Annotated in this window: 56 protein-coding genes (2 of these 56 cut by a window edge); 35 read left to right on the top strand and 21 right to left on the bottom strand. The window is 64.9% G+C overall.

What is annotated here, in order from left to right:
- The 16 genes from ACFOSU_RS05880 to ACFOSU_RS05805 all read left to right on the top strand — a co-directional run.
- On the top strand, window positions 1-720 hold the end of the coding sequence (locus ACFOSU_RS05880; RefSeq protein WP_380687442.1) for an aldehyde dehydrogenase family protein. 732 nt of this gene lie to the left of the window's left edge; the window shows 720 of its 1,452 coding nt (coding positions 733-1,452); the start codon falls outside the window, past its left edge; the stop codon is at window positions 718-720.
- 64 nt (window positions 721-784) lie between these two features.
- On the top strand, window positions 785-1,927 hold the full coding sequence (locus ACFOSU_RS05875) for an amine dehydrogenase large subunit (protein WP_380687440.1): 1,143 nt from the start codon (window positions 785-787) through the stop codon (window positions 1,925-1,927).
- A 10-nt stretch (window positions 1,928-1,937) separates the two neighbouring features.
- Window positions 1,938-2,477: a MauE/DoxX family redox-associated membrane protein gene (locus tag ACFOSU_RS05870; protein ID WP_380687438.1), complete on the top strand. Its 540-nt coding sequence runs from the start codon at window positions 1,938-1,940 to the stop codon at window positions 2,475-2,477.
- Window positions 2,478-2,479: 2 nt separating this feature from the next.
- Window positions 2,480-3,079: a methylamine dehydrogenase accessory protein MauD gene (mauD, locus tag ACFOSU_RS05865; RefSeq protein WP_380687436.1), complete on the top strand. Its 600-nt coding sequence runs from the start codon at window positions 2,480-2,482 to the stop codon at window positions 3,077-3,079.
- Window positions 3,080-3,094: 15 nt separating this feature from the next.
- Complete coding sequence (locus ACFOSU_RS05860) at window positions 3,095-3,619, top strand: methylamine dehydrogenase light chain (protein ID WP_380687434.1); 525 nt, start codon at window positions 3,095-3,097, stop codon at window positions 3,617-3,619.
- Window positions 3,620-3,623: 4 nt separating this feature from the next.
- Complete coding sequence (locus ACFOSU_RS05855) at window positions 3,624-4,163, top strand: cytochrome C (protein WP_380687432.1); 540 nt, start codon at window positions 3,624-3,626, stop codon at window positions 4,161-4,163.
- Window positions 4,164-4,220: 57 nt separating this feature from the next.
- Window positions 4,221-5,591, top strand: a complete 1,371-nt coding sequence (locus ACFOSU_RS05850) for an alginate export family protein (RefSeq protein WP_380687430.1) — start codon at window positions 4,221-4,223, stop codon at window positions 5,589-5,591.
- A gap of 134 nt (window positions 5,592-5,725) precedes the next feature.
- Complete coding sequence (locus ACFOSU_RS05845; RefSeq protein ID WP_380687428.1) at window positions 5,726-7,300, top strand: sulfatase family protein; 1,575 nt, start codon at window positions 5,726-5,728, stop codon at window positions 7,298-7,300.
- Window positions 7,301-7,468: 168 nt separating this feature from the next.
- Window positions 7,469-8,935: an amidase gene (locus tag ACFOSU_RS05840; RefSeq protein WP_380687426.1), complete on the top strand. Its 1,467-nt coding sequence runs from the start codon at window positions 7,469-7,471 to the stop codon at window positions 8,933-8,935.
- Window positions 8,936-9,723: 788 nt separating this feature from the next.
- Entirely contained in the window at window positions 9,724-11,289 is a 1,566-nt protein-coding gene (locus ACFOSU_RS05835; RefSeq protein ID WP_380687424.1) for a benzoate-CoA ligase family protein, read from the top strand.
- Window positions 11,286-12,089 (top strand): alpha/beta fold hydrolase, encoded by an 804-nt coding sequence (locus ACFOSU_RS05830; protein WP_380687422.1) that lies wholly within the window; start codon window positions 11,286-11,288, stop codon window positions 12,087-12,089. Before ACFOSU_RS05835 ends, ACFOSU_RS05830 begins: the two co-directional genes overlap by 4 nt.
- A gap of 187 nt (window positions 12,090-12,276) precedes the next feature.
- On the top strand, window positions 12,277-12,753 hold the full coding sequence (locus tag ACFOSU_RS05825; RefSeq protein WP_380687419.1) for a DUF309 domain-containing protein: 477 nt from the start codon (window positions 12,277-12,279) through the stop codon (window positions 12,751-12,753).
- Window positions 12,754-12,870: 117 nt separating this feature from the next.
- Entirely contained in the window at window positions 12,871-14,559 is a 1,689-nt protein-coding gene (gene boxC / locus ACFOSU_RS05820; RefSeq protein ID WP_380687416.1) for a 2,3-epoxybenzoyl-CoA dihydrolase, read from the top strand.
- Between the two features lie 14 nt (window positions 14,560-14,573).
- Window positions 14,574-16,034 (top strand): benzoyl-CoA 2,3-epoxidase subunit BoxB, encoded by a 1,461-nt coding sequence (gene boxB / locus ACFOSU_RS05815; protein ID WP_380687414.1) that lies wholly within the window; start codon window positions 14,574-14,576, stop codon window positions 16,032-16,034.
- 32 nt (window positions 16,035-16,066) lie between these two features.
- Window positions 16,067-17,308, top strand: coding sequence for a benzoyl-CoA 2,3-epoxidase subunit BoxA (gene boxA / locus ACFOSU_RS05810; protein WP_380687411.1), 1,242 nt, complete (start codon window positions 16,067-16,069; stop codon window positions 17,306-17,308).
- Between the two features lie 182 nt (window positions 17,309-17,490).
- Window positions 17,491-18,384, top strand: a complete 894-nt coding sequence (locus tag ACFOSU_RS05805; RefSeq protein ID WP_380687409.1) for a helix-turn-helix transcriptional regulator — start codon at window positions 17,491-17,493, stop codon at window positions 18,382-18,384.
- 192 nt (window positions 18,385-18,576) lie between these two features.
- Here the strand turns inward: ACFOSU_RS05805 and ACFOSU_RS05800 are convergent, their stop codons facing one another.
- A complete protein-coding gene (locus ACFOSU_RS05800) occupies window positions 18,577-19,443 on the bottom strand; it encodes an SDR family oxidoreductase (protein ID WP_380687407.1) in 867 nt (288 codons plus the stop codon).
- A gap of 455 nt (window positions 19,444-19,898) precedes the next feature.
- Here ACFOSU_RS05800 and ACFOSU_RS05795 point away from each other — a divergent pair, with 455 nt between their 5' ends.
- The 7 genes from ACFOSU_RS05795 (at window position 19,899) to ACFOSU_RS05765 (ending at window position 26,651) form a co-directional block, all read left to right on the top strand.
- The gene (locus tag ACFOSU_RS05795) at window positions 19,899-21,098 is read left to right on the top strand and encodes a pyridoxal-phosphate-dependent aminotransferase family protein (protein WP_380687405.1); all 1,200 of its coding nucleotides are present in this window, start codon (window positions 19,899-19,901) and stop codon (window positions 21,096-21,098) included.
- Between the two features lie 134 nt (window positions 21,099-21,232).
- Complete coding sequence (locus ACFOSU_RS05790; RefSeq protein WP_380687403.1) at window positions 21,233-22,225, top strand: TRAP transporter substrate-binding protein; 993 nt, start codon at window positions 21,233-21,235, stop codon at window positions 22,223-22,225.
- Between the two features lie 87 nt (window positions 22,226-22,312).
- On the top strand, window positions 22,313-22,897 hold the full coding sequence (locus ACFOSU_RS05785) for a TRAP transporter small permease (RefSeq protein WP_380687401.1): 585 nt from the start codon (window positions 22,313-22,315) through the stop codon (window positions 22,895-22,897).
- 2 nt (window positions 22,898-22,899) lie between these two features.
- A complete protein-coding gene (locus ACFOSU_RS05780) occupies window positions 22,900-24,186 on the top strand; it encodes a TRAP transporter large permease (RefSeq protein WP_380687399.1) in 1,287 nt (428 codons plus the stop codon).
- A gap of 25 nt (window positions 24,187-24,211) precedes the next feature.
- Complete coding sequence (locus ACFOSU_RS05775) at window positions 24,212-24,997, top strand: enoyl-CoA hydratase (RefSeq protein WP_380687397.1); 786 nt, start codon at window positions 24,212-24,214, stop codon at window positions 24,995-24,997.
- Window positions 24,998-25,019: 22 nt separating this feature from the next.
- A complete protein-coding gene (locus tag ACFOSU_RS05770; protein WP_380687395.1) occupies window positions 25,020-26,210 on the top strand; it encodes a CaiB/BaiF CoA transferase family protein in 1,191 nt (396 codons plus the stop codon).
- A gap of 33 nt (window positions 26,211-26,243) precedes the next feature.
- Window positions 26,244-26,651 carry a GlcG/HbpS family heme-binding protein gene (locus tag ACFOSU_RS05765; RefSeq protein ID WP_380687393.1) on the top strand — a complete coding sequence of 136 codons (408 nt, stop codon included), beginning with the start codon at window positions 26,244-26,246 and terminating at the stop codon, window positions 26,649-26,651.
- 25 nt (window positions 26,652-26,676) lie between these two features.
- On the opposite strand, the gene ACFOSU_RS05760 is transcribed toward ACFOSU_RS05765, so the two are convergent.
- The 7 genes from ACFOSU_RS05760 to ACFOSU_RS05730 form a co-directional block, all read right to left on the bottom strand.
- On the bottom strand, window positions 26,677-27,795 hold the full coding sequence (locus tag ACFOSU_RS05760; RefSeq protein ID WP_380687390.1) for a DSD1 family PLP-dependent enzyme: 1,119 nt from the start codon (window positions 27,793-27,795) through the stop codon (window positions 26,677-26,679).
- Window positions 27,796-27,835: 40 nt separating this feature from the next.
- Window positions 27,836-28,549, bottom strand: a complete 714-nt coding sequence (locus ACFOSU_RS05755; RefSeq protein WP_380687387.1) for a GntR family transcriptional regulator — start codon at window positions 28,547-28,549, stop codon at window positions 27,836-27,838.
- Between the two features lie 74 nt (window positions 28,550-28,623).
- Entirely contained in the window at window positions 28,624-31,593 is a 2,970-nt protein-coding gene (locus ACFOSU_RS05750) for an FAD-binding and (Fe-S)-binding domain-containing protein (protein ID WP_380687385.1), read from the bottom strand.
- A gap of 164 nt (window positions 31,594-31,757) precedes the next feature.
- Entirely contained in the window at window positions 31,758-32,567 is an 810-nt protein-coding gene (locus tag ACFOSU_RS05745) for an SDR family NAD(P)-dependent oxidoreductase (protein WP_380687383.1), read from the bottom strand.
- A 46-nt stretch (window positions 32,568-32,613) separates the two neighbouring features.
- Entirely contained in the window at window positions 32,614-33,075 is a 462-nt protein-coding gene (locus ACFOSU_RS05740; protein ID WP_380687381.1) for a TspO/MBR family protein, read from the bottom strand.
- Complete coding sequence (locus ACFOSU_RS05735) at window positions 33,068-33,346, bottom strand: hypothetical protein (protein WP_380687379.1); 279 nt, start codon at window positions 33,344-33,346, stop codon at window positions 33,068-33,070. Before ACFOSU_RS05735 ends, ACFOSU_RS05740 begins: the two co-directional genes overlap by 8 nt.
- Entirely contained in the window at window positions 33,346-33,795 is a 450-nt protein-coding gene (locus ACFOSU_RS05730; RefSeq protein WP_380687377.1) for a sirohydrochlorin chelatase, read from the bottom strand. Before ACFOSU_RS05730 ends, ACFOSU_RS05735 begins: the two co-directional genes overlap by 1 nt.
- An 11-nt stretch (window positions 33,796-33,806) precedes the next feature.
- Here ACFOSU_RS05730 and sufT point away from each other — a divergent pair, with 11 nt between their 5' ends.
- The gene (gene sufT, locus ACFOSU_RS05725) at window positions 33,807-34,358 is read left to right on the top strand and encodes a putative Fe-S cluster assembly protein SufT (RefSeq protein ID WP_380687375.1); all 552 of its coding nucleotides are present in this window, start codon (window positions 33,807-33,809) and stop codon (window positions 34,356-34,358) included.
- 352 nt (window positions 34,359-34,710) lie between these two features.
- The gene (locus tag ACFOSU_RS05720; protein ID WP_380687372.1) at window positions 34,711-35,874 is read left to right on the top strand and encodes an MFS transporter; all 1,164 of its coding nucleotides are present in this window, start codon (window positions 34,711-34,713) and stop codon (window positions 35,872-35,874) included.
- Window positions 35,875-35,928: 54 nt separating this feature from the next.
- On the opposite strand, the gene ACFOSU_RS05715 is transcribed toward ACFOSU_RS05720, so the two are convergent.
- The 3 genes from ACFOSU_RS05715 to ACFOSU_RS05705 all read right to left on the bottom strand — a co-directional run bounded on the left by ACFOSU_RS05715 (window position 35,929) and on the right by ACFOSU_RS05705 (window position 37,979).
- The gene (locus ACFOSU_RS05715) at window positions 35,929-36,075 is read right to left on the bottom strand and encodes a DUF3096 domain-containing protein (RefSeq protein ID WP_380687369.1); all 147 of its coding nucleotides are present in this window, start codon (window positions 36,073-36,075) and stop codon (window positions 35,929-35,931) included.
- Window positions 36,076-36,138: 63 nt separating this feature from the next.
- Window positions 36,139-36,837 (bottom strand): FFLEELY motif protein, encoded by a 699-nt coding sequence (locus ACFOSU_RS05710; protein ID WP_380687367.1) that lies wholly within the window; start codon window positions 36,835-36,837, stop codon window positions 36,139-36,141.
- Window positions 36,834-37,979 carry an SMP-30/gluconolactonase/LRE family protein gene (locus ACFOSU_RS05705; RefSeq protein WP_380687365.1) on the bottom strand — a complete coding sequence of 382 codons (1,146 nt, stop codon included), beginning with the start codon at window positions 37,977-37,979 and terminating at the stop codon, window positions 36,834-36,836. The genes ACFOSU_RS05710 and ACFOSU_RS05705 overlap by 4 nt, the downstream gene beginning before the upstream one ends.
- Before the next feature lie 255 nt (window positions 37,980-38,234).
- Here ACFOSU_RS05705 and ACFOSU_RS05700 point away from each other — a divergent pair, with 255 nt between their 5' ends.
- Window positions 38,235-38,714: a DUF4112 domain-containing protein gene (locus ACFOSU_RS05700; RefSeq protein ID WP_380687362.1), complete on the top strand. Its 480-nt coding sequence runs from the start codon at window positions 38,235-38,237 to the stop codon at window positions 38,712-38,714.
- 18 nt (window positions 38,715-38,732) lie between these two features.
- Window positions 38,733-39,188: a peroxiredoxin gene (locus ACFOSU_RS05695; RefSeq protein ID WP_380687360.1), complete on the top strand. Its 456-nt coding sequence runs from the start codon at window positions 38,733-38,735 to the stop codon at window positions 39,186-39,188.
- 13 nt (window positions 39,189-39,201) lie between these two features.
- Here ACFOSU_RS05695 and ACFOSU_RS05690 read toward each other — a convergent pair whose 3' ends face one another.
- A complete protein-coding gene (locus ACFOSU_RS05690; RefSeq protein WP_380687358.1) occupies window positions 39,202-39,573 on the bottom strand; it encodes a DUF423 domain-containing protein in 372 nt (123 codons plus the stop codon).
- Entirely contained in the window at window positions 39,570-40,409 is an 840-nt protein-coding gene (locus tag ACFOSU_RS05685) for a PhzF family phenazine biosynthesis protein (RefSeq protein WP_380687356.1), read from the bottom strand. The genes ACFOSU_RS05690 and ACFOSU_RS05685 overlap by 4 nt, the downstream gene beginning before the upstream one ends.
- A 263-nt stretch (window positions 40,410-40,672) precedes the next feature.
- Here ACFOSU_RS05685 and ppk1 point away from each other — a divergent pair, with 263 nt between their 5' ends.
- From ppk1 to ACFOSU_RS05655, 6 genes are all read left to right on the top strand, one after another.
- On the top strand, window positions 40,673-42,772 hold the full coding sequence (ppk1, locus tag ACFOSU_RS05680) for a polyphosphate kinase 1 (RefSeq protein WP_380687354.1): 2,100 nt from the start codon (window positions 40,673-40,675) through the stop codon (window positions 42,770-42,772).
- 126 nt (window positions 42,773-42,898) lie between these two features.
- A complete protein-coding gene (locus ACFOSU_RS05675) occupies window positions 42,899-43,867 on the top strand; it encodes a lipid-binding SYLF domain-containing protein (RefSeq protein ID WP_380687352.1) in 969 nt (322 codons plus the stop codon).
- Window positions 43,864-44,577 carry a monofunctional biosynthetic peptidoglycan transglycosylase gene (mtgA, locus tag ACFOSU_RS05670; protein WP_380687350.1) on the top strand — a complete coding sequence of 238 codons (714 nt, stop codon included), beginning with the start codon at window positions 43,864-43,866 and terminating at the stop codon, window positions 44,575-44,577. The genes ACFOSU_RS05675 and mtgA overlap by 4 nt, the downstream gene beginning before the upstream one ends.
- Window positions 44,578-44,639: 62 nt before the next feature.
- Complete coding sequence (locus ACFOSU_RS05665) at window positions 44,640-45,656, top strand: hydrolase (protein WP_380687348.1); 1,017 nt, start codon at window positions 44,640-44,642, stop codon at window positions 45,654-45,656.
- A 23-nt stretch (window positions 45,657-45,679) separates the two neighbouring features.
- Window positions 45,680-46,705, top strand: coding sequence for a TIGR04283 family arsenosugar biosynthesis glycosyltransferase (locus ACFOSU_RS05660; RefSeq protein WP_380687346.1), 1,026 nt, complete (start codon window positions 45,680-45,682; stop codon window positions 46,703-46,705).
- Window positions 46,702-47,883: a phospholipase D-like domain-containing protein gene (locus ACFOSU_RS05655; RefSeq protein ID WP_380687344.1), complete on the top strand. Its 1,182-nt coding sequence runs from the start codon at window positions 46,702-46,704 to the stop codon at window positions 47,881-47,883. Before ACFOSU_RS05660 ends, ACFOSU_RS05655 begins: the two co-directional genes overlap by 4 nt.
- A 17-nt stretch (window positions 47,884-47,900) precedes the next feature.
- On the opposite strand, the gene ACFOSU_RS05650 is transcribed toward ACFOSU_RS05655, so the two are convergent.
- From ACFOSU_RS05650 to glnK (ACFOSU_RS05615), 8 genes are all read right to left on the bottom strand, one after another.
- Complete coding sequence (locus ACFOSU_RS05650) at window positions 47,901-48,698, bottom strand: ABC transporter permease (RefSeq protein WP_380687342.1); 798 nt, start codon at window positions 48,696-48,698, stop codon at window positions 47,901-47,903.
- Between the two features lies 1 nt (window position 48,699).
- A complete protein-coding gene (locus ACFOSU_RS05645; protein WP_380687340.1) occupies window positions 48,700-49,311 on the bottom strand; it encodes an ABC transporter ATP-binding protein in 612 nt (203 codons plus the stop codon).
- Window positions 49,312-49,357: 46 nt separating this feature from the next.
- Window positions 49,358-49,696: a P-II family nitrogen regulator gene (locus tag ACFOSU_RS05640; protein ID WP_380687338.1), complete on the bottom strand. Its 339-nt coding sequence runs from the start codon at window positions 49,694-49,696 to the stop codon at window positions 49,358-49,360.
- Window positions 49,697-49,754: 58 nt separating this feature from the next.
- On the bottom strand, window positions 49,755-51,068 hold the full coding sequence (locus ACFOSU_RS05635) for an ammonium transporter (RefSeq protein WP_380687336.1): 1,314 nt from the start codon (window positions 51,066-51,068) through the stop codon (window positions 49,755-49,757).
- Window positions 51,069-51,245: 177 nt separating this feature from the next.
- Window positions 51,246-52,532: an ammonium transporter gene (locus ACFOSU_RS05630; protein ID WP_380687334.1), complete on the bottom strand. Its 1,287-nt coding sequence runs from the start codon at window positions 52,530-52,532 to the stop codon at window positions 51,246-51,248.
- Between the two features lie 40 nt (window positions 52,533-52,572).
- Window positions 52,573-52,911, bottom strand: a complete 339-nt coding sequence (gene glnK, locus ACFOSU_RS05625) for a P-II family nitrogen regulator (protein ID WP_380687332.1) — start codon at window positions 52,909-52,911, stop codon at window positions 52,573-52,575.
- A gap of 172 nt (window positions 52,912-53,083) precedes the next feature.
- Window positions 53,084-54,397: an ammonium transporter gene (locus tag ACFOSU_RS05620; RefSeq protein WP_380687329.1), complete on the bottom strand. Its 1,314-nt coding sequence runs from the start codon at window positions 54,395-54,397 to the stop codon at window positions 53,084-53,086.
- Window positions 54,398-54,413: 16 nt separating this feature from the next.
- The gene (gene glnK, locus ACFOSU_RS05615; RefSeq protein ID WP_380687327.1) at window positions 54,414-54,752 is read right to left on the bottom strand and encodes a P-II family nitrogen regulator; all 339 of its coding nucleotides are present in this window, start codon (window positions 54,750-54,752) and stop codon (window positions 54,414-54,416) included.
- A gap of 270 nt (window positions 54,753-55,022) precedes the next feature.
- Here glnK (ACFOSU_RS05615) and ACFOSU_RS05610 point away from each other — a divergent pair, with 270 nt between their 5' ends.
- Window positions 55,023-55,262 carry an accessory factor UbiK family protein gene (locus ACFOSU_RS05610; RefSeq protein ID WP_380689170.1) on the top strand — a complete coding sequence of 80 codons (240 nt, stop codon included), beginning with the start codon at window positions 55,023-55,025 and terminating at the stop codon, window positions 55,260-55,262.
- 3 nt (window positions 55,263-55,265) lie between these two features.
- On the top strand, window positions 55,266-56,679 hold the 5' portion of the coding sequence (locus tag ACFOSU_RS05605; protein ID WP_380687325.1) for a YifB family Mg chelatase-like AAA ATPase. Its footprint extends 104 nt past the window's final position; 1,414 of the gene's 1,518 nt are visible here — the first part of the coding sequence; it begins with the start codon at window positions 55,266-55,268; the stop codon falls past the right edge of the window.

Raw genomic sequence — 56,679 nt, 5'->3', positions numbered from 1 at the left:
GCGGCGCCGCTGTTCAAGCACGTTGCTCTCGAACTGGGCGGCAAGAGCCCGCAGATCGTATTCGACGATGCCAATCTCGAAGCCGCGATCGGCGGCTGTGCGATGGGCCTGTTCTTCAATCAGGGCCAGGTCTGTGCCGCCGGCACGCGTCTGCTGGTGCACGAGTCCATTGCCGAGGCCTTCACTGAACAGCTATCGGCCGTGGCCAAGAGCATCCAGGTCGGCAATCCGGCCGACGAAAGCACCCAGATGGGCGCGGTGGCGAGCCGCGGTCAGTTCGACAAGATCAACGACTATATCCGGCGCGGCAGCGACGAAGGCGCGCAGCTGCGCGCCGGCGGCGTCAGCGAGGCAGGCGACGGCTGGTACGTTCAGCCGACCGTGTTCGCGGCGGCAACCAACGACATGAGCATCGCCCGCGACGAGATCTTCGGCCCGGTCGGCACCGTGATTCCGTTCGCCGACGAGGCCGAGGCGATCGCCATTGCCAACGACACGCGTTACGGCCTGGCCGCGACCGTCTGGACCGCCGATGTGGCCCGCGCCCATCGCGTGGCGCGTCAGATCGAGGCAGGCGCGATCGGCATCAACGCCTGGGCGCCGATCGACGCGCGCCTGCCGTGGGGCGGTTTCAAGGACAGTGGTCTGGGCCGTGAATGCGGCCTGTCAGGCGTGCTCGCTTATACCGAGGAAAAGACGACGACGGTCGTGCTCGACTGATCGGCGCCATGACGATTTGCATCAATCTTGCAGCGCACCAGCGCACAGGACAATGAGGGAAACCATGAAGACAACGCTCAATCGCGCCGGGGGGCTGGCGGCTTTCGCAGCACTGGCGATCAGCACCACGGCCTGGGGGCAGCTGCCGGCCGATACCATCGGCACCACCAAGCTGGACCCGCCCGGGCCGCATCGCGCCTATATCATTGACACCGAGTTCGAGAACGCGACCACCGGCAAGGTCGTCGTGGTGGACCCGGAAAACAAGAAGATGCTGGGCATGATTCCGACCGGCTATCTGGCGCCGTCGGTGCTGTCCCACGATGCCAAGACGCTGTATTCGGCGGATACCTTCTGGTCGCGCGGCGTACGCGGTGAGCGCACCGACGTGCTAACTGCCTGGGACACGCAAACGCTCGAGCCGCGCTGGGAAGTGAAGATTCCGAAGAAGCGCGCCAATATCCTGATCGAGCGCTACATGCTCACGGTCAGCGACGACGACCGCTTCGCCTATGTCTACAACTTCACCCCGGCGACCTCGGTGACGGTCGTGGATACGACAAACCGGGACGTGGTCGGTGAGATCGATATCGCCGGCTGCTCGCTCAACTACCCGATCGGCGATCGCGCCTTCGCCTCGATCTGCGGCGACGGCACGTTCCAGCAGGTCAACCTCGACGACAGCGGGCACGAGGTATCGCGTACGCGCACCAAGTTCTTCGAGCCCAACCAGCTGGCGATGAACGAACGCGCCGTGCGCAACGGCGATATGTACTACTTCGTCACCCTCGACGGCAGCATCCAGCCGATCGACGTGTCCGGCAAGACGCCGACCGTCGGCAAGCGCTGGTCGCTGTTCACCGACGCCCAGCGCAAGAAGGGCTGGGGCGTGGGCGGCTGGCAGCTGATGGCCATCGCGCCCAAGCTCAACCGGCTCTATGTGCTCGTGCACCCGGACCACGGCGATCGCAACTGGGAAGACCCGAGCAACACGATCTGGGCCTATGACCTGGATAGCCACGAGAAGGTGGCCGAGCTGACCACCGACAACTATGTCTGGAGCCTGCGTGCCACCAGCGACGACGAACCGCTGCTGCTGGGCATCAATATCGACGGCGGTCTGGACGTGTTCGATCTGACCGACAACACGCATACGACCACGGTGGACGGGATCAGCAAGATCCCGGCACTGGTGCTCAGTCACTAGGAGTCATGTGATGGTGATTCATCCCATTCTCACCCTGTCGGCGTCGCTGATCGTGGCCGTGATCCTGTTCGCCGCGGCCAGCCACAAGTTGCGCGCGCCGCTACGTTTTGCGCGTCAGCTCGAGGACTATGACCTGTTGCCACCGGCCGCCATCGCGACCGCGGCGCGTGCCGTGCCGCTGGTGGAAGTCCTGATCGCGATCGCGCTTCTGATACCGGCGGGACGCGCCTGGGGTGGCGCGAGTGCGGTGCTGCTGTTGGCGGTGTACACCGCTGCGATCGCGATCAACCTCCGGCGCGGACGCCGCGATATCGACTGCGGCTGCAGCGGTCCCGGGCTGGAACGCCCGATCACCGGAGCGCTGGTGCTGCGCAATACGGTACTGATCGCGCTGGCCCTGCTGGCGGCGTTGCCGATGAGTGCGGCGGCGCTGCACGGATTCGGTCTTTTCCTGATCGCGGCGGTCGTCGCTGCCGGTCTGATCCTCTACACCGCGATCGAGGGCCTTGCTTCCAACCAGCCGCGCCTGAAATCGCTTTCCGGGAGATAGTCATGGACGTTGCTCTGATTTCGCAGATCCTGCTCTGGATCGTGGTCGTCGCCCTGGCGTTCGTCGTCATGGCGCTGGTGCGCCAGATCGGCGTACTGCACTCGCGTATCGCACCCGCCGGTGCGCTCATGCTCGACAAGGGGGCGGCGGTGAACAGTCCCGCGCCCCAGGTCACCGCCGTCGATCGGCAGGAACGGCCGGTCAACGTCGGCTACAAGAGCGAGCGTGGCCAGCTGCTGTTCTTCCTGTCGCCGACCTGTCCGATCTGCAAGTCGCTGCTGCCGAGCCTGCGCTCGCTGGCGCGCAGCTATCGCCGCGAACTGGACGTGGTCTATGTCAGCGACGGCGATGCGTCCTCGCAGCAGGCGCTGATCGCCGAGCACGGCCTCGAGGACGCCACCTACGTGGTCGGCCCCGAGATCGGCATGACCTATCAGATCGGCAAGCTGCCGTATGCGGTGCTCATCGACGCCGACGGCGTACTGCGCGCCAAGGGCCTGGTCAACAACCGTGAGCACCTGGAAAGCCTGTTCGAGGCCCAGTCGATGGGCGTGGGCTCGTTGCAGGAATACATGCACGGCAAGCCGCGTGCGGCGCAATAAACACCGGGGGAAAACATGAAATTTATAGACCGTTTCTTTGAACGTTCGACTCGCCACGTGGCGCACTCGACCTCGCGCCGCAATGCGCTGTGCAAGTTCGGCTCGTGGATCGTGGCCGGCACCGCGCTGCCGCTGATCCTGCCCGTGGATCGCATCGGCGGCAACGCCCACGCGGCCGAAACCGGCACGCCCGGGGACCCGGGCGACCCGCAGAGCTGCGACTACTGGCGCTACTGCTCGATCGACGGCTTTCTGTGCACCTGCTGCGGCGGCTCTATCACCGCCTGCCCGCCGGGCACGGACGTATCGGAAGTCACCTGGGTCGGCACCTGTCACAACCCGGCCGACGGGCGCGACTACATCATTGCCTACAACGACTGCTGCGGTAAGCAGGCCTGTGGCCAGTGCGCCTGCAACCGCAACGATAGCGAACAGCCGTTGTACCGGCCGTTCAACAACAACGACATCAACTGGTGCCTGGGTGCCGAGCATCTGACCTACAACTGCACCATCGCGACCATTCGCGGGGTGGCGAGCTAGCGTCATGGCCGGGTGTGCTGTCATTGCGCGGACCACGCTGGCGGCGGGCGCGCTGCTCGTCGCCGCTGCGGTCTGTGCCCAGAGCCTGCCGGGGCCGAACAATCGGCCGGCGCCGGGCAACGAGAATCTCGCCGCCACCGCGCGCGATGCGAATTACCAGCCGCAGGTGAACTACCAGCTGGAATGTTCGGGCTGTCATCTGGTGGACGGCGAAGGGGCGCGGGCCAACGACGTGCCGCGGATGAAGGGCTTCGTCGGCCATTTTCTCGACGTCGAGGGCGGGCGTGAATTCCTGGCGCGGGTGCCGGGCGTGTCTCAGTCGAGCTTCAACGACGCCCAACTCGCGGCCCTGCTCAACTGGGTGCTGACCGGCGGCATGGCCGGCGCCAGCGCACCGCATGACTTCAAGCCGTATAGCGCCAGCGAGGTCGGCCGGCTGCGTGCCGAGCCGCTCAAGGAAATTGCCGGCGCGCGCAATGCGCTGCTCGAACGCATGCGCGACAAGGATATCGCCATCGAGGACGGTCTCGCGGGGCGACCGTAACCACCGTCGGGCGTGCGCTGTGAAGCACGTCCGGCATTCATAACTCAGGGGGAAATCATGTCCATCATTTCACTGCGGGGCGCCGTGCGTGCCAGCATCGCCGCGACTGCGCTGTGTGCCACTACCCAGGCGGGTGCCTATCAGCTGTATGACGACGGCGCCTCGGTCATCAATCTGGATATCGAAGTCGCACTCGGCGTGTTCAACAGTCAGAAGGCCTATGCGCAGGTGTTGCGTACAGAAGACGCGAGTCCCACATGGCAGGAGGGCTATGCCAAGTACGGTTTGAGCGCGGCGCATGCCTTCGACGGCGCGGGCAGCGTCTACGGTGCGTTCAACCTGCTCAGCTCCGCCACCCGCGGCGACGGCGACGCCGGTGGCTTTAGCACCGGCAAGGAAGAGGACACCCAGGTCGAGGACGCCTATATCGGCTGGCGCTCGGGCGATCTCGTGCCCTGGCTGGGCGAGGACGGCATCGATCTGTCCTTCGGCAGCCAGAGCTTCACCATCGGCGACGGTTTTCTCGTCAACGGCGATTCGCTCAACTTCGGCGAAGGCTTCGAGCCGCTCGCCGACGCCGGCATCGCGCCGAACGGCCTGAGCCGCGGTGGCGCCTATTGGCTCGCCGCCCGCAAGGCCTTCGATCAGACCGCCATTCTTCGGATTGGCGGTGATACCGGCGTTCATATCGACGGCTTCTGGCTGGATTCCGACAACAAGGCCCAGGCCGAGATGGAACTGGCCGGCGCCAATCTGGAATATCGCGACGCCACCTACGGCACGGTCGGGCTGACCTATCTCAAGGGCCTCGACGTCGACGACGAATCGGCCGAATTCCTCGGCTACCAGCACCGCGACGGTCAGGAAACGCTGGCCGTGCGCGCCAACGGCAGCCTGGGCGTGGAGAACCTGTTCCTGTCGGCTGAATACGTCGACCAGGACAACGGCGACAACTATGTCGGCGACGGCGACGACCATGCCTGGTACGGGGAAGCCGGCTGGACCTTTGCCGCCGTGCCCTGGTCGCCCAAGCTGACTTATCGCTATTCGACGTTCTCGGACGGCTTCGACCCGCTGTTCTTCGGCTTCAATCGCGGCTACGGCACCTGGTTCCAGGGCGAGGTGGCCGCCAACTATGCCGGGCCCTTCAACAGCGATACCGACGTCCAGCATGTGGGCCTGGCGCTGGCGCCTTCGGAAACCGTCGAACTCGGCGCGCTGTTCTTCGACTTCGACGACGCCGGCCAGGGCTTTCTCGACGGCAACGAGTTCGATCTCTATGCCCAGTGGGTCGTCAACGAGCATCTGGTGCTGAGCCCGCTGGTCGGCTTCTACACGCCCGACAAGTCCGCTTCCCAGGGCGGCACCCAGATCGGCGACAACGACACCAATATCTATTCGCAGGTGATTGCGATCATCAATTTCTGAGCGGCCGGGTGGCCGGGACACAGTCGCCGATGCGAGCGGCGGCGCAGGGCGAATTAAAAAGGGACGGTCTTTCTTCATCAGCGTGCGTGCGTAGCGATCGGCGGGAGCCGGACACGACATGAGAGGTTTGAGAAATGAGATACGGAGTAGTGGCTGCCTGTCTGGTTCTTCTACTTGTCGGCACCGTGGCTGCCAACGCCGCTGAGGCCGCCCGGGACAAACCCAATATCCTGCTCATCGTTGCCGACAATCAGTCGGCCGGGCTGCTCGGCAGCTACGGCAACCCGGATATTCTCACGCCGAACATCGACCAGCTGGCGACACAGGGCACCCGCTTCACCCGGGCATTCGCGGCCAACGGCATGTGTTCGCCGACCCGCGCGACGCTGCTGACCGGCTTGATGCCCGACCAGCACGGTCTGCACGACTGGCTCAACGATGCCCAGATGACGACGTTGCCGCCCGACTGGTCCGCTGTCTCCGAGTTTCGCACCATTCCCTATACCTTGAAGGAGAATGGATACAGCACGGCGATGATCGGCAAATGGCATATCGGCCAGCCCTGGAAGCCACAATTGGGCTACGACTACTGGGTCACCTTCGAGCATGGCCACACGCTGGATTTCTGGGACAAGAACATCATCGACAATGACCGCCAGTATCGCGTCACCGGGCAGCACGTCGACGATTTTCTGGGCAAGAAAGCGGCCGCCTATCTGCGCGACCACGCCAACACCGACAAGCCGTTCTTCATGGAGTTGTCGTTCAGCGGTCCGTACATGAATCCGCCCACGAACATGGGCCCGGCCCGCAACAAGTTCTATTCGTACTACGAGAAGCAACCCCTGACATCCTTCCCGCGTGAAGCGATCAGCCAGAACTATATCGACCAGATACTCGACTCCGCGGGCGACGAGAAGCTGAGTTTCCTCGACCGCATCCTGCGGGTGGTCTTGAGCAAGATGGCCGGCTCGCAGCAGACGATCGCCAACATGGCGTCGCAGAACACCCATGTCGATGCCAACGTCGGGCGCGTGCTCGATGCGCTGGGGGAAAGCGGGCTGCAGGACCACACCATTGTCATCTACACCTCGGATCAGGGCGTCTACTACGGCCAGCACGGGCTCTGGACCCACACGATCCTGAGCGAGCCGTCGACCCTGCATGAAACCGCGCTGCACGTTCCGCTCATCGTCAGAAAGCCCGGCGCCGCAAAGGGCAAGGTCGTCGATGCGCTGATCGGCCAGTACGACATCCCGGTGACGATCCTGGCCCTGGCCGGGATACAGCAGGACCTGCCGGCGTCGCCGGGCAAGAGCTTCGAGGACATGCTGGACAACGGGCACGGCGGCGCGCTGCATGACGCGATCTTTTACGAACAGACCGAGACCCGGGGCATTCGCACTGATCGGTTCGCGTACTGGAAGCGCATGGACGCCGAGTTTGGCGACGATCGTCTGTACGACATGAACCGCGATCCCGATCAGACCCAGGATCTGGCGAAGGAGGCCGACTATCAGGATGTGGTCAGCGATCTCTCGCAGCGGATGGACGCGTTCTACAAGGAATACAGCAATCCCGCCTATGACCTCTGGCACGGCGGAACGGCGAAAGGCACCTTGTCCTATCCGGACAAGTTCAAGGCCCGATTCGGTCGAGATTGGCACCTGGAGACCCGGACCGTGGCACCGTTCGCAGACCACCAGTAAACGGAGCCACGGTCCGTGCTATCCACGCGCGCATCCTCGCGATTCCGAACTTGCCGCCTATTCGGCCGTGGGCCGGCGCGCAGCCGCGGATGTCAGCGGGCGGTGGTTTTGCGGCGGCGAATCGCGAGCGGTCATACTCGGGGTCTGTTGTACCGGGTGAGGATTGGTTTGTCCGATAACGCATCGCAGCGCGCGGTCGCGCAGGAAGAGATTGTGGCGCTCGGCGCCGTGGCGCTGTCCGGGATGATCGGGGCCCGGACGATATCCTGTCGTGAGGTGATGACCGCGTATCTTGCGCATATCGACAGGGTCAATCCTCGCGTGAATGCCATTGTTTCGCGACGCGATCCTGATGTCCTGCTCGCCGAAGCCGATGCCTGCGACCGTGAGTTGGCGCGTGGCGACTATCGTGGCTGGCTGCACGGCATTCCGCAGGCGATCAAGGACCTTTCGCCCACCGCGGGTATCGCCACCACCTTCGGCTCACCGCTGTTCGCCGACCAGATACCGTCCAGGGACGGGCTGATGGTCGAACGCATGAAGACGGCCGGTGCGATCATCATCGGCAAGACCAATACGCCGGAGTTCGGGCTGGGTTCACAAACCTATAACCCGCTGTTCGGCGCCACCCGCAATGCCTACGATCATGCGCTGACCGCCGGCGGTTCCAGCGGTGGCGCGGCCGCAGCTCTGGCCATGCGCATGCTGCCGGTCGCCGACGGCAGCGACATGATGGGCTCGCTGCGTAACCCGGCGGCGTTCAACAATCTGTTCGGTTTGCGGCCCTCGTTCGGGCGGGTGCCACAGGCGCCGGTGCCGGATGTATTCGGCCAGCAGTTGGGCACCGAAGGGCCGATGGGCCGCAGCGTGGCCGATGTCGCCCAACTGCTCGCCACCCAGGCCGGCCCGGACGCCAGTGCACCTTTATCGATTGCCGAGGATCCCGCCCGATTCGCCACCGACCCGCGTGGCGACACGCAGGGTCTGCGTATCGGCTGGATCGGTGACTGGCAGGGTTATCTGCCGATGGAAGACGGCGTGCTCGACGTCTGCGAACAGGCGCTGCGGCGGCTGGAGACGATCGGCTGCGTTGTCGCGCCGATGACACCAGACTTCGACCCGGCCCGGCTGTGGCGCTGCTGGAACACGCTGCGTCACTGGGCGGTGGCCGGCAAGCTGGCACCCCTACACGCCAATCCGGATACGCGAGGCCGGCTCAAACCCGAAGCCTGCTGGGAGATCGAGCACGGCCTGGCGCTGAGCGCGCTGGATATCCACCATGCCAACGTCGAGCGCAGCGCCTGGTATCAGGCCCTGCGACGCTGCTTCGACCGCTTCGACGTGCTGGCCATGCCCAGCGCCCAGGTGTTCGCTTTCGATGCCGCCACGCACTGGCCCACCGAGATCGCCGGTCATGCGATGGACACCTATCACCGCTGGATGGAAGTCGTCATCGGCGCGTCGCTGGCGGGTGTGCCCGCGATGAACGTGCCCGCCGGTTTCGATGCGCGCGGCCGCGCCATGGGCGTGCAGCTGATCGGCCCGCATCGGGCGGATCTTGCCGTGTTGAGGCTGGCTGCGGCCTACGAGCAGGCGGCGGACGACGTGCTAGCCAAGACGCCCGAGTGGCGATAGCGGCGCCCGGCCGACCGCGAACAGGCTCTGGGACAGATCGCGCGATGCGTTGGTAACACGCCGACGTCAGCGGCCAAGCTTTCGAGCGCGCGAATGAAGTCGCACTGCTTCGTGGCGCCGGCCGCTATGGCGACCATCTGGCGACCACCGCAGGCACGCTGCAGGGCGCGCTATTAATCGGTTGTTCCCGCATCGCTGCATCTAACCACGAATAGCCTGCGGTAGCGCATCCCGCCCCTCGATCCGATGCGCCCTGCAGATCGAGTGGGGAATCCGCAGCGTTGTCCGTCGGGATAAAAGGTCTTCCGGTAAAAGGGTAGCGCAGCGTAGGAGGCCCGGGAAGACGGCGGGCGAGGCATCCGCCTGCGCTCGGATACCCCGCGACGGTTGATCCACAAGCGCGAGATAGGCCGTTTGCCTTCCCGTGGCCCGACCCGCTGTTCACGCCGCGTCCCGTTGCTCATGGCGCAGCATGTCCGCGTTCAGGACTTTTTCGCCCTAACCGATTGCGTTCGGAGTCAGCATTGGTTAGCGTTAATGCAATATAGTGCATAAATCCTGCTGCTGTTCGTCGTGCGCGAGTTTTATAGTGCAGTGTCGCTCACGTTCTGTTTGCACTGAAGACCGGCTTCAAAGATTTGTAGGACGGTGGCGCAGGAACGCCTGACAGCAGGCGGCGTCGGTTGCTGGGCCGGTGCGGATCCGTCTTGTGCGAAGACATCTGTGGCGGGTAGTCGGCGGAATGCGTAACGCCACAGAATAAAAAACGAAGACCCGAGGAGAAGAAGATGCCAGAGCTGGGCCCGGGCGTGTATGCGCCCCGCGACTTCAATGCCGCAGTCGCCTTCATCGACCGCCACGTGCAGGAGGGTCGCGGCGAGCGGGTGGCGGTGATCGATGATTACGGCGCGACGACCTATGCCGGGTTGCTCGAACAGGTCAATTGCGCCGGCAACGCCCTGCGCGGGCTGGGGCTGCGGCAGGAGTCGCGGGTGGCGATGATCATGCAGGACAGCGTGCTGTTTCCGGCGGTGTTCTGGGGTGCGATCAAGGCGGGCATCATCCCGATTCCGCTCAACACCTTGCTGCATACCCATGACTACAGCAGCATTCTGGCCGACAGTCGGGCCCAGGTCGTGATCGTCAGCGAGTCCTTGCTGACCGAAGTACGCCCGGCTCTGGCGGGCCAGCGATGTCTGGACACCCTGGTCGTGGACGGCACGCCGGGCGCCGGCGAGCATACCCTCTCGGATCTGATGGCGGCGGCCGAACCGGCGCTGGAGGCGGCGCCCACCACCGCGGACGATGTCGCCTTCTGGCTGTATTCCTCGGGCTCGACCGGCACGCCCAAGGGCGTCCTGCATCTGCATCGCCATCTGGGCGCGACCGCCGAGTTGTATGCGCGCGGTGTACTTGGTATCGAGCCCGACGACGTGATCTTCTCGGCGGCGAAGCTGTTCTTCGCCTACGGGCTGGGCAACGGCATGACCTTTCCGTTTGCGGTGGGGGCGACCGCGGTCTATCTGGCCGGTCGCCCGACCCCGGAGGCGGTCATGGACGTGATGCGCCGCCAGCAGCCCACCATCTACGGCGGGGTGCCGACCCTGTATGCGGCGATCCTCGCCGACGAGGCCAATAGTCGCGACACCGGCTCACAGCGGCTGCGACGCTGCCTGTCCGCCGGCGAGGCCTTGCCGCGCGAAGTGGGCGAGCGCTGGCAGGCCCGTTTCGGCGCCGAGATACTGGACGGGGTGGGATCCACCGAGATGCTGCACATCTTTCTGAGCAATCGCCCCGGGGCAGTGCGCTACGGCACCTCGGGCGAGCCGGTGCCCGGTTATCAGGTCCGGCTGGCGGACGAGCAGGGCCACGACGTGGCGGTGAACGAGGTGGGTGAGCTGCTGGTCAACGGCCCGTCTGCCTGCATGGCGTACTGGAACCGGCGCGACAAGAGCCTGGATACCTTCGAGGGCCGCTGGACGCGCACCGGCGACAAGTATTATCGCGACGACGACGGCTACTACCATTACTGCGGGCGTACCGACGACATGTTCAAGGTCAGCGGCCAGTGGGTGTCGCCGTTCGAGGTCGAGTCGGCCCTGATCGGTCACGATCAGGTACTGGAAGCCGCGGTCGTGCCCTGTGAAACCGACGACGAACTGATCAAGCCCAAGGCTTTCGTTGTGCTCAAGCAGGGCGGCCACGGCGATGCGCAGCTGGTCGAGGATCTGCAGCATTTCGTCAAGGACCGGATCACGCCGGTCAAGTACCCGCGCTGGATCGAGTTCATCGACGAACTGCCGAAAACCGCCACCGGCAAGATACAACGCTTCAAGCTCAGAGCACGCACATGATCCGGAATTTCGAACTCCAGGCCGACGGGCATCGGCTGGAAGCACGCTGGCTGGGTCCCGGGCCGGCGGATGCGCCGACGCTGGTGTTTCTCCACGAGGGGCTGGGTTGCCTCGCCCTGTGGAAGGATTTTCCGCAGCGCATGGTCGAGGCCACCGGCTGCGGCGCGCTGGTCTACAGCCGTGCCGGCTACGGGCGTTCGGATGCGGTGACGCTGCCGCGGCCGTTGACCTATATGCACCACGAGGCCCAGGCGGTGCTGCCCGCGGTGCTGGATGCCGCCGGCGTGCAGCAAGCCATCCTTGTAGGTCACAGCGATGGCGGTTCGATCGCCCTGATCAATGCCGGCAGCGTGCCGGATCCACGCGTGCAGGCCCTGATCCTGATGGCGCCACATGTCTTCAACGAGCCGATCTGCGTAGCGGCGATCGAACAGGCGCGCGCGGCCTATCTCGAAGGCGGGCTGCGCGACGGTCTGGCGCGGCACCACCACAATAACGTCGATAACGCGTTCTGGGGCTGGAACGATGCCTGGCTGGACCCGGGGTTTCTGGATTGGAATCTGGAAGTGTTTCTGCCCGGCGTGGCGATACCCACGCTGTTGCTGCAGGGCGGCCAGGACGCCTACGGCACGGCGGCCCAGATTGAGGCGATCGAAGCGCAGGTGGCGGGGCCGGTGGAAAGCGTCTGGCCCGATCCCTGCGGACACGCGGCCTATCGCGACCAGCCGGAGACGGTGATCGCGGCCAGTTGTGGCTTTCTCCGCCGGCATGGCCTCTTGGCTGTCGAAGCCGATAGCTGATGAGCGACGGGTGTAATACGGGTCAGGGGAGAAGTCGTCGCGGCCTGCCGACCTGTCGCCGCAGGCGATAGGGCGGGGCGACGACATGCGCCGCGAGCAGCCCCGGTTCCGCGCCAACGGCCCTGACCAACCCCTTCTGCAAGACAGTCTCAGATGTGGCGCGCAGGCGTCTGCGCCCGGCTTCGCCGTGCGTTATTCGGCGCGTGCTCTGCCCGCCTATCGTTTTCTGCCCGGTCGCGATCCTCATCCCACGGCCGATCCGCGTGGCCACAGCGTGGACAGCGCGCCATGGTTCGAGATCGGCGGCTGCGCACCCGCGGACTGGGCCGACTGTGCGCCCTATCTCTACGGTGTGGACTGCTTCAATCACGGCTTCTGGTGGGAATCCCACGAAGCCTGGGAGCCGCTGTGGCGAGGGCTGGATAGCGAGTCGGTCCAGGGCCATTACGTCCAGGGCCTGATCCAGGCGGCCAATGCGCTGCTCAAGCGCCGTATGGGCCGGCCCTCGGCGGTAGCGCGCCTGCGCCGGGAAACCCGCCGTCATCTCGAATGGGTGTCGGTTGCGCGCTATATGGGGCTTGAGGTGGTCGCGTGGCGCGCAGGCATCGATCACTGTCTGGCTCAACCGGGGGCAGGTTTTCCCGGGATCTATCTCAAGGCGTAATGAAATATAAATCATTATTGGATTGACCGGGCATTATAGTTCATGCAGTATAGTTCCTAACAAGCGCAGCTGCTGTTCTGACTGCGTGACCTGGAGGAGCCAATGAACGCGAGCGTCATGCCTGAAAACAGGGAATCATCGAGCACCCCGGTGGATTTCCAGACTCGCCCCGATCGCTATCGCCACTGGACACTGGCGTTCGACGGCGAGATTGCCCACCTGAGCATGGACGTGGACGAGGCGGGCGGTCTTTTTCCCGGCTACGAGCTCAAGCTCAATTCCTACGACCTGGGCGTGGATATCGAGCTCTACGACGCCATCCAGCGCCTGCGCTTCGAGCACCCCGAGGTAAAGACGGTGGTCATGGCTTCGGCGAAGGAGCGCATGTTCTGTGCCGGCGCCAATATCCGCATGCTCGGCAGTTCGTCGCACGCGCTCAAGGTGAATTTCTGCAAGTTCACCAACGAGACGCGCAACAGCATCGAGGACGCGAGCGACAATTCGCGGCAACGCTATCTCTGTGCCATCAACGGCATGGCGGCGGGCGGCGGCTACGAACTGGCCCTGTGTACCGACCATATCCTGATGGCCGACGACGGCAACGCGGCCGTTGCCCTGCCGGAAGTGCCGCTGCTGGCAGTGCTGCCGGGCACCGGCGGGCTCACCCGTGTGACCGACAAGCGGCATGTGCGCCGCGATCTGGCCGACGTGTTCTGCACGCTTGAAGAGGGCGTCAAGGGCAAGCGCGCGCAGGACTGGGGGCTGGTTGACGAACTGGTGCCGGCGTCGAAGATGCAGGCCGCTATCGACAGCCGTGCTCGCGAGATGGCATCGACCTCGGATCGGCCCGGCGAATCGGCGACCGGCGTGGAACTCAAGCTGCTCGAACGCAGCTTTGCCGACGACCGGATCGAATACGAGCACGTCGTCGCTACGCTCGACCGCGCCGCCGGTAGCGCCGAGATCACGATCAAGGCCGTGGCCGAGGAAACGCCGGCCACCATCGACGAGATCGAAAAACAGGGCGCCGGCTTCTGGGTGCTGGCCCTGGCACGCGAGCTCGACGATCTGCTGTTGCACCTGCGCGTCAATGAACTCGAGCTCGGCTCACTGATCTTTCGCTGCGAAGGCGATCCGGACCGGGTCGCTGCCTACGACGACCTGCTGGCCGAGCACGCCGACCATTGGCTCGTCCGCGAAATCGGCCTGTACTGGAAACGGGTGATGAAGCGTATCGATCTGACCTCGCGCAGCCTGTTTGCGCTGGTCACGCCCGGCAGCTGCTATGTCGGTTTTCTCGCCGAGATCCTGTTCGCCGTGGACCGCAGCTACATGCTCGACGGCATCTTCGAGGAAGAACAGGTCGAGCAGACGCCGGCGGTGATACGTCTGACCGAAGCCAACTTCGGTGCCTATCCGATGAGCAATGCGCTGTCGCGGATCGCCACGCGCTTCTACGGCCACGACGACCACGTCGCCGAGGCTCGAGAACAGATGGGCCAGGATCTCGACGCGGCCACCGCGCTGGAGCTGGGGCTGGTGACCTTCGCGCCCGACGATATCGATTGGGAAGACGAGCTGCGGCTGGCCCTCGAAGAGCGGCGTGCCTACTCGCCGGATGCGTTGGTCGGTATGGAGGCGAACCTGCGCTTCGCCGGCCCGGAAACGATGGAGACCCGGATCTTCGGGCGCCTGACCGCCTGGCAGAACTGGATCTTCCAGCGCCCCAATGCCGCCGGCGACCACGGCGCGCTCAAGCTGTACGGCAGCGGTCGGCGCGCGGATTACGACAAGACACGAGTGTGAACGGAGAGTTGAAGATGGATCACAATACGATTGATTACGATGCCGTAGATTACGACACCAAGATTCCCAACAACGTCAATCTGGCCGGCGATCGGCGCCTGCAGCGGGCGCTGGAGAAATGGCATCCCGGGTTCATCGACTGGTGGCTGGGCAGCGGCCCTGAAGGTTTTCAGGATAACGAGGTTTATCTGCGCACCGCGGTCGGCGTGGACCCGAAGGGCTGGGCCCAGTTCGGCTATGTGAACATGCCCGAGTACCGCTGGGGCGTGCTGCTGGCGCCGGCCGAGGAAGGCCGCACCATTCCCTGTGGCGACGCCGCCGGCGAGCCGGCCTGGCAGGAAGTACCGGGCGAACATCGCGCGACCCTGCGCCGCCTGATCACCATCCAGGGCGACACCGAGCCGGCCTCGGTCGAACAGCAGCGCCTGCTCGGCCAGACCGCGCCCTCGCTCTATGACCTGCGCAACCTGTTTCAGGTCAACGTCGAGGAAGGCCGGCATCTGTGGGCGATGGTCTATCTGCTGCAGGCCTACTTCGGCCGCGACGGCCGCGAGGAAGCGGAGGCGTTGCTCAAGCGTCGTTCAGGCGAAGAGGACGCGCCCCGGATTCTGGGCGCCTTCAACGAAGAGACGCCGGACTGGCTGGCGTTCTTCATGTTCACCTTCTTCACCGATCGCGACGGCAAGTTCCAACTCGAATCCCTCGCCCAGAGCGGCTTCGATCCGTTGTCGCGGACCTGCCGCTTCATGCTCACCGAGGAAGCCCACCACATGTTCGTGGGCGAGGACGGGGTCAAACGCACCATCCAGCGCACCGTCGAGGCCATGAGCGAGGCCGGAATCGCCGATCCGAACGACGTCGACGCGGTGCGCGCGCTTGGCGTGATCGATCTGCCGCTGATCCAGCGCTACGTGAATTTCCATTTCACCGTGAGCGAGGATCTGTTCGGCTCGGAAAGCTCGACCAACGCGGCGAATGCGTTTACCTCGGGTATCAAGGGCCGCTACAAGGAAGCGGATATCGACGACGACCACAGACTCACGAGCGACACCTATCCGGTGCTAGAGCGGGTCGGTGACGGCTTCGAGTACGTCGAGCGCCCGGCCCTGCACGCGCTCAACGCGCGCTTGCGCGACGACTACATCAAGGAATGCGCATCCGGCATCAAACGCTGGAACAAGATCATCAGCAAGGCCGGGGTCGACTTCGAGCTGACCCTGCCGCATATGGCGTTCCGTCGCCAGGTCGGCCAGTTCGCGGATCTTTTCGTTACCCCCGAAGGCCGGATCGTCGACGAGGCCGAGTGGAAGGCGAACGAGTTGCACTGGCTTCCGAGCGAGGACGACTACACCTTCGTGTCGTCGCTGATGAAGCCCTGCTACGAGCCCGGCCAGTTCGCCCAATGGATCGCGCCCGCGAAGGTGCCGATCGACAAGAAACCGGGCGACTTCGAGTTCGTCAAGATCGAGAGCTGATTGCGCCTGCCGCACCGGCCCCGGAGCCTGCCATGAGTCTGCAACGCCAACATCTGATCGATCCGGAAATCTGTATTCGCTGCAATACCTGCGAGGAGACCTGTCCGATCGATGCGGTCACGCATACCGAAGACAACTACATCGTGGATGTCGACAAATGCAATCTGTGCATGGACTGCATCAGCCCCTGTCCGACCGGCGCGATCGACAACTGGCGAACCGTGCTCACGCCCTACACCCTGGAAGAGCAGGGCGAATGGGACGAGTTGCCAGAGCAGGAGGCGCATGACGAGGAGACCGACGACGTCCAGCCGTCGGCCGCCGCTGCGGCAACGTCGGACGACGCCGAACAGGACACCGCCGAAAGTCGTGATCTGTTGACCGCGGCCCACGGCGGCCAGGCCCGGCTGGTCGCACCGGCGTCGGCGGCCCATGCCTACGTCAACGTCTATTCACGGCGCGAACCGGCGCTGGCGCGGGTCACCGGCAATTATCGCCTGACCGACGGCGCCACCGATTCGGACACCCGGCATATCGTGCTGGATTTCGGCAAGCAGGCGTTTCCGGTGATCGAGGGTCAGAGCATTGGTGTGCTGCCACCGGGCGAGGACGAACGCGGCAAACCGCATCGCATGCGCCTGTACACCGTATCCAGCCCGCGCGACGGCGAGCGTCCCAACTACAACAACGTGGCCCTTACGGTTAAACGCGAGTTCGGCGAGGGCGACAGCGCGGCCCAGCGTGGCGTGGCCTCGAACTATCTCTGCGATCTGGCGCGCGGTGACGAAGTCCGCGTAGTGGGGCCGTTCGGCGATACCTTCGTCATGCCCAACGACCCTCAGGCCCATATCGTCATGATCTGTACCGGCACCGGTTCGGCGCCGTTTCGGGCCATGACCGAGCGCCGGCGCCGCCATATGGCCGATGTGCCGGGCCGCCTGATGCTGTTCTTCGGCGCGCGCCGGCCCGAGGAGCTGCCTTATCTCGGGCCGCTGCGAAAATTGCCTGCCGGATTCATCGACGTCGAGTTCGCCTACTCGCGGGTGCCCGACCAGCCCAGGGAATATGTGCAGGATCGCATGCGTGCCCGCGCCGACGATCTGGCGGCCTTGCTCGAAGACGACAACACGCATGTGTTCATCTGCGGGCTCAAGGGCATGGAGCAGGGGGTGGCCGACGCCTTTGCCGAGATCGCACTGGCCAACGGTCATGACTGGGACGCGTTGTATACGCGCATGTGCGCCAGCGGTCGCTACCACTTCGAGACCTACTGAAGAGTCTGATATCGTTCCCCGGTCGTGGTCGCGCCGGTTGTAGATCGGGCGCGTGCGGTGATCAGGTATCGGGGCGTGATTTCGAACCCCCATCCGCAGCAAGCCATGCGCAGGCTGTGACCGCGTAGCGCGGGGCCATCCCGCCACACTATTTCTCGATGCAACCAAGACAGGTTCTGCCCGTGGCTGACGACGCCGATTCGGATATCAAACCCTATCTGGACTACCTCAGCGAGCGGATTCGCGGCCTGCGCGCCGGTCGCGGGATGACGCGTCGGCATCTGTCCGAGCACTCCGATATTTCCGAACGCTATCTCGCCCAGCTCGAGGCCGGCAAGGCGAACCCGTCGGTGACCCTGCTCTGGCGGATTGCCGCGGCACTCGGGGTCGATTTTCAGCATCTGCTTGCCCGTACATCGGAGACGCCGGCCATCGTGCCGGAGCTGTTGACGCTGCTGCACAGGTTGCCTGCGCGCGATCAGCAGGCAGTCTATGAATTGCTCGAGACGCGCTTCGACGGCCGTCGACAGGAGCAGGAGGGCATCGCCTTGATCGGCTTGCGCGGTGCCGGCAAGACGACCCTCGGTCGCGCCCTGGCGGCCCGGCTGGGCTTGCCGTTCGTGCGCCTCACCGAACGCATCGAGGCGCTGGGCGGCATGGAGATCGGCGAGCTGGTGTCACTTGGCGGACAGAGCGCGTTCCGGCGGTTGGAGCGCCAGGCGCTGGAAGACGCCATCGATTCCAGCGAGCGCATCGTGCTCGAGGTCGGCGGCAGCCTGGTGTCCGAACCGGATACCTTCAATCTGCTGCGTGGTGCCTTCTGCACCGTGTGGCTACGGGCCTTGCCCCAAGAGCATATGGACCGGGTGATCAGGCAGGGGGATACGCGCCCGATGGAAGGCAACACCCAGGCCATGGCCGATCTGCGGCGTATTCTGGCCGAGCGCGAGAGCGAGTACGGCAAAGCCGACTTCAGCCTGGACACCAGCCGCCACGCATTCGACGACTGTCTCGATCAGCTGATCGGCATTGCCGTCGATGCTCTGGGCATTGAAACCGGCAGAACCAACGCGTAATCAAACGTATATCGTCCTTACGGTATGAAACCGCGAGGACGACCCAAGGGCAGAGCGAGCGCCTCTCTCTTTAGGCGACCCTATTGCTGAAGTGCCCGCAGCGCGCTGCGGGGATTCGTGACCAGGCGCTCCCGGTGGGTCTGGGCCGACTGCGGCTGCTCCGTTAGCAACAATGAACGACCGGCGTGCCGATCAATCCACGCGATTGCCCATCGAGCCGGGCGGCGGCGGCACGTCGTCCGGAACGAAAAAATCGGGCCAGAGGTCCTGGCTCGAATCGACCGCGTACTGATCGAAATCCGTGACCCCGTGTTCGTGCAACAGCACGTCGTCCAGGCAGAAATGACCGGTGAAGTCGCGGCTGTTCTTGTTCAGGATGATGTATGCGGCGTCGGCGACGATTTCCGGCGTGCGGCAGTGCGCCATCATCTCTTCGCCGCCGATGAGATTGATCGCCGCAGTGGCGATGCCGGTGCGCGGCCATAGCGCATTGAAGGCGATGCCGTCGTCGGCGAACTCCTCGGCCATGCCGAGCACGCACAGGCTCATGCCGTACTTGGCGATCGAATAGGCGACATGCGGGCCGAACCATTTCGGCTTCATGTCCAGCGGCGGCGAGAGCATGAGTACATGCGGGTTGTCGGACTTCTTCAGGTACGGGATGCATTTCTGGCTGACCAGATAGCTGCCGCGCGCGTTGACCTGGTTCATCAGGTCGTAGCGCTTCATCGGCGTTTCCAGGGTGCCCGTCAGCGAGATCGCGCTGGCGTTGTTGATACAGATATCGATGCCGCCGAAATGCTCGGCCGCCTGGGTGACCGCGGCCTCGACCTGATCCTCCTCGCGGATATCGCAGACGATCGGCAATGCCTTGCCGCCGGCGGCCTCGATCGCTTCGGCCGCGGTATGGATGGTGCCCGGCAGTTTCGGATGCGGGGTGTCGGTCTTGGCGGCGATGGCGATATTGGCGCCGTCGGCAGCGGCACGCAGGGCGATCGCCAGGCCGATGCCGCGGGAAGCGCCGGTAATGAAAAGGGTTTTGTCCTGCAGCGTTGTCACGTTCCTGACCTCGAGTCCGGTGTTTCTTGCGGTGCTCGACCTTAGCCTACGTCGGACGCCCAGTCAGCTTTGGCGAGGACGCTCGCCGCATCGGGCGCAGCACTACAGTGGTCGTATTCGCCCAAAGTCGTAGGCTGAATTCTCGGAAATTCCTTGAATGAATTCATTATTCTAAAATAAAAATGCATATAATCAATAAGATACTGATTTAGAGGCGGGCGGCGCTCTTCGCAAATAAAATTGCATTCATTATTTAGTTGGCCTAGTCTCGGTTAAAACAAGCGGCCGGGCCGGCCGGCAGCGGGTCGATGCAACGGGTGGCATGAGTGACTGTCCGGCGGTGTCGAGTCCGCATCACCGGCGACGGCATGGCAGGACGACGAGTGTCGCGACCGGGCCCAAGGGCCGACCAACGGTCGCGGATCCCGAACAACCGCGGTTTTGAGGAGCGTTACGTGAGCTACAAGAGCGGCCGTCATTTTCTACAGATTCCCGGGCCGACCAACGTTCCGGATCGCGTACTGCACGCGATGTCCTATCCGACCATCGATCACCGGGGGCCGGACTTCAAGGCGCTGGGCGCCGAAGTCCTCGAAGGCATCAGACCGGTGTTCGGTACTACCAATCCCGTGATTATCTTCCCATCGTCGGGCACCGGCGCGTGGGAGGCGGCGCTGGTGAACACCTTGTCGCCGGGCGACCGTGTGCTGATGTTCGAGACGGGTCATTTCGCCACGCTCTGGCGCAACATGGCGCAGCGTCTGGGTTTCGACCCGGAGCTCGTCGACAGCGACTGGCGCCACGGCGTGGATCCGGCCGCAATCGAAAAGCGTCTCGTGGCGGATACCGGCCATCAGATCAAGGCCGTAGCCGTCGTCCACAACGAGACGTCGACGGGCGTGACCAGCAGGATCGCACAGATCCGTGAGGCGATCGACCGCGCGAATCATCCGGCGCTGCTGTTGGTGGACACCATTTCGTCGCTCGGCTCGATTCGCTACGAGCACGATGCCTGGGGCGTGGATGTCACCGTCGCGGGCTCCCAGAAAGGCCTTATGCTGCCGCCGGGGCTCGGTTTCAACGCGGTCTCCGACAAGGCGCTGGCCGCCGCGCGCGATGCCGCGCAGCCGCGTTCCTACTGGGACTGGGAAGAGATGATGGGCCCCAACGAGTCCGGATTCTTTCCCTATACGCCCGCCACCAATCTGCTCTATGGCCTGCGTGAAGCGATCAACATGCTCAACGAGGAAGGCCTCGACAACGTCTTCGCGCGCCATGACCGCCACGCCGAGGCCACGCGCCGCGCGGTGCGGGCCTGGGGCTTCGACATCGTCTGCGAGAATCCCGAAGAATATTCCAGCGCGCTCACCGCGGTGCTGGTGCCCGACGACGTCGATCCCGACGCGCTTCGGCGCCTGATCCTGGAGGATTTCGACATGTCGCTGGGCGCCGGATTGTCGAAGCTCGCCGGGCGCGCGTTTCGCATCGGCCACCTGGGGGATTTCAACGACCTCACCCTGGCGGGCACGCTCAGCGGTGTCGAGATGGGTCTGCAGCGCGCCGGCGTGGCCTATCAGCCGGGCGGTGTGCAGGCGGCGCTGGATTATCTGGCCGCCCCCGAGGCGGCGAGGGCTCAATCACGGGCGGCCCGCTGACGGGACGTCAGGAAACGGTCCAGTTCGGCGGGTCCATACGGGGCTCGGGACCAGGACGGTCGATCGGTTGGTAAAAAACAGAAAAACGGCCGATCGACCGACGCCGGACAAGGCAAAAACAAAAGGAGGAGATCATGTTCAAGAAGACAGTGACAATGCTGCTCGCGATGGCAGTGGTCGGTGTGGGCAGCCTGTCCGCACAGGGTGTGGAAGCCGCTGAAGTCATCAAGTTCGGCCATGTCGGCCAGCCCGGCTCGCTCATGGACAAGACCGCGACCGAGTTCGCCAAGCGTGCCAACGAGAAGCTCGGCGACGAGGCCGAGGTCCGGGTCTATGGCTCCAGCCAGCTGGGTGGCGATACGCAGATGCTGCGCAAGCTCAAGCTCGGCACCATCGATATCTCGTTGCCGTCGACGGTGATGAGCTCGGTGGCGCCGCCGTTTGCGCTTTTCGAAATGCCGTTCCTGGTCAAGGATCGTGAGCACATGGCCCGCATTCGCGACGACAAGCTCATTCGCGGCAAGCTCGACGATGCGGCCGCATCCCAGAACTACAAGATTCTCGGCATCTGGGAAAACGGTTTCCGCAACATCACCAACAACAAGCGTCCGATCAAGACGCCGGACGACCTGAAGGGCATCAAGCTGCGCACCCCCAACGGCGTATGGCGCGTGCGCATGTTCAAGTCCTACGGCGCCAACCCCACCCCGATGCCGTATTCGGAAACCTTCGTTGGCTTGCAGACCGGCGCGGTCGACGGTCAGGAAAACCCGCTGGCCCAGATCTATCCGGCGCGCTTCTACGAAGTGCAGAAATATCTGTCGATGTCGCACCACGTCTATACGCCGGCCTATGTGCTCACGGGTGCCAGCTGGAATCGCCTGTCGGATCATGTGAAGCAGGTGCTTGAGCAGACGGCCCAGGAGATGCAGCCGGTCGCGTTGAAGTACGGCGCGCAACTGGACGAGGACCTGCTGGCCAAGCTCAAGGACGAGGGCATGGAGGTCAACGACATCGACCATCAGGCCTTTATCGACGCCTCCAAACCGATCTACAAGTCGTTCGAGGACGAGGTCGACGGTGGCAAGCAGATGGTCGAGGAAGTGCAGAGCCTCAGCAAGCAATAGGGCGTGCTATAGACGGCGGACAGTGCCGGTGCATCCGGCGCTGTCCGCACTCCTCCGGACAGCGATTCCTCTTCAGGAGAACTCCCCGTGAACACACTTGCGGCCATCCGCGCGGGCCTGGACAAAGTGCTGGAAGCGATCGTCGTGCTGCTTATGCTGGCGCTGGCGCTCGTTATCATCATCGGTTTCACGTCGCGTCTGCTTGACGCCCCCTTGTCCTGGACCGGCGAAGTCGCGTCCACCGGCCTGGCCTGGCTGACCTACTACGGCGGGGCGCTGGCTGCCAGCAAGGGCGCGCACATCACCTGCCCGAACATCGTCAACATGCTGCCGCCGGCGGTTCGCGTGCCGGTGGCGCTCGTCGCCGAGGCGTTCACCATCGCGTTCTTCGTGGTGCTGGCCTGGACCGGGCTCAAGGTCGTGGTGATTCTCCAGGGCAGTTCGCTGGTCAGTCTGCCGTTCGTGTCGCAGCAGCTCACCCAGTCGGTAATCCCGATCGCCTCCTGCCTGTTCATCATCGCCGAATTGCTGCGCCTGCCGGAAATGCTGGCCCAGGCACGGGGCGCGGGTTTCCAGGGCGACCACGAGCTTGAAGACGAGATGCCACAGGCCGCCGAGGTCATCGAACAGAATCGCGTCGACGCGCGCCAAGATCCGTTGCGGGGGCGCTAGCGATGGCCATCACTCTCATGCTGCTGGGGCTGCTGGCCCTCATTCTCATCAACGTGCCGATCGGCGTAGCGCTGGCCATCGTCGGCGCGACCGGCACCTATCTGAGCTACGGTGCCTCGTCGTTGCCGAACGTGGCGCTGACCATGTACGACGGCGCCACCAGCTTTCCGCTGCTCGCCATTCCGCTGTTCGTGCTGGCCGGTGCGATCATGAACGCCTCCAGCATCGCGCGCCGGCTGATCGATCTGGCCTCGGCCATGGTCGGCTTCATTCGCGGCGGTCTGGCCCTGGTCACGATCGGGTCGTCGATCTTCTTTGCCGAAATATCGGGTTCGGCGGTCGCCGGTGTGGCGGCGCTGGGCAGCGTGCTGATCCCGGCGATGCGCAAGAAAGGCTATTCGCGCGAATTCTCGGCGGCGATCTCGTCGTCGGCGGCCAGTCTTGCGATCATCCTGCCGCCGTCCATTCCGATGATCCTGTATGCCGTCATGGCACAGGAGTCGGTGGTGAAGATGTTCATTGCCGGCGTGTTTCCGGGCCTGCTCGGGGCGCTCGGCCTGGCTTTCATGGCCTATTTCCTGGCACGCCGCAACAACTACCCGGTCGAGGAAAGATTTCGGGTGTCGCGCCTGGTCGAAGCGTTCAAGAACGCGTTCTGGGCACTCACCATCCCGGTGATCATTCTGGGCGGCATCTTCGGCGGTTTCGTTACCGCCACGGAAGGCGCGGGCCTGGCCGTGGTCGCCGCCCTGCTGATCAGCGGTCTGATCTATCGCGAATTGAATCTGCGCGTGCTCTACAAGGCCTGTCTTGAAGGCGGCATCCAGACGGCGGTGGTCATGCTGCTGGTGGCGAGCTCGGCGCTGGTCGGCGACTACTTCACCGAAGCACAGCTGCCGCAGCAGCTTGCCGCGGGCATCGAGAGCATCACCACCAATACCTACGCGGTATTGGCGCTGCTCAACGTCTTCTTCCTGATTCTGGGCATGTTCCTGCACTCGGCGGCGGCCATCATCCTGGTCGTGCCGATCGTCATGCCGCTGATTCATGCGGTGGGCATCGATCCGGTGCATTTCGGCCTGATCGTCACCCTGAATCTGGCCATCGGCCAGCAGACGCCGCCGGTGGCCAGCGTGCTGATCACCTCCTGTTCGATCGCCAAGGCCGATGTTTGGCGGACCAGCCGCGTCAATCTGTGGTTCATCGGCGTGCTGTTCGCACTGCTGATGATCAATACCTACGTGCCGAGCATCGCCCTGGCGCTGGTGCATCTGGTCTATGGCTACTGATAGCTCGGAAGATCGGGAGACGACGATGGACGATGAACCCCTGTTGTTCGATAAATCCGGCGCACGCGCCATCATCACCTTCAATCGTCCGGACGTGCACAACGCCATGACCTGGACGATGTACGAACGCCTCGAGGCGGCCTGCGACGCGATCGACGCCGACGACGAGATCCGCGTGGTCATCCTGCGCGGCGCCGGTGGCAAGGCGTTCGTGGCCGGCACCGATATCGCCCAGTTCCGCGACTTCGAGTCCGGCGACGACGCCGTGGCCTACGAACAGCGCATCGACCGTGTGGTCGGCCGGCTGGAACGGCTGTCGCGGCCCACCATCGCCATGCTGCAGGGCGTATGCGTGGGCGGCGGCGCGGCGCTCGCGCTGGCCTGTGATTTTCGCTATGCCGACGACAGGCTGCGTCTGGGCATTCCGATCGCCAAGACGCTCGGCAACTGTCTGTCCATGGCCAATTTCGCCCGTCTGATCGACCTGCTGGGCACGCCCAGGGCCAAGGAAGTGCTGATGCTGGCGCGCCTGCTCAAGGCCGACGAGTGCCTCGCCGCGGGTGTGGTCAACGACGTGTTCGACGCCGACGCGCTGGAAGCCGAGGTGGACGCTGTCGCCGAACGCCTGACCACCATGGCACCGCTGACGGTGAGCGCCACCAAGACCGCCATCCGGCGCATTCACGAGGCCCGGCGTATCGCCCCCGAAGAGGGCGAGGACCTGATCCGGTCCTGCTATACCAGCGACGACTTTCACGGCGCGGTGGCGGCGTTCCTGGACAAGGGTTCCTACAGCTGGCAAGGCCGCTGAATAGACACTGGAGAGGATCAAGATGAGCTTACCGCTGGAAGGGCTGCGCGTTCTCGATATGTCCCAGATCATGGCCGGGCCCTATTGCTCGATGGTGCTGGCCGACATGGGCGCCGAAGTGACCAAGGTCGAGAAGATCAACGGCGGCGACGATTCGCGCCAGATGGGGCCGTACGTCGAGGACGAGTCGACCTGCTTCATGCAGATCAACCGCAACAAGCGCAGCATCGCCCTCAATCTCAAGGACGAGGAGGCGCGAGAGTTGTTCTACGAACTGGCGCGCGAGGCCGATATCGTCGTCGAGAACTACCGCCCCGGCGTCACCCAGTCGCTCAAGGTCGATTACGAGACCCTCAAGCAGATCAATCCCGGCCTCATCTATTGCTCGATCTCCGGCTATGGCCAGACCGGGCCCTATCGCAACAAGGGCGGTTTCGATCTGGTCGCCCAGGGCAGCACCGGGCTGATGTCGATGACCGGCGAGCCCGGGCGCCGGCCGCTCAAGACCGGTGTGGCCGTCTACGATATCGGTGCCGGCATCACCGCGGTCTATACCATCCTCGCTGCCTATATCCATCGCGAGAAGACCGGCGAAGGCCAGCATCTGGATATCGCCATCGCCGAATGCGGCCTGCCCTGGTGCACCTGGGAAGCGGCCGCTTATTTCGGCGCGGGGCGCGAGCCGCAGCCCACGGGCTGGAGGCACCGGGTGTCGGCGCCGTATCAGGCGCTGGCGACCCGCGACGGTTATCTCATGCTCGGCTGCGCCAACCAGCGAACCTGGGAGCGCTTCTGCAACGATGTCATCGACAGGCCCGAGTGGATCGAGGACGCGCGATTCGTCACCAACACCGACCGCGGTCGCAACGTCGAGGTGCTGGAAGGCCTCATCGAGGAGATATTCGTCGCCGAGGACACCGACTACTGGCGCCAGCGCTGTGACGCGGCCGGCGTGCCGGCCGGGCCGATCAACACCTTCTCGCAGGCGCTGTCCGATCCGCACTACGTCGAGCGCGGCATGGTGCAGGAATTCGATCACCCCACGGCGGGCACCGTGAAGACGCTGGGTTTTGCCAGCAAGTTCTCGGCCACGCCGCAGCAGATCCGCCGGCCCAGCCCGCTGCTGGGCGAACATACCGAGGAAGTGCTTAACGACATGGGCATCGACGCCGAACGCCTGGCGTCGCTGCGTGCCCGCGGAGCCGTGGCCTAGGCCGCGCCGCGGCTGCCACAGCGGGGCAAGCGGATGCGCTACAAACCGGTTCTGTCGCTCGCCGACGCCGAGCAAATTCTGGACGCCGCCCGGCGCGAGGCCGACGCCAACGCTTGGGTGGTCGCCATTGCCGTCGTCGATGACGGCGGCCACCTGCTGGCGTTGCGGCGCCTCGACGGGGCGGCGCCGATGGCCAGCGCGGTCGCCCGCCACAAGGCACGAAGTGCCGCGCTCGGGCGCAAGGACACGCGTGTGTTCGAGGACATGATCAACGGCGGACGCCATGCCTATCTGTCGGTGCCGGCGCTTGCGGCGACGATGACCGGCGGCCTGCCGATCCGGGTGGACGATACCGTTGTCGGTGCGGTCGGCGTGTCGGGCGTCAAGCCCGATCAGGACGAACAGATCGCGCGTGCCGGTATCGCCGTGCTGGATCTGTGATTGCCGGCGACGCCGTGACGCGCAGCTAGAGACTCATTCCGCGTGCGGCCACCGGCCATAGCGTTTCCACGCGATCGCCGCGTATGCCCACCAGCCAGTCGTGCAGGTTCACCGTCGGGTCGCAGTGGCCCGGAATCAGCATCAGCCGGTCGCCCAGGACGAGCCGGTCGTGCGGATCACCGAGTTCGCCGTGCTCGTCCGAGGCGCCGATATATTCGATATCGTCGCGGCCGAACACAACCGGCAGGCCCGAATCGACGCTGTGCGACTTCAGGCCGGCATCGCAGATGGCCTTGTCGGCCTTGGTCTTGCTCATCACCGTCGTGTACAGGAACAGGCTGTTGCGAAAATCGTCGGTGGGGCGGCCGTCGGCCATGACGATGCGCTGATAGTCGGCGTCCATGAACACATACGAGCCGCACTGCAGTTCGTTGTAGACGCCGCTCGCCGCCTCGAGGCGATAGGTGCCGCTGCCCGCACCGCCGACGATGTCGCAGTCCAGTCCCTGGGCGGCCAGTTGCGCCACGGTGTCGCGGGTCGCCGCGATCGCGCGTTCGATAAGCGCCTCGCGGTCGCCGAAGGCGCGTACATGCTGGGCAGGGCCGTGATAGGCCTGCAGGCCGGAAAAGCGCAGATGCGGTGCCGCAGCGATGGCGCGCGCCAGCGCACAGGCCGGCGCGCCGGGGGCGACGCCGCAGCGCCCGGCACCGACGTCGATCTCGACCAGTACCTCGACGGTTGTACCGCAGTGCGCGGCCGCGGCCTCGAGCGCGGCGATATTGTCGGCATCGTCGACGCAAACGATCACCCGGGCCGTTGCCGCCAGCGCGGCCAGGCGCGCGAGCATGCGGGGATTGACCACTTCATTGGAGATCAGCACGTCGCGCACGCCGCCGCGGACCATCGTCTCGGCCTCGCTGACCTTCTGGCAGCACACCCCGACCGCGCCGGCCGCAATCTGGCGAGCGGCGATATCCGGGCTCTTGTGGCTCTTGGCGTGGGCGCGCAGGCGCACACCGTGTTCGGCCGCAACGCGGGCCATTCGCTCGATGTTGTGCTCGATCGCGTCGAGGTCGACCAGCAGACAGGGCGTGTCCACTTCGGCGAGTGGCATGCCGACCTCGGCGGGGATGTTCAGGGCCATCGGCGTATGCGTGTCGGCCGTGCTCGATTCGCGCGCACGCCTAGCTTGCGAGTTCCGTGTCATCGTCGTGGTCGTCGGCGAAAAAATCCAGCTTGTGGCTCAGGTGGCCGCGCAGGATGGCGCCCAGCCGCGCGCCGTCGCGATCCTGCAGGGCGTCGATCATCTGTTCGTGCTCATCGACCACCACGGCCCAGCGCTCCGGGGTCATTTCCGCGGAGAAACGAAACCGACGCACGCGCTCGTTGAGATTCTGATACATGTCGAACAGGACCTGGTTGCGCGCGGCCGCGACCAGCGTTTCGTGAATACGGCGATTGACGTCGAAATAGGCAGCGAGGTCGCCCTGCTGGTAGTGCTCCAGCATCTTCTGATGCAGCGCACGAATGGTCTCGATCTCCTCGGAACTGACGTGGCGGCAGGCAAGCTCGCCCGACAGGCCCTCCAGCGAACTCATCACGTCGAGCGTGTCCTCGAGCATGCGCCGGGTCAGCTTGACCACGCGTGCGCCACGGTTGGGCAGCAGTTCGACGAAGCCTTCGGATGCGAGCACCTTGAGCGCCTCGCGCAGCGGGGTGCGCGAGATGCCGAACTGCTCGCAGAGCTGCTTCTCCGGCACGCGGATGCCGGGCTCGAGCCGGCCCTCGTTGATCATGGCGCGGATGCGCTGCGCCGCTTCGCCGTAGAGAGAGCCCTGTCTGATCTTGTCCATGTCGCTCAAGTCGTTGTGATCGAACATCATCAACGCAATAGCCATGCCGCTGGCCATGCGTTCCCGGTAGTTATCGCCCGGTGACGGTAGCAGACCGGCGCCGGATGCTCCGCTACGGTCTACGCCGCAGCACGTCCTTTTAACTGACGAGCGAGCAGTACCGCGGCGTGCACGGCCCGGCGCCGTGCGCCGTCGTGGATCTGATGACGACAGCTGGTGCCGTCGGCCACCAGGTGCACATCGTCGCCGGCGGCCCGCGCCGCCGGCAGCACGCCGAGCTCCCCGATGGCCATCGAGGTATCGTAGTGTTCGGCCTGATAGCCGAAGGCGCCCGCCATGCCGCAGCAGGTCGAGTTGATGGTTTCCACCTCCAGTTCCGGGATCAGGCGCAGGGTCTTTTCGACGCTGGAGAACACGCCGAAGGCCTTCTGGTGGCAATGTCCGTGCACGAGCGCCCTCTGGCCGGGCATGGGCGTCAATTCCAGCTGCAGGCGCTGCGCGTCGTGTTCGCGCTGGATGAATTCCTCGAACAGCAGCGCGTTGGCGGCCAGTTCCTCGGCCGGCTTGCCGGGTAGCAGCGAGCGAAACTCGTCGCGCATGGTCAGCAGGCAGGACGGTTCGAGGCCGACCACGGGTACACCGCGGGCCACGTAGGGGGCGACCGCGCGCAGCGTGCGCTGGGCTTCATCGCGGGCCTTGTCGGTATCGCCGACCGCCAGATAGGTGCGCCCGCAGCACAGTGGCCGGCCGCCGTCCTCGGGGCTGGCGATATGCACCTGATAGCCGGCCGCGCTGAGCACCTTGGCCGCCGCGCGCAGGTTGTCCGGCTCCTGCCAGCGGCTGAAGGTATCCGCGAACAGCACCACTTCGCCCACCCGGGCAGTGCCCGTCGAGGCGCGCTCACGAAACGGTTTCGCATGCCAGACCGGCAGCGGCCGACGCGCGGAAAAACCGGTGATCTTCTCGCTGAGTTTCGCCAGCCCCGGAATCCGGTCGCGCAGGTTGAGCAGCCAGCCCAGCCAGGCGATCTTCGGTGCGTAGCGGGGCAGCTCGGCGATGAGCTTGTCGCGCAGGCTGCGGCCGTGGCGCTTGTGGTAATGATGCAGGAATTCCACCTTCATCTTGGCCATGTCCACGCCGGTCGGGCATTCGCGCTTGCAGCCCTTGCAGCTCACGCATTGCGACAACGTGTCGTACATTTCAGGTGAGGTGAACGCGTCGTCACCGAGCTGGCCGCTCAGTGCCAGACGCAGCGAGTTGGCACGCCCACGGGTGACGTGTTGCTCGTCCCGGGTTGCGCGGTAGGAGGGGCACATGACCGCGGCGTCGAACTTGCGGCAGGCGCCGTTGTTGTTGCACATCTCCACCGCGCCGGCGAAGCCGCCGTGGGCCGACCAGTCGAGCGTCGCCTTCAGCGGGATGATCCTGTAGTCCGGCTTGAAACGCATCAGCCGGGTATCGTCCATGCGCAGCGGGTCGGTGATCTTGTGCGGATTGAACAGACCGTTCGGGTCAAAGCCGTGCTTGATCTCGCCGAAAGCCTCGACCAGGCGCGTGCCGAACATCGCCTCGTGGAACTCCGAGCGCGAGATGCCGTCGCCGTGTTCGCCTGAATGCGAGCCCTTGTACTCGCGCACCATGGCAAAGGCTTCCTCGGCGATCGCCCGCATTTTCGGGGCGCCGGCCGGGTCCTTGAGGTTGATGATCGGGCGCACATGCAGACAGCCTTCCGAGGCGTGGGCATACCAGGTGCCCTCGGTGCCGTGTTTGTGAAAGACCTCGGTCAGCCGCTCGGTATAGTCCGGCAAGTCGTCGAGCGGCACCGCGCAGTCCTCGATGAACGATACCGGTTTGCCGTCGCCCTTCATCGACATCATGATGTTGAGCCCGGCCTTGCGCACGCCCCACATTTCCTGCTGCTGGGCCGGCGTGAGCGCCTCGACCACGCCGTCGGGATAGCCCAGATCCGCCATCAGCTCGCCCAGACGTCTGAGATGGCCGACCTGTTCATCGTAGTTGTCGCCGGCGAACTCGACCAGCAATACCGCCTGCGGCTGGCCGCGGATATAGCGCTCCATCACCGGCCGGAAAATATCGATCTCGCGGCCCAGCTCGATGAGCGTGGCATCCACCAATTCGGCCGCCGCGGGCTTGAGCGCCACGATCGGCTTGGCCGCTTCCATGGCCTTGCGGAAGGTCGGGAAATGACAGATGCCCAGAACCTTGTGGGTCACGGTCGGCTGCAGGTCGATCTTGATGCTCTGGAAGAAGGCGAGCGTGCCTTCCGAGCCGATCAGCAGCTTGGCCAGATTCGGATGCCGGCCCGGAATATTGGCGGCGAGTTCGTTGAGGTTGTAGCCGCCGACCCGCCGGTTGACGTCCGGAAAATAGCGCGCCAGTTCGTCGGCTTCGCGGGCGTGCAGCGCCGTCATCTGCTGGGCCAGTGCGCGGTAGGCGGGGCTGGCCGCGGCCAGGGCGGCCTCATCGTCGAGCCGGCCGAAGTGGTGGGCGCTGCCGTCGGCCAGCACCGCATCGAGGGCGCGCACGTTGTGCACCATGTTGCCGTAGCGCAGGCTGCGCGTGCCGCAGCTGTTGTTGCCAGCCATGCCGCCGAGCGTGGCCTGGGCGCTGGTCGAGACATCCACCGGATACATCAGGCCGTGTGGCTTGAGGTGCGCGTTCAGGTGATCGAGCACCAGCCCCGGTTCGACCACGGCGATACGGTTCTCGGTATCCAGCGAGACCACATTGTTCAGATACTTGCTGGTATCGATGACCACCGCCTCGTTGACGGTCTGGCCGTTCTGCGAGGTGCCGCCGCCGCGCGGCAACACGCACACACCGGCGTCACGTGCGATCGCGAGCGTCTTGTGGACATCGTCCTGGGTGCGCGGCACCACCACGCCGAGCGGGCGAATCTGGTAGATCGAGGCGTCGGTGCTGTAGCGCCCGCGCGAGAAATCGTCGAACAGCACATCGCCTTCGAGTTCGGTGCGCAGCCGGCGGGCCAGCCGGCTGTCGGTGGCGTCCGCGGGGCCCGCGCCTGTGGGCGCGGCATGTGCCTGTCGGGCCAGCGTTTCATGTCCCATGAGCGGCTTTCCAGTTGCTATATTTTCCTTCCTATTTTGAATTATGCATTCAATTTGGCTTGCCCACAATGCGGCACGCGTCCCTTGTCGACGCCCGCAAAAAAGCCGTTCTTTACAGCGTCCAATAGTGTGGTGCGCCGCCGGTGGGCGCGGCTCGGCGAGTCCTAGTGGGTTCTGGGCAGGGCGAAGCGCATCACCCGATCGACGATCCAGGGCGGCAGGCTGCCCGGCGCCAGCCGCGAGGCCCGCATGAGCATGCGATAGGACAAGCCCGGTACGACCTGCGAGTGCTTGCCGAGACCCTTCAAGCCGGCCTTGACTACGTGTTTCGGGGTCATGATCGTCGCCCGTAGCGGCGCCGGCCAGCCGCTGGGGTCGACGTTGGCGTGCTCGAAGAATTCGCTCCGGGTCAGGCCTGGGCACAGAGAGACGACATCCACGCCGTCGCGGGCGAGTTCTTCATGCAGGCCCTCGCCGAGGAAGCGGTTCCAGGCCTTGGTCGCGCTGTAGTGGGCGAACAGCGGCGTCGGCACGATGCCGGCGATCGAGGCCAGCATGATGATGCCGCCGCGGCGATGGTCACGCATGCGCCGGCCGAAATGATGCGCCAGAATCAGCGGCGCGCGACAATTCAGGGCAAGCATGTTCAGTTCGGCGTCGAGATCGTGATCGAGGAACGCGCCGGTGAATCCGGAGCCGGCGTTGTTGACCAGTAGGCCGACGTGGCGTGTGTCCAGCGCGGCGGTGATCGTGTCGAGAAAATCGGCGGCGGTCAGATCCGCGACGATCGCCAGCGTGCGGACGTCGTGCTTGAGTTCGATGTCTTCGGCCAGGGCCTCGAGACGCTCGCCGCGCCGGGCCACCAGCGCCACGTTCAGGCCGCGGACCGCCAGCTGGTGGGCGAACTCTGCGCCGATGCCGGCGGAGGCGCCGGTGATCAGAGCCCAGGGGCCGTACTTGTCGACAAACGCCATGACGGGTCCTCGGATTATCGTTGCCTGATAGGCGTTCCTGCCGCGGTCAGTTGAGCCAGAGCAGTCCGGCATTGAGATAGACCGCGTAGCTGACCCAGGCGAGATAGGGCACGAGCAGCAGGCCGGCGAGGCGGTCGGCCCGCCAGAACGCGACGAGCGTGGCCGCCAGCGCCAGCCATAGCACCACGATGACCAGCATCGCCCAGCCCAGCGCCTGGGCGCCGAAAGCCACCGGCATCCACAGGGCGTTGAGCAGCAGTTGCAGCACGAACAGGCCCAACGCCTTGCCTATCCCGTCGGCGCGCCATGCCCGCCATGCCGCGATCGCCATGCCGATATAGAGCAGCGTCCAGGCGATCGGAAACGCGATGTCCGGCGGTGTGCCGGCCGGCTGCGCCAGCTCCGCATACCAGGCGCCGGGCGGAAAGACGGCGCCGGTGAGCGACACCAGCGCGACGCCGATGCCGCAGATCAACGCCGCGCGGATCGGATTGAACACGTCACCCATGGAATACGCCCCGTCTCGTGGGCACCCACCAGGTGAAGCCGAAGATCAGCGTGGCCATGATGGTCGTGCCCCAGCGTACGCGCCGATCGCGTACCGCGATGAAAGCCAGCGGAAACTCCAGCATGTGAATCATCACCACGATGACCCACAGCTCCGCGACCGGATGACCGATGCCGTGGCGCACGTAGAAGAACAGACCGAATGCGTGCAGCACGAGCAGTACGGCGTTGCAGCCCAGCCAGAAGCGGCGGTTGTCGGCGATGTCGTTCATCAACTGTCGGCCGTGGCGCTGTCGGCAAGCATGCTCAGCAGCAGTCCGGGCATGGTTTTCGAGGTGCCCAGATACGGCGCGATCTCGATATGCACCTCCGGATGCTGGCGTTGCTTGACCGCGACTTCCTCGGGAATATCCTCGATCACATGCCGGCCGGCGGCGAGAAAATACGGCAGCACCGTGATATGCCGGGCGCCGTCGTCGATCAGCCGCTGCAGGCCGTCGGGAATAGACGGCTCGGCGAGTTCGAGAAACGCGCATTCGATGGCCGCAAAACGTTCATCGGAGGCGCCGCGCACGCGCTCGGTGAGCGCGCGGACCTCGTCGTTGGACGCGTCCCGGCGGCTGCCGTGGGCGACCACAAGAAGAGATTTTTTCATGCCTGCAATCCTATCAGACAGGGGCGCCGCGGCCTTGGTAGAATAGGACTCATTCTTGCAGTGCAAATGGTTTAGCCATGCAGATGCCTTCAAACGAACCCGTCACCTTCCAGCGCGACTGCGAAGCGGTATTGATTCCTGCCGGTGATACGGTCGAAATCCCGGTCGGGACGCACGGCAACATCACCCAGGCGCTGGGTGGGTCGTTCACCGTCTATATCGCCGGCAACCTCATTCGTATCGCGGGCGAGAACGCCGATGCCATCGGTCAAGAGCCGCCGGAGCCGCTGCGGCTGCCGGAAGGCGCCGGCAACGAGGACGTCGAAAAGCTGGTCTGGGACCAGATTCGGACCGTGTTCGATCCGGAGATCCCGATCAATCTGTTGGATCTCGGCCTGATCTATCAATGCGATTTCGATCACAGTGATCCGGAGTCGCGTGTTGTCGATATCGACATGACGCTGACCGCACCCGGCTGTGGCATGGGCGATATTCTGGTCGACGACGTACGCAGCAAGGTCGCCATGGTGCCGACCGTCGACCAGGTCCGGGTCGAACTCGTGTTCGAACCGCCGTGGACGATGGAGATGATGAGCGACGCCGCCAAGCTTCAGGTCGGCATGCTCTAGTCGCGAATCCACGTGCCTTTGTGGTTCTGTGCGAATGTCAGCAAGCGTCCGCTTGTCGCAAGCGGGCGGCTAGCTTGGGGAAAGAGCATTACTCACGCAAAGCCGCAAAAATGAGGCACGACTTTCGATGGTGCGCTGTTTTGTCTTCTTCGCGTCTTGGTGCCTTTGCGTTAACGTTTTGGCTCCGGCGTCAGGGTCAGGGCGAAGTAAAACGAACGAACTGAGCCTGATACACAGTCAAGTACGCTTTTGATCCGGCCGTCGCGGGCAGTGGCCCGGTTGGCCTGACCGGTTTTTGCTGTCTTCATGCGGTTGCGCTGAAGACGATCACTTTCAGACAAGGGAATGACGGATGGCGAGTGCATTGCCCGAGACACGGCCGCGCACCGCCTCGGCCGGTGTGCGTCTGTCCGGCCTGAGCTGGGCGCATTTTCTCAACGACGGCGCGGCCAATTATCTGCCGGGTATCCTGCCCGCCCTGCTGATTCAGATGAATCTGTCGGTGGCCCTGGCCGGCACGATCATGGCCGCATTGCTCGTGGGTCAGGGCCTGCAACCTTTTTTCGGATTACTGGCCGATCGCATCGGCGGCCGGGTGATGGTGTTCGCCGGCCTGCTCGGCTCGTCGCTGGGCGGCGCCCTCATCAGCGTGGTCGACGGGCCGGTATTCCTGATCGGTGTGTTGGTGCTCATCGGTATTTCCAACTCGCTGTTTCATCCGCAGGCGCTGGCCGCGGTGCGGCGCCTGTCCGCGGCCCGACAAGGCACGGCCATGTCGTATTTTCTGGTGGGCGGAGAGATCGGGCGCGGCGTGTGGCCCTTGCTGGCGAGCTGGGTCGTGGTGAGCTGGGGGCTGGGCGCGCTGTGGATACTGGCCCTGCCAGCCATCATCACCGTGCCGTGGCTGCTGCGCTGGGCGCCGTCGCTGCCGGCCCGCGCGGTCGGTCAGGCACCGATCGAGTGGCGCCGCCACGCCGGGCCGTTATCCCTGCTGGTGGGGTTCTGCGCGTTGCGGGCGCTGATGATTTTCTGCGTGATTACTTTCGTGCCCGTCATCTGGGCGCAGGCCGGCGGCTCGCTTACCGCCGGGGCGAGCTTCATCACCGTGCTCATGGTGGTCGGCATTGTCGGCAACCTGGCCGGCGGGCGGCTCAGTGACCACTACGGCACACGGCCGATTCTGGTCGGGGCCATGGTGGCGTCGTGCCTGCTGATGCTCGCCTTCCTGCAGCTGTCCGGCGTCTGGCTGTGGCTGGTACTGGCGCTGCTGGGGATCGCCCTGTTCGCCACCCTGCCGCTGACGATCGTCGTCGCCCAGGACATGCTGCCAGAGAACCGTTCGTTCGGTTCCGGCCTGGCTTTGGGGCTGGCCAACGCGCTGGGCGCGGTCGGGGTCATGGCGCTGGGGCCGGTGGCACAGGTCTGGGGCGCGTCGGCGCCGCTGTGGGTGGCGGCCGGCGGCGGTGCCGTCGCCGTGGTGCTGGCGCTCGTGCTACCCAATCACCGGCCGCAATAACACGTTTGCTCCGGGCCGCCGTGGTGAACGGCGCCTGCAGGGTCTGGAGCCGACCTAGAAGTTCACCAGCCCCAGTACGCCGATGAGGATCAGATACGCCGCGACAATATAGTTGAGCAGCCGCGGCACCAGCAGGATCGCAATGCCGGCGACCAGGGAAACGATGGGAACAAGGCTCGCGTCGGCGATAGTGATGGTCATGTGTGCACCGGGGGTTGGATGTGCGAAGAGCATGCGTGAGCGTTTGCGCCTTGGCAACACCGCTCAGGCATTCGTTTTTTCGTCCAGAAGACGGCCGAGCAAGCGCTGCTGCAGGGCGACCGCGTCGCGGGTTGCGCCCTCGAGATCGCGGGTCGCGCGCATGGCCGCGAATCCGTCGGCGAGCAGGCCGTAGGTGCGGCCCATGCCCAGCGCCCGTGCCGGCCCCGAGGCCAGCTTGAAGGCCCAGTAGGCAGCGCGGTTGTCGGCATAGCCGCCGAGCAGGTCGACGAGTTCCTGCACCCACAGGATCTGCTGGCGTCGCAGATCGGCTTCGCCGACCTGGCGAAACGCGGACACGTAGGCCCTGGGCGTGATGACCGTCGTATCGGCGGTCGTATCGGCGCGGGTCAGCAGTGCGTCACTCACGGCGGCGTCGAGCGTATCCGCGCTGGCCTGCAGCCGCACCGCGATCACCAGCGGCCGGGCGTCGCTGATGATGCGCCCGATGCGCTTGGCCACGCGCTCGGGCCGGGCGGTCAACTCGGACCAGTCGGCTTCCAGATAGAAGCTATGGGTGAGAAAGTCGAGTAATGCGTGGCCGTCGTAGCGCTCGGCGACCGGCCGGTGGAGCGCGGCGATCCGGGCGGACTGCCATGTGCGCACGGCCGCCAGCTGGTTGTCGAATGCCGGTGTGGCGCGCGCCCTGATGGCTGCGCGCTCGTCGCGCAACGCACACAGGGCCTGTTCGAGTGCCGCGCTCACGGTACCGGCAGGCGCGCGAACGAATCCGCGGTCAGACTGCCCAGATAGAGCGTGTTCTCGACCTGCTGAACACTGGTGACCGGGGCGAAGGCTTCGGCACGCCTGTCCTCGAGGTTGGTGACGATCCGACCGTCGGTATCGAGTCCCAGCAGATGGCCGACGTGTGCAGGCTGCGGCTGGATCGCTTCGGGCAGACGGAACACGATCTTGCGCAGCCACGCATAGGGGGCGAGCCAATCGAGGGTGCGATCACGCGGCGCGAACAGGGCCAGCCAGAAGGTGCCGTTCTCGTTGAACGAGATACCGTCGGGGAAACCGGGCAGGTTGTCGACAAAGATATCGTGCTGGCCAGCCTTCGGGCCAGTGAGCCAGTAGCGGGTGACGCGATAGCTGCCGGTCTCGGTGACCAGCACATAGGCATCGTCGGGGCCCACGGCGACGCCGTTGGCGAACTGCAGACCCGAGAGCAGCACACTGGCCTGTCTGGTTTTCGGGTCGTACTTGAGCAGCCGCCCGTGGCCGCCGTGCTCGAGGATATCCGCCCGGTAGTTGTTCTTGCCGTACTTGCTCGAGGCGTCGGTGAAATAGATCGTGCCGTCGTCGGCCACGTCGACATCGTCGGTGAACGCGAAAGCGGCATCGCCGGCACCGTGGGTGAGTACCGTGATATCGCCGCCGGCGTCGATGGCCAGCAGGCCCTTGTCGGCGTCGGCCACGATCAGCGTCTGCTGCGGCGGCTGCGTCGTGTCTTCATTGTTCGCGTCGCCGCCGGTGCTCCGGGCGGCCGGGCCGTCGTCGAACAGCGGGGCACGCTGGAATGCCAGCCCGAGCGGCCGGCCGTTGGTGGTGGCAAAAACCTCGCCGTTGTTGCCGTCGGCATCGAAACGACGAATCGTGCCGTCTTCGTAGCCGGCGTAGATACGGCCCTGGTCATCCACGGCCACGTCCTCCGGGCCGCGGGCGACGCCATCGGCCAGCCGAGTCGCGTTCGCGAGTTTCTCGTCATCGGCCGCCGGCGCGCTCGGGGTAGCCCGCACGTCCGGCGCGTTCCAGGCCACCGGCGCGAAACTGGAGGGCCAGAACAGCGCATAGCCGATAAACGCCACGAGGGCGATGAGCAGGATAAACAGCAGTTTTTTCATCGATATGTCTGGACCGCGTTAGACAAAAACAAAACCTCGATGCGCGCGAATGATACGCATGTGGTTGGGAAAGCAAATGTTTGGCGGTGACGGATTCGTTTTTCGCGGCCTTCTGCGCTGCGGATAGGGCACGGCGCGGCCGGTGTTTCACGTAGCCGGCGGCGGCCATCGACACGGCGTCACGTGAAATGGCAACAGTTCCGAGGCACTGCTGCCGTATACTCGAAAATCCGTATCGGCCTTTACCCGAGCCCAATGAACGTTGACGAATCTTCTCCTGCGCTGCATGCCAAACGCCGCGCCAGTCTGGCCCGTATCGACCGGCTGGCCTGGTGGCTGGATGACGCAATCCGTATTCCCGTGATCGGCAAGCGGGTCGGCGTGGATGGACTGTTCGGCCTGATCCCCTTTGCCGGCGACCTGGTCGGCGCGGGCCTGTCGAGCCTGATGGTGGCCGAGGCGCTGCGACTGGGTGCGCCCAAGCGGGTCTGGATGCGCATGGGAGCCAACGTCGGCGTGGACTTCGTGGTCGGGCTGGTGCCGGTGGCGGGGGATCTGTTCGATCTGGTCTGGAAAGCCAATCGCCGCAACGAGCAGGTCATGCGGCGCTGGCTGGAAGAGGTCACCGCGACCGAGGAAAAACAATCGAAATGGCCGGGCGCCATGGGCATCGGTCTGGGGCTGGCGGGGGCGTTCATCGTCACCGTCGTGCTCTGGCGCGCGATTTTCGGCTAGACGATCAAGGGCAACACAATGGCACATCCCGACACAGGCGATCAGGCGCCGGTCATCGACCGTATCGCCCACGATGGCGAGCGCGTCAATACCGCGGCCGAGCCCGATGCGCGGCCGGTCGTCGTGTATTTCTATCCGCGTGACGACACGCCGGTGTGTACGCGCCAAGCCTGCAGCTTCCGCGACCATCTGGGCGAATTCAATGCCCTGGATGCACAGGTGATCGGCGTGAGCGCGGATGACGACGCCAGTCATCGCGATTTTGCCGAGCGCCACGCGCTGACCTTTCCGCTGATCTCAGACCATGACGGCAGCCTGTCGCAAGCCTTCGGTGTCGGCCGCGCGCTGGGCGTGCTGGCCAACCGCGTGACCTTCGTGATCGATCGTCACGGCGTGATCGTCATGCGCTATCAGGCCCAGCTCGCGGCGGCCCGCCATGTCGAGAAAGCGATGACGGTGCTGCGCACTCTCTGATCGGTTGCGGGTTTCAGCCGCGCGTCACGGCCCAGAGCAGGGCAAGCCAGCCCAGGATCAGCAGCACGCCGCCCAACGGGGTTATGGCGCCGAGCCAGCGCACGCCGGACAGCGCGAGCAGATACAGACTGCCCGAAAAGACCAGCGTACCCAGCGTGAAACAGACGCCGGCGACCGACAACGCGCCGCTGGTCATGCCCTGACGCGCGAGCACGCCTACGGCCAGCAGCGCGGCGACGTGGAAGAACTGGTACTGCACGGCGGTATGCCAGATCGACTGCATTTCCGGCGACAGCCGGGCCGAAAGTGCATGCGCGCCGAAGGCGCCGAGGACGACGCCGAGCAGGCCGTAGATGCTGGCCGCGACCAGGGCGAATTGAGTCATGAGCAGTCGGGCTCCAGAGGATCGAGAAACAGTCGGCCTTCGGCATAACGCGCGGCGTGGCCGCCCAGATGCACGCGCTCGCCGGCCAGCCGGCAGGCCACGCGACCGCCGCGCCGCGAGATCTGACGACCGAGCAGCTCGGTCTTGCCCAGCCGCTCGCCCCAGTAAGGCGCCAGCGTGCAATGTGCGGAGCCGGTGACCGGATCCTCGTCGACCCCGTGGTGGGGTGCGAAATAACGGGAGACGAAATCGTACTCGTCGTGATCGGCCGGCGCGGTGACGATGAAGCCCAGATCGGTGCGGGCCGAATAGCGGGCCAGGGCGCGCAGGTCCGGCGCGAGCGCGGCGACTTGGGAGGCGTTGTCGAACACGGCCAGCAGATTGCTGGAAGCGAGCCATTGCCGGGGCCGTGCGCCCAAGGCCGTCTCCAGTTCATCGGTGTCGCCGGTATATGGCGTGGCCGGGCGGGCCGGGAAATCGAGCCAGAGCATGTCGTCGGCCACGTCGACGCCGAGTTCACCTGCATGCCGGGTGGAGAATCGCAGCGGCGCCGAGAAGCCGTCGCGGCAATACAGCAGCGTGTAGGCGCTGGCCAGCGTGGCATGACCGCACAGCTCGACTTCGCAGGCGGGCGTGAACCAGCGCAGCGCGTGGACCTGCTCGCCGGGGACGATGAACGCGGTCTCGGACAGATTGTGTTCCGCGGCGATCGCGGCGAGGGTGCTATCGTCGAGCCATGCGTCGAGAATGACGACGGCGGCCGGATTGCCCGAGAACACGCGGCTCGTGAAGGCGTCGATCTGGTAATAGTCGAAATGTCGTAACGTTTTTGTCATGAATCTGTCATGTGCGGTTGTTATTCAGGGACGCCTGGTTCGCACGCGCGCGACGCGCGCTTGATTGCCAATGACTGACGAATACATGCCTAGCCGTGCCCAATGTCGCCACGACCGCCGCCCGGGCTGCCCTGGCCGGCAGGGCGCCGGTGCACCGGCGCGTGGTTGGATAGCTGTCGTCATCAGCCATTCATTTTCGATGGACAGACTTTGACACTCTTTTCCCGGCGCTGCCCGCGCCGGCTCAACAGAATACGCCACGCATGACTGCAGCCTCCAATATGCCCGTGCCGGAAACACCGCTGGACGCGCCGGTACTGTTCATCAATCGAGAGCTGTCGCTGCTCGAATTCAATGACCGCGTGCTCGAGCAGGCGCGCGATACGGACGTGCCGCTGCTCGAGCGGCTCAAGTTCCTGTGCATCTCCTCGACCAATCTGGACGAGTTCTTCGAGGTGCGCGTGGCCGGGCTCAAGCAGAAGGCCGAGTTGGTCAATGCGCCCACCGATGCCGACAACCGCGCGCCCAGCGACGCCCTGCGCGTGATCGGTGCGCGCGCTCATGAACTGGTCGAGAAGCAGTACGCCACGCTCAACGACGAACTCATTCCCGCTCTGGAGAGCCAGGGCATCCGGTTCCTGCGCCGTTCCGAATGGAACGCCGAGCAGCGGGCCTGGCTGGCCGAGTATTTCGAGGAAGAGTTGTTACCGGTAATCAGCCCGCTGGGCCTGGATCCTGCGCATCCTTTTCCGCGCATTCTCAACAAATCGCTGAATTTCATCGTCTCGCTCGACGGCACCGACGGCTTCGGGCGCAAGATCGAACACGCCGTGGTGCAGGCGCCGCGGGCCCTGCCGCGGGTGATCCAGCTGCCGGCCCAGGAGAGCGGCAGCGGCACGCACGATTTCGTGTTCCTGTCGTCGATCATCCACGAGCATGTGGGCGATCTGTTTCCCAGCATGGGCACCTCCGGCTGCTATCAGTTCCGGGTGACGCGCAACTCGGATCTGTTCGTCGACGAGGAAGAGGTCGACGATCTGCTGCGCGCGGTCGAAGGCGAGCTGCCGTCACGCCGCTACGGCGACTGTGTACGCCTGGAAGTGGCGCACAACTGCCCGCAGGAACTGTCGGATTATCTGCTGGCCCGTTTCATCCTGGGGCGGGAGGATCTGTATCAGGTCAACGGCCCGGTCAACGTCAACCGGCTGATGTCGCTGCTGGATACGGTCGACCGGCCGGATCTGAAATATTCCGCCTACACGCCGCGCCTGCCCGCCGAACTCGGCCCCAACGCCGATCTGTTCGCCGAAATCCGGGCCCATGACGTGCTCCTGCATCATCCCTTCGATTCGTTTCTGCCGGTGATCGACTTCGTGCGTCGCGCGGCCGCCGACACCCGCGTGCTCGCGATCAAGCAGACGCTGTATCGCACCGGGCCGGAATCGGCGGTGGTCGACGCGCTGGTGGACGCTGCCCGTGCCGGCAAGGAAGTCACGGTGGTGGTGGAACTGCGCGCGCGCTTCGACGAAGCCGACAATATCGCCCTCGCCAACCGCCTGCAGGCGGCCGGCGCACACGTGGTCTACGGCGTAGTCGGTTACAAGACGCACGCCAAGATGACCCTGATCGTGCGTCGCGAGACCGACGGCCTGCACAACTACGTTCATCTGGGCACCGGCAACTATCATCCCAAGACCGCGCGGCTTTATACCGACTACGGGCTGTTCTCCTGCGATCCGGATCTCGGCAACGACGTGCACGAGATGTTCCTGCAGCTGACCAGTCTGGGCAAGGTGTCCGGACTGGCGCGCATTCTCGATGCGCCGTTTCGTCTGCATCCGGCGATCATCGACAAGATCGCACGGGAGGCCGGGCATGCCGAGAGGGGCAGGCCCGCCCGCATCGTCGCCAAGATGAACTCGCTGGTTGAGCCGCAGGTCATTCAGGCGCTCTATGCGGCTTCGCAGGCGGGCGTGGAGATCGACCTGATCGTGCGCGGGGTGTGCTGTTTGCGCCCCGGCGTGCCGGATGTGTCCGAAACCATTCGTGTGCGCTCGGTGGTGGGGCGTTTTCTCGAGCACACGCGGGTGTTCCGTTTTGACAATGACGGCGAGCCCGAACTGTATCTGGCCAGCGCCGACTGGATGGACCGTAATTTCTTTCGCCGCGTGGAGACCTGCTTCCCCGTGACCCGCCCGGCGTTATATGATCGGGTCAGTCGCGAGCTGGATCTGTATCTCGCCGACAACAGCCAGGCATGGCTGCTCGGCAGTGACGGAAGCTACCAGCGCGCGCGGCCGGCTGAGGGCGAGGCCGTGCTGGCCGCGCAGAAGCGTCTTATGGAGGGGCCGGGACAGGCTTGACCGCGTGCATCGCATTGGAACCTGCTGTTGCCGCGGTGGTCTGATCGCGCAGAGTCCTTTCGTGGACGCTCACATCAGGTTATCGCCGGTACGCCGGCCAATGATCCCAATCAAGGGGAAGCACAGATGAAACAATGGATGACGGCGCTACTGGCGACCGTGACGATGCTCGCCACCTCCAGCGCGGCCTTGGCAGCCTCCGAGCAGGAACAGAAACTCGACGATGCCACCACCGTGGTGCGCCAGTTCGTGGATATTCCCGAGAACGCGATTCCGCCGGCCCTGCTGGGTCAGGCCTACGGCATCGCCGTTATCCCGAGCGTACTCAAGGTCGGCTTCGTGCTCGGCGGACGCCGAGGCAAGGGCGTGCTGTCGGTGCGTACCGCCGACGGCAGCTGGTCGAACCCCACCTTCGTGACCCTGACTGGCGGCTCCATCGGCTGGCAGATCGGCGCCTCGTCGTCGGACATCATTCTGGTGTTCAAGACCCAGCGCAGCATCGACAAGATCGCCAGCGGCCAGATCAGCCTGGGCGCCGACGCCGCCGTCGCGGCCGGCCCGGTCGGGCGCAGTGCCGGTGCCGCCACCAACCTGGGCTTCGACGCCGAGGTCTATTCCTATTCGCGCGCACGTGGCCTGTTCGCCGGTGTGTCGCTGGAAGGCGGCAAGATCGGTATCGATCGCGATGCCAACTGGCTGTTCTACGACAAGGCCGGTATCGACGCGCTCAGCATTCTGCGCAGCAACAATCACTCGGCCATTCCGCAGCCCGGGCAGCGCTTCGTCTATACGCTGGACCGCTACATGCCGGCCTCCGACGATTTTGATCGCGCCGCTGCCACGCAGGGCACGAGCATGGAATCGACCAATTCGGGCCAGGGTAGCAGCACCAGCGGCTCCGGCGGCACGAGCGATATCAACGGCCGAGGCCAGGCCCAGCCCTACGATAGCGGCAGCGGTGTGACCGTGCAGCAGGGCAACTACGATGCTCAGGACAACGACGGCGCCAGCGGCGGCAATAACAACAACCAGAACAGTGGCAGCCAGAACAGCGGTAGCAGCAACTACGGCAGTGGTGGCAACAGCAACTATTGATCTTCCTCAGAAATCGATTCCTGCGCTATGTATTGATAGCCGTCGTCGCGATCGCACTCGCGCCGGCGGTTATCGTGCTGCTGTTTCGATGGGTCAATCCGCCGGTCACGGCATATATGCTCCGGGTGCATTTCGAGACCGAACGGGCGCAGGGTTCGACCGGTCCGACCCTCTTCTACAAATGGGCGGACATGGACGAGATCGCGGCGTGCATGCCGCTGGCCGCGGTCGCGGCCGAGGATCAGACGTTCCCGACACATCACGGCTTTGTGTGGTCGGCGATCGGCGATGCGCTCGCCGACAATGCCGAGGGCGGCACCATCCGCGGTGCCAGCACGATCACCCAGCAGACCGCCAAGAACCTGTTTCTGTGGCCGGCCAAGAGCTATGTGCGCAAAGCCATCGAGGCCTATATCACCGTGTGGATGGAGGTGCTCTGGTCCAAGCGGCGCATCCTCGAGGTCTATCTTAATATCGCCCAGTTCGATGACCGCGTTTTCGGTGTCGGCGCCGCGGCCGACCGCCTGTTCGGCACCACGGCCGCGCAATTGAGTACCGGCCAGTGCGCTGCGCTCGCGGCGGTATTGCCGGCCCCCGAGCGCTATGATGCCGCCTCGCCCGGTCCTTATGTGCAAAGACATTCGGCCTGGATCCAGCGGCAGATGGGGCATCTTGGTCGCGGTTATCTCAAGGACATGCTGACACGGTAGCCGATGTATAATGCATACATCATGTCATCGGTTCTGCACGAACCGTCGGTTAGAATTCCTCCATGCTGACTCGTAGCGATTTCAACCCGGCGTTCTGGTTGCGCAACGCGCACGCCCAGACGGTTTTCGCATCCAAGCTCCGGCCCTCGCCGCCGCTCGAGATCGAGCGCGAGCGCCTCGAACTCGACGACGGCGATTTTCTGGATCTGTCCTGGCTGCCCGAGCGCGGTCTCGCTGACGATGCCCCGGTGGTGATCGTGCTGCACGGCCTCAACGGCTCGCTCGAATCCAAGTATGCGCGCGGTCTGCTGCGTCAGGCCGACGCCCGGGACGCGCGCGGCGTGCTGCTGCATTTCCGCGGCGCGGCCGAACCCAATCGCCTGCCGCGCAGCTATCATTCGGGAGAGACCGGCGACCTGGATACGGTCGTGCAGCACGTCCGGCAACGTTTCCCACGCGCCTCGCTGGCCGCGGTGGGTTATTCGCTGGGCGGTAACGTGCTGCTCAAGTATCTGGGCGAGCAGGGGCGCCATGCGCCGCTGGCCTGTGCCGTCGCCGTGTCCTCACCCTACGATCTCAAATGCTGCGCCGAGGCGATCCAGCACGGGCTGTCGCGCGTCTACCAGGCCCACATGATCAACGGCCTGCGCGAAGCCTACGAGCACAAGTTCAGCGTGATGGAAGCGCCGTATCCGCGGCCGGACTTCAAGACGCTGCGCGATTTTCCGTCCTTCGACAATGCCGTGACCGCGCCGCTCAACGGCTTCAAGGATGCCGACGACTATTACGCGCGCTCCAGCAGTCGCCCGTTTCTCAAGCATATCCGTACGCCGACGCTGATTCTGCACGCCGAGGACGATCCGTTCATGACCCCCGCGATCATTCCCACGCAAGCGGATCTGTCGTCCGCGATCCGCTTCGAGCTGTCGTCCCATGGCGGCCATGTCGGTTTCGTCGCCGCCGGCCGGTTCGGTGAGCCGGTCTACTGGCTCGAGCGGCGTATTCCGGCGTTCCTGCAGCAGCACATGCCTGATTTCGAGCGCTGCTCGCAGGGCGATACCACCCAGGAAGCCGGCTGATCGCAAGCGATCCGTCGATCGCCGTGGTCTTACCGGTCATCGACGAGGCCGAAGCGCTGGGCGCGCTGATCGCCGATCTGCACGCCCAGCGCGGTGTCCGGCTGCAGATCGTGGTGGCCGATGGCGGCTCGACCGACACCAGCCGGGAACGCGCAAGCGCAGCGGGTGCCACCGTCATCGAGTCGCCCGCCGGACGCGGTGTGCAGATGAACGCGGGCGCTGCCGTCGCCACGAGCGACTGGCTGTGTTTTCTGCACGCCGACAGCCGGCTGACCCGTACCGATCAGCTCGCCGGCGCGATCCGGCAGTTGATGGCCGCCGGGGCGGCAGACAGTGCCGGGCATTTCCCGTTGCGTTTCAGCGGCTGCGGCAACCGGCGAGGGTTTTTCTATCGCTATCTGGAAGCCAAGACCGCGAGCGGGCGCCGTCATACCATCAACGGCGATCAGGGGCTGGTGCTGCACCGTGATCTGTTCGCAGCCATCGGTGGCTTCGATACCGGCATGGCGTTTCTGGAAGACCAGCGCATGGCCGCCGCGATCGAGGGGCGCGGCCGTTGGCTCCTGCTGGAGCACGAGCTGGTCACCTCGGCGCGGCGTTTTCGGCGCGAGGGCGAGTATTCGCGCTATCTGCTGATGGCGCTGATCATGGCGATGCATCTGGCCCGCGTGCCGGCGTTCTTCGAACAGGCGCCGGCTGTCTATTCGCGCCAGCGGGATACCCGGCGTCTGGCGCTGATGCCTTACTTCCGCCTGCTGCGCGAGTTGATGCGCCGCTGCGGGGCGCGCGCGAGCATCCGCGTGTGCTGGCGCATGGCCGGTATTGCGCTGGCCGAAAGCTGGCAGCCCTTTCTGGCCGTCGATGTGGCGCTGGCGCCGGTACTGGGCGCGCGCCGGCGTGTGTTTCTGGGCCTGCACGATCGCTGGCTGCGGCCGTTGATCGTGCATGTGCCGGGGCAGGCGCTGTTGATGCTGATTCTGGCAATGCTCATTTTCGGACCATTGCAGTTAGGGTGTTGGCTGCGAGAACGAGTAAGGCCCTTCGAATGAGCGAAAACGATACCGGACCCGAGCTAGCGGACCCGCAGGCATATCGCCGCGCGCTCGAGGGCACGCTGGGCATTCCGTTTACCGACGGCAATCGGGTGGAGCGGCTCGTCAACGGCCGTGAGATATTTCCGGCGATGATCGCGGCGGTCGAGGGCGCGCGCGAGTCGATCGATTTTCTGACCTTCATCTACTGGCAGGGCGACGTCGCCGAGCGTTTTGGCAACGTACTGGCCGAGCGCGCCCGTGCCGGCGTGCGCGTGCGCGTGCTGCTGGATGCCTTCGGCGCCCACAGCATGCCCGATGCCGTACTCGAACAGCTCGAGGGCGCGGGCGCCGATGTACAGTGGTTCCGGCCCACCGCGCGCTGGCGCTTCTGGCAGATCGATAACCGAACTCATCGCAAGATTTTGCTCGTCGACAACGAAATAGGCTTTACCGGCGGCGTCGGCATTGCCGCCGAATGGGACGGCGACGCGCGCAATCCACAGGAATGGCGCGAGACCCACTTCCAGCTGCAGGGGCCGGTGCTGGACGGGCTGCGCGGCGCTTTCGTGTCGAACTGGATCGAGTCGGGCGCGCGTGGCTTCGAGGATCGCTGGCTGCTGCCCGCCGCCGAGCCGGCCGGCGACGCCGCGATCCAGGTCCTGCGCACATCGGCGGCGGTCAATTACAGCGACATCGCCACGCTGCTGCGGCTGGTCATCAGCATCGCGCGCAAGCGCCTGCGTGTGACCACCGGTTATTTCGTGCCCGATCGTGCCACCATCGACATGCTCTGCAACGCCGCACGGCGCGGTGTCGATATCGAGATCCTGATGCCTGGCCCCTATACCGATTCCGCGGTGGCCCGCATGGCCGGCGAAGACGCCTACGAGTCGCTGCTCGAGGCCGGCGTCAAGCTGTATCGTTTTCAGCCGACCATGCTGCACGCCAAGATCGTGCTGCTCGACGACGCGGTCGCGGTGGTGGGGTCGGCCAATTTCAACCATCGCTCCATGGGCAAGGATGATGAAATCGCCCTGAGCGTGATCGATGCGCCCACCTTCGCCAAACTGGCTGCCGATTTCGATCACGATCGCGGCCGCTGCGAACAGGTCGATCTGCAGGCCTGGCGTCGGCGCGGCGTATGGCAGCGGTGCAAGGAAATCGTCGGCCGGTTGCTCAGCCCCCAGGCCTGATGGGCAGCGTCGCTCGCTCAGGCGGCGCGCAGACGATCCAGCCGCAGGCGATGACGCTCGTCGAACAGCCGTCGGGCGCCGAGGGTCACCGCCAGCAGGGTGCCGAAGCCGGTGCCCGCGGCGATCAGGAACATGATCAGGATCTGATATTTCACCGCGTCCCAGGGCGGGCTGCCGGCCAGAATCTGGCCGGTCATCATGCCGGGCAGGCTGATGATACCGGCCGCCGCCATTGCGTTGAGCATTGGAATCATGCCGGCGCGCATGGCGTCGCGGCGAATATCGCCGATCGCTTCGCCGGCGGTGGCGCCCAGCGCCAGTCGGGTCTCGATCACCGGCGCACTGCGCCATACCTCCTGGGTCAGCCGATCCAGCGCCAGCGCGATACCGGTCATGGTGTTGCCCAGCAGCATGCCCAGCAGTGGAATCGCATACTGCGGCGTATACCAGGGCTCGACCCGGATCACCAGCGTCAGTGTGGCCACGGTGGTGACGAAGGCGGACAGGAACATCGACGCGGTGCCCGCGGCAAAGCCATAGCCGCCGACAAACCGGCGTTTCTGGCGCGACGCGGCTTCGCGTCCCGCCAGCAGTAGCATCACCAGTGCCATCAGCGCGATCCAGATCAGCTGTCGCTGGGCGAACACCGCGTCCAGGATCAGCCCGACCAGCGCCAGTTGCGCGGTGGTGCGCAGCGCGGCGATCAACAGCGTACGAGCGAGCCCCAACCGCATGATGACGAGGGTGGCGGCGAGCGCCAGCACCGCAATCGAGGCCAGGCCGAGATCGAAAAACGACAGTGAAATCAGCTGCATGTCAGGATGCGCTGGCGATCGGATTACCGATCGCGTCGAGCCCGATGCGTGCGCCCGCGACACGATCGAGTTGCGCGATATCGTGCCCGACCCACACCGCGCAGGCGCCCTGCCCGCGACAGTAGGCGGCGATTGCCTGTTCCACGCGCGCCACGTTGTCGGCGTCGAGATTGGCGGTGGGCTCGTCTAGCAATAGCACCCGCGGCCGGCCGGCGAGCAGACGCAGCAGCGCGAGACGTTGTCGCTGGCCGGACGACAGTTGTGCCAGCGACCTGGTGATCAGTTCGGGTGTGAGCCCGAGTTCGCTCAACCGGGCATTCAGGTCCGCGTCGAGGGCGGGCAGGTGTTCAGCCGGGGTATCGGCCCACCAGGCCGATTCCGCAGCCAGATACATGACCTGTCGGCGCCAGTCGGGCGCGGCGAATCCGGCGGCGGGTCGACCGTCGAGCAGGCACACGCCCTGATGGGCGTCGAGATCGGCCATCGCCCGCAGCAGCCGGGTCTTGCCGGCGCCGGAGGGTCCGGACAGGGCAAGACACTGACCGGCCGCGAGTTGGAACTCCAGCGGGCCGATCGCGCCGATCGCCAGCGCGCGCGCCGTAAACAGACTCACGACGTCGCGGCGCGCGTGTGTGGGTTATAACCCGGCGATGTGCTGGCTAGATCGCGTCGCGGTCGGTTTCGCCGGTGCGGATACGCACCACCTGCTCCAGGCTGTGAACGAAGATCTTGCCGTCGCCGATCTGACCGGTCTTGGCCGCATCGATGATCGCCTCCACGACCGCGTCGACCCGGTCGTCGGATACCGCGACTTCGAGCTTCACCTTGGGCAGGAAATCCACCGCGTACTCGGCGCCGCGATAGAGCTCGGTGTGGCCTTTCTGGCGTCCGAATCCCTTGACTTCGGTCATGGTCGTGCCGTGCACGCCCACCTCGGCCAGTGCCTCGCGCACGTCGTCGAGGCGGAAAGGTTTGATTACGGCGGTAACCATTTTCATGGGGGCGGCTCCTTATTCTAAGTTGACCCGAGTCTAACACCCGAGGGCGCGGGCGCCGTCACAGATCGTAGCCGCGTTCCTCGTGCTCGGATATATCCAGACCCACCTGTTCGCCGTCGGCGTCGATGCGCAGCCCCATCAGCGGATTGAGCACCTTCAGGATCGCCCAGGTCACGATGCCGGTATAGGCAAATACGGCCACCACGCCCAGCAGTTGCACGCCGAACTGATGGGCCATGCTCTGAATGCCGTCGGCGTAGCCGTGGCCGGCGAACGGCCCCAGTTGGGTGGAGGCGAATATTCCCGCTGCCAGCGTGCCGACGATACCGCCCACGCCGTGTACCGGGAACACATCGAGCGAATCGTCGATACGCAGTCGCCGCTCGACGAACAGGGTGGCGCCGAAACAGACCACGCCGGCGATGATGCCGATGACGATCGCACCGCCCGGCCCGACAAAGCCCGATGCCGGGGTGATGGTGCCCAGCCCGGCGACCATGCCGGTGACGATACCCAGCACGCTGGGTCGGCCGAAGCGAATCCATTCCGCCGCCATCCAGGTCAGACAGCCCGCCGCGGCGGACAGATGCGTGACCAGCATGGCCATGCCGGCCTGGCCGTTGGCGGCCAGCGCGCTGCCGCCGTTGAAGCCGAACCAGCCGACCCAGAGCATGCCGGCGCCGGATACCGTCATGGTCAGGTTGTGTGGTGCCATGGCGGTCTTCTGAAAACCGTTGCGTGGCCCGACCACGATCGCCGCCACCAGGGCGGCCACGCCGGCCGTGATATGCACGACGGTGCCGCCGGCAAAATCGAGCAGGCCCATGGCGCCCAGCCACCCGCCGCCCCAGACCCAGTGGGTGACCGGCACATAGACCACGAGCAGCCACAGGGCCGTGAACACCAGCAGCGTGGAGAAACGAAAACGCTCGGCGAAGCCGCCGACGATCAGCGCCGGGGTGATCACGGCGAAGGTCATCTGGAACAGGGCGAACACCGACTCCGGAATGCTGCCGACCGTGGTGTCGAGACCGACGCCGTTGAGAAAAGCCTTGTCCAGGCCGCCGATGAAAGCGTTACCGTCGGAAAACGCCAGGCTGTAGCCGACCGCGAACCACAGCAGCGAAGCCAGCGCGCAAACCGCAAAGCACTGCATGAGCACCGACAACACGTTGCGCACCCGCACCAGGCCGCCGTAGAAAAGAGCCAGCCCCGGCAGTGTCATGAACAGCACCAGCGCGGTGGTGGTCATCACCCAGGCGGTGTCGGCCTTGTCGATGGGCTCGGCCGCCAGCGCCGCGGGGGCAATGGCCAGCAGCAGCGGGCAGACACACAACAGCAGCAGGCGCCGCCAAGGCTTTGCAAAGGGCATCGCGAGCATCCAGTCGAGGGAAAGTTGCGCGCAAGTATATCGAACCGCACCGAGACGGTGCCTGCGAATGAAGTGGCGTTTGGTTCGTGACGAAAGTGTCGGCTTCCGAACGCCGGGCAAAAAAAAGAGGCCCCGTTTCCGGGGCCTCCGATGCCTGGCGAATGATCGCCGGGATGGTTACTGCATCGAGCGACGGCTGCCGCCGGAAGTGAACTCCGGATAGGCTTCCATGCCGCACTCGCCCAGATCCACACCCTCGGCCTCTTCCTCTTCCGAGACACGGATGCCGAACACGGCCTTGAGGATGCCCCAGACGATGAGGCTGGCGATGAACACCCACACGAAGATGGTGATCGCGCCCACGATCTGACCGGTGAAGGTCACGTCGGGATTGGTCAACGGCACGACCATCAGGCCGAGAAGGCCGCAGACACCGTGGACCGACAGGGCACCGACCGGATCATCGAGCTTGATCTTGTCGAAGAACAGGATCGACAACACCACCAGGATGCCGCCGGCGGCGCCGAACAGCGTGGCGACCAGCGGGGTCGGGGTGGACGGTTCGGCGGTGATCACCACCAGACCGGCCAGCGCGCCGTTGAGCGCCATGGTCAGGTCACCCTTGCCGAACATGACCCGCGCGAGCAGCAGGGCGGCGACCAGGCCGCCGGCGGCGGCGGTGTTGGTGTTGAGAAACACCATGGCCACGGAGTTGGCGCTGGCGATATCGCCGAGCTTGAGCACGGACCCGCCGTTGAAGCCGAACCAGCCCATCCACAGGATCAGCGTGCCGAGTGCAGCCAGCGGCAGGTTGGCACCGGGAATGGCGGCGACGGTGCCGTCGGCCCGGTACTTGCCCTTGCGTGGTCCGAGCAGCAGGACACCGGCGAGCGCGGCGGTGGCGCCGGCCAGATGCACGATGCCGGAGCCGGCGAAGTCGGAAAAGCCCAGATCGCCGAGGTTGTAGAGACCGAACACCGAATCGCCGTTCCAGGTCCAGGAGCCTTCCAGCGGATAGATGAAGCCGGTCATGACTACAGCGAACGCCAGGAACGCCCACAGTTTCATGCGCTCGGCCACCGCACCCGACACCACCGACATGGCGGTGGCGACGAACACGACCTGGAAGAAGAAGTCGGAAGCGCCGGCGTACACCGAATCACCGCCGAAGCCATTCTCTGCCGAAGCCTTGAGCGCATCGGCGACCAGCGTGTCGCCGCCGGCGATACCGTTCAGGAACAGATTGCCGTCGTACATGATCATGTAGCCGCAGATCATGTACATGATGCAGGAGATCGAATACAACGCGATGTTCTTGGTCAGGATTTCGGTCGTGTTCTTGGCACGAACGAGTCCGCCTTCCAGCATGCTGAAACCGGCGGCCATCCACATGACCAGGGCCCCCATGACCAGGAAATAGAAGGTATCGATTGCGTACTGCAACTCGAAAATATTGTTTTCCATGACGTAAAAATTCCCTCGAAATATCTGGCGTGAAAGACGCTTAGAGCGCGTCCTTGCCGGTTTCACCGGTACGGATACGGATGGCTTGTTCCAACGCGGTGACGAAAATCTTGCCGTCGCCGATCTTGCCCGTGTGTGCGGCCTTGGAGATGGCCTCCACGGCGGCATCGAGTTCGGTCTCCTCGATGGCGACCTCGATCTTCACCTTGGGCAGAAAATCGACGACGTATTCGGCGCCGCGATACAACTCGGTGTGGCCCTTCTGGCGGCCGAAGCCCTTGACTTCGGTCACGGTGATGCCCTGCACCCCCACTTCCGACAACGCTTCACGGACCTCATCGAGCTTGAATGGCTTGATTACGGCTGCGATCAGTTTCATTGATAAAACTCCTGTAGCTCATGCATGGCTGCGTAAGACCGCGCGGTAGGCCGGTATCGCACCGGCGCCGAAGCGCGGTTGTCTCCCTGTTGACCCCTCGATCGGGACTGGATGAGCACTGCCTGCGGGGCCCGGCAGTGCGATATGTCTGTCATGTCGTGGATACCGGCCTTCAAAGGTCGTAGGCCTGCTCGTCGTGCAAAGCAAGATCCAGGCCCGTGTCCTCGTCCTCGGGCGAAACCCGCAGGCCGATGAGCACGTCGATGACCTTGAGAATGATGACCGTGGCGATGGCGTCGTAGACGACCGTGGCCAGCACGCCGACGCACTGGGCGACCAGCTGTCCGCCCATGCCGCTGACGGCATCGGAAAAGCCTGCGCCGCCCAGCGCCGGGGCACAGAACACGCCGGTCAGGATGGCGCCGACCACACCGGCCACGCCGTGGACGCCGAAGGCGTCGAGTGAATCGTCGTAGCCCATACGGCCCTTGAGCATGGTCACCGCATAGAAGGCACAGAAGCTGCCGCCGAAGCCGACCGCGATGGCCCCCATCGGGCCGACAAAACCGGAGGCCGGGGTGATCGCCACCAGACCGCCGACCGCGCCCGAACAGATGCCCAGCACGCTGGGTTTGCCGTGGCGGGCCCATTCCAGAAACATCCAGGTCAGGGCCGCCGCGGCGGTGGCGATCTGGGTGACCGCCATGGCCATGCCCGCGGTGCCGTCGGCGGCCAGTTCGCTACCGGCGTTGAAGCCGAACCAGCCGACCCAGAGCATGGAAGCGCCCATGAGGGTGTAGGTCAGGTTGTGCGGCTTCATCGGCGTCTTGGGAAAGCCGGAACGACGTCCGAGCACCAGCGCGCAGACCAGGCCGGCCACGCCGGCGTTGATATGCACCACGGTGCCGCCGGCGAAGTCGAGTACGCCCATGCCGCCCAGCCAGCCGCCGCCCCAGACCCAGTGCGCGATCGGCGCGTAGACGACGGTCAGCCAGATGCCGATGAACCAGAGCATGGCCGAAAACTTCATGCGCTCGACGAAGGCGCCCACGATCAGCGCCGGGGTGATGATCGCGAACGTCATCTGGAAGACCATGAATACGGTCTCGGGAATGGTGCCGCTCAGGCTGTCGACGGTCACACCGGCCAGAAACAGTTTGCCCAGCCCGCCGATCCACGGCGTGCCCTCGGCGAACGCCAGGCTGTAGCCCCACAGCGCCCAGATCAGCGTGGCCAGACAGCAGATGGCGAAACACTGCATGAGTACGGACAAGGTGTTCTTGGCCCGCACCATGCCGCCATAGAACAGCGCCAGGCCGGGAATGGTCATGAACAGTACGAGCGCGGTCGCGGTGATCATCCAGGCGGTGTCGCCCGAATCCAGAGTCGGCGTGTCCTGCGCGAACGCGATGGGGGTCGCCAGCGCCAGCAGGGCGAACAGGGTGCCGCCGGTGAGAATTCTTGCAAACGTGTTCTTGAACGACATGGCAGGACTCTCCTTTCTAGAGTGCCTCAGCACCGGTTTCGCCGGTCCGTATACGAATGACCTGTTCCAGCGTGCAGACGAAGATCTTCCCGTCGCCGATCTTGCCCGTGTGGGCTGCCTGGGAGATGGTGTCGACCGCCGCCTCCAGTTCGCTGTCGCCGACGGCGACCTCGATCTTCACCTTGGGTAGAAAATCCACAACGTACTCGGCGCCGCGATAGAGTTCGGTATGACCTTTCTGCCGGCCGAAGCCTTTCACTTCGGTCACGGTGATGCCCTGTACGCCGACTTCCGACAATGCTTCACGCACCTCATCGAGCTTGAATGGCTTGATCACCGCTGAGATCAACTTCATGACGTCCTCCAGAGCTGACGCGATCCAATCGACTATCGCTGCCGCGGCATCAAGCGTGATTAGCGTGCAAGCGAGATATTGCGCAGCTGTCTAAGCACTCACCGTGCCAAGCCAATAAAATCATATGCTTGCGGAGAAATTTGTTGTTTTCGGAACGACGGCGGGAAAGGCGCCCAAACCCGTTTGCACAAAAACAGTGCAGCGTGGTTTTGCGTGCTAGATCAGGGCAGGGCATGCTGTGTGTTCAGCCTCCGCGCAAGCCATCAATACATGCCGTCGATCGAAGACCTCGCCACGCGCCTGTCGCAGGCCCTGCCGCCCCAAGTCGGGCCGATACGCGACGAGTTGCACGCCAATTTCCGCGCCATCCTGCAAAGCCAGCTCGCGCGGCTGGATCTGGTGCCGCGTGAGGAATTCGAAGCCGCACGGGAAATGCTGGCGCATAGCCGGCGCAAGCTCGACGCGATGGAACAGCGTCTGGCCGCTCTCGAGGCCGAGCGCAAGGCCTGATCGGTGGCGCTGGCCTGCGTCCATAGTCGCGCGCAGACCGGTCTGCACGCGCCGGCGGTGGCGGTCGAGGTCGATCTGGCGGGCGGGCTGCCCGCGCTGGCCATCGTTGGTCTGCCCGAAACCGAGGTCAAGGAGAGCAAGGACCGGGTACGCGCGGCCATCGTCAACAGCGGTTATCAGTTTCCCACCCGGCGGATCACCGTCAATCTCGCGCCGGCCGATCTGCCCAAGGAAGGCGGGCGCTTCGATCTGGCGATCGCGCTGGGCATTCTCGCCGCCTCCGCCCAGATTCCGGCCGCCGCACTGGCCGGATATGAATTCCTCGGCGAACTGTCGCTGTCGGGCGCGCTGCGCCGGGTCCGTGGCGCGCTCCCCGCCGCACTCGCCGCCCAGGCGGCCGGACGCAGTCTCGTGCTGCCCGACGACAACGCCGCCGAAGCATCGCTGGCCGGCGAGCAGGGCGTACGCGCGGCATCACATCTCGGTGAGGTCACCGCGAGTCTGGCCGGTAGCGAGATTCTCTGGCGACAGCCCGAGGCCGTGACCGGTATCCGGCCCGAAGCCAGCGGTGGCGATCTGGCCGATGTACGCGGACAGTCTCAGGCCAAGCGCGCGCTCGAAATCGCCGCCGCTGGCGGTCATTCACTCTTGCTGATCGGCCCGCCCGGCGCGGGCAAGACCATGCTGGCGTCGCGTCTGCCGGGGCTGTTGCCGGACATGGCCCAGGCGCTGGCTCTGGAAGTCGCGGCGGTGGCGTCGATATCCGTCGGCGGTTTCGACCCCGAACGCTGGGGGCAGCGCCCGTTCCGGGCCCCACATCACACCGCGTCCGGGGTGGCGCTCGTCGGCGGCGGTTCGACGCCGCGACCGGGCGAGATCACCTTGGCGCACGGTGGCGTGCTGTTCCTAGACGAACTACCCGAGTTCGATCGGAGCGTGCTGGAAGTGCTGCGCGAGCCGCTCGAATCCGGTCATATCGTGATCTCGCGTGCGGCGCGCCAGGCCGAATTTCCGGCCGCCTTCCAGCTGCTGGCAGCCATGAATCCCTGTCCCTGCGGCTATCTGGGCGACGCCTCCGGACGCTGTCACTGCACGCCGGAACGCATCGAACGCTATCGTGGCCGCATATCCGGGCCGCTGCTGGACCGCATCGACATGCATCTGAACGTAGCTCCGGTTGCCCGTGACGTGCTCATGGGCAATGCCGGACAGACTGCCGCCGAAACCAGCGCTCAGGTACGAGCGCGGGTGAGCACGGCTCGTGGCCTCGCGGCGCAGCGCGGTCACGACCGCAACGCCGCCATGGGGCCGGGCGAGATCGACGCATTCTGTCTGCTCGAAAACAGTGCACGCTCCATATTGGAGCAGGCCATCGCGAGGCTCGGACTCTCGGCACGCGCCTATCATCGAATCCTGC

The organism is Salinisphaera aquimarina, from assembly GCF_042643355.1.
Classification (GTDB): Bacteria; Pseudomonadota; Gammaproteobacteria; order Nevskiales; family Salinisphaeraceae; genus Salinisphaera; species Salinisphaera aquimarina.
This window is presented reverse-complemented; position numbering and strand designations above follow the sequence as displayed.

Coding starts and splice junctions, on each gene's coding strand:
- ACFOSU_RS05875 (WP_380687440.1), top strand. CDS start 785: ATGAAGACAACGCTCAATCGCGCCGGGGGGCTGGCGGCTTTCGCAGCA.
- ACFOSU_RS05870 (WP_380687438.1), top strand. CDS start 1,938: ATGGTGATTCATCCCATTCTCACCCTGTCGGCGTCGCTGATCGTGGCC.
- mauD (WP_380687436.1), top strand. CDS start 2,480: ATGGACGTTGCTCTGATTTCGCAGATCCTGCTCTGGATCGTGGTCGTC.
- ACFOSU_RS05860 (WP_380687434.1), top strand. CDS start 3,095: ATGAAATTTATAGACCGTTTCTTTGAACGTTCGACTCGCCACGTGGCG.
- ACFOSU_RS05855 (WP_380687432.1), top strand. CDS start 3,624: ATGGCCGGGTGTGCTGTCATTGCGCGGACCACGCTGGCGGCGGGCGCG.
- ACFOSU_RS05850 (WP_380687430.1), top strand. CDS start 4,221: ATGTCCATCATTTCACTGCGGGGCGCCGTGCGTGCCAGCATCGCCGCG.
- ACFOSU_RS05845 (WP_380687428.1), top strand. CDS start 5,726: ATGAGATACGGAGTAGTGGCTGCCTGTCTGGTTCTTCTACTTGTCGGC.
- ACFOSU_RS05835 (WP_380687424.1), top strand. CDS start 9,724: ATGCCAGAGCTGGGCCCGGGCGTGTATGCGCCCCGCGACTTCAATGCC.
- ACFOSU_RS05830 (WP_380687422.1), top strand. CDS start 11,286: ATGATCCGGAATTTCGAACTCCAGGCCGACGGGCATCGGCTGGAAGCA.
- boxC (WP_380687416.1), top strand. CDS start 12,871: ATGCCTGAAAACAGGGAATCATCGAGCACCCCGGTGGATTTCCAGACT.
- boxB (WP_380687414.1), top strand. CDS start 14,574: ATGGATCACAATACGATTGATTACGATGCCGTAGATTACGACACCAAG.
- boxA (WP_380687411.1), top strand. CDS start 16,067: ATGAGTCTGCAACGCCAACATCTGATCGATCCGGAAATCTGTATTCGC.
- ACFOSU_RS05790 (WP_380687403.1), top strand. CDS start 21,233: ATGTTCAAGAAGACAGTGACAATGCTGCTCGCGATGGCAGTGGTCGGT.
- ACFOSU_RS05780 (WP_380687399.1), top strand. CDS start 22,900: ATGGCCATCACTCTCATGCTGCTGGGGCTGCTGGCCCTCATTCTCATC.
- ACFOSU_RS05775 (WP_380687397.1), top strand. CDS start 24,212: ATGGACGATGAACCCCTGTTGTTCGATAAATCCGGCGCACGCGCCATC.
- ACFOSU_RS05770 (WP_380687395.1), top strand. CDS start 25,020: ATGAGCTTACCGCTGGAAGGGCTGCGCGTTCTCGATATGTCCCAGATC.
- ACFOSU_RS05765 (WP_380687393.1), top strand. CDS start 26,244: ATGCGCTACAAACCGGTTCTGTCGCTCGCCGACGCCGAGCAAATTCTG.
- ACFOSU_RS05760 (WP_380687390.1), bottom strand. CDS start 27,795: ATGGCCCTGAACATCCCCGCCGAGGTCGGCATGCCACTCGCCGAAGTG.
- ACFOSU_RS05755 (WP_380687387.1), bottom strand. CDS start 28,549: ATGGCTATTGCGTTGATGATGTTCGATCACAACGACTTGAGCGACATG.
- ACFOSU_RS05750 (WP_380687385.1), bottom strand. CDS start 31,593: ATGGGACATGAAACGCTGGCCCGACAGGCACATGCCGCGCCCACAGGC.
- ACFOSU_RS05745 (WP_380687383.1), bottom strand. CDS start 32,567: ATGGCGTTTGTCGACAAGTACGGCCCCTGGGCTCTGATCACCGGCGCC.
- ACFOSU_RS05740 (WP_380687381.1), bottom strand. CDS start 33,075: ATGGGTGACGTGTTCAATCCGATCCGCGCGGCGTTGATCTGCGGCATC.
- ACFOSU_RS05735 (WP_380687379.1), bottom strand. CDS start 33,346: ATGAACGACATCGCCGACAACCGCCGCTTCTGGCTGGGCTGCAACGCC.
- sufT (WP_380687375.1), top strand. CDS start 33,807: ATGCAGATGCCTTCAAACGAACCCGTCACCTTCCAGCGCGACTGCGAA.
- ACFOSU_RS05720 (WP_380687372.1), top strand. CDS start 34,711: ATGGCGAGTGCATTGCCCGAGACACGGCCGCGCACCGCCTCGGCCGGT.
- ACFOSU_RS05715 (WP_380687369.1), bottom strand. CDS start 36,075: ATGACCATCACTATCGCCGACGCGAGCCTTGTTCCCATCGTTTCCCTG.
- ACFOSU_RS05705 (WP_380687365.1), bottom strand. CDS start 37,979: ATGAAAAAACTGCTGTTTATCCTGCTCATCGCCCTCGTGGCGTTTATC.
- ACFOSU_RS05700 (WP_380687362.1), top strand. CDS start 38,235: ATGAACGTTGACGAATCTTCTCCTGCGCTGCATGCCAAACGCCGCGCC.
- ACFOSU_RS05695 (WP_380687360.1), top strand. CDS start 38,733: ATGGCACATCCCGACACAGGCGATCAGGCGCCGGTCATCGACCGTATC.
- ACFOSU_RS05690 (WP_380687358.1), bottom strand. CDS start 39,573: ATGACTCAATTCGCCCTGGTCGCGGCCAGCATCTACGGCCTGCTCGGC.
- ACFOSU_RS05685 (WP_380687356.1), bottom strand. CDS start 40,409: ATGACAAAAACGTTACGACATTTCGACTATTACCAGATCGACGCCTTC.
- ppk1 (WP_380687354.1), top strand. CDS start 40,673: ATGACTGCAGCCTCCAATATGCCCGTGCCGGAAACACCGCTGGACGCG.
- ACFOSU_RS05675 (WP_380687352.1), top strand. CDS start 42,899: ATGAAACAATGGATGACGGCGCTACTGGCGACCGTGACGATGCTCGCC.
- ACFOSU_RS05665 (WP_380687348.1), top strand. CDS start 44,640: ATGCTGACTCGTAGCGATTTCAACCCGGCGTTCTGGTTGCGCAACGCG.
- ACFOSU_RS05655 (WP_380687344.1), top strand. CDS start 46,702: ATGAGCGAAAACGATACCGGACCCGAGCTAGCGGACCCGCAGGCATAT.
- ACFOSU_RS05650 (WP_380687342.1), bottom strand. CDS start 48,698: ATGCAGCTGATTTCACTGTCGTTTTTCGATCTCGGCCTGGCCTCGATT.
- ACFOSU_RS05640 (WP_380687338.1), bottom strand. CDS start 49,696: ATGAAAATGGTTACCGCCGTAATCAAACCTTTCCGCCTCGACGACGTG.
- ACFOSU_RS05635 (WP_380687336.1), bottom strand. CDS start 51,068: ATGCCCTTTGCAAAGCCTTGGCGGCGCCTGCTGCTGTTGTGTGTCTGC.
- ACFOSU_RS05630 (WP_380687334.1), bottom strand. CDS start 52,532: ATGGAAAACAATATTTTCGAGTTGCAGTACGCAATCGATACCTTCTAT.
- glnK (WP_380687332.1), bottom strand. CDS start 52,911: ATGAAACTGATCGCAGCCGTAATCAAGCCATTCAAGCTCGATGAGGTC.
- ACFOSU_RS05620 (WP_380687329.1), bottom strand. CDS start 54,397: ATGTCGTTCAAGAACACGTTTGCAAGAATTCTCACCGGCGGCACCCTG.
- glnK (WP_380687327.1), bottom strand. CDS start 54,752: ATGAAGTTGATCTCAGCGGTGATCAAGCCATTCAAGCTCGATGAGGTG.
- ACFOSU_RS05610 (WP_380689170.1), top strand. CDS start 55,023: ATGCCGTCGATCGAAGACCTCGCCACGCGCCTGTCGCAGGCCCTGCCG.